Origin of the sequence: Corallibacter sp. (assembly GCF_048381695.1) — a bacterium.
Lineage (GTDB): Bacteria > Bacteroidota > Bacteroidia > Flavobacteriales > Flavobacteriaceae > Corallibacter > Corallibacter vietnamensis.
On record NZ_JBLXHI010000009.1, the window covers coordinates 1 to 57,671 of the forward strand.

General features: G+C 33.0%; 46 protein-coding genes, 1 other RNA gene and 1 pseudogene (1 of these 48 running past the window's edge). 30 read left to right on the plus strand and 18 right to left on the minus strand.

The features are described 5' to 3' along the window. Positions 1-476: 476 nt before the first annotated feature. From uvrA to ACN5J3_RS11510, 8 genes are all read left to right on the plus strand, one after another. On the plus strand, positions 477-3,308 hold the full coding sequence (uvrA, locus tag ACN5J3_RS11475) for an excinuclease ABC subunit UvrA (RefSeq protein WP_418511839.1): 2,832 nt from the start codon (positions 477-479) through the stop codon (positions 3,306-3,308). A gap of 56 nt (positions 3,309-3,364) precedes the next feature. Further along, positions 3,365-3,535, plus strand: coding sequence for a lmo0937 family membrane protein (locus ACN5J3_RS11480; protein ID WP_418510122.1), 171 nt, complete (start codon positions 3,365-3,367; stop codon positions 3,533-3,535). A 162-nt stretch (positions 3,536-3,697) separates the two neighbouring features. Continuing rightward, complete coding sequence (locus tag ACN5J3_RS11485) at positions 3,698-4,387, plus strand: TIGR00730 family Rossman fold protein (protein WP_344730798.1); 690 nt, start codon at positions 3,698-3,700, stop codon at positions 4,385-4,387. A gap of 91 nt (positions 4,388-4,478) precedes the next feature. Further along, on the plus strand, positions 4,479-7,325 hold the full coding sequence (locus ACN5J3_RS11490; protein ID WP_418510123.1) for a metalloprotease: 2,847 nt from the start codon (positions 4,479-4,481) through the stop codon (positions 7,323-7,325). A gap of 181 nt (positions 7,326-7,506) precedes the next feature. Then, positions 7,507-9,918: an alpha-ketoacid dehydrogenase subunit alpha/beta gene (locus tag ACN5J3_RS11495; RefSeq protein WP_418511840.1), complete on the plus strand. Its 2,412-nt coding sequence runs from the start codon at positions 7,507-7,509 to the stop codon at positions 9,916-9,918. An 83-nt stretch (positions 9,919-10,001) separates the two neighbouring features. After that, the gene (locus ACN5J3_RS11500) at positions 10,002-11,609 is read left to right on the plus strand and encodes a class I SAM-dependent methyltransferase (RefSeq protein ID WP_418511841.1); all 1,608 of its coding nucleotides are present in this window, start codon (positions 10,002-10,004) and stop codon (positions 11,607-11,609) included. Between the two features lie 6 nt (positions 11,610-11,615). Then, positions 11,616-11,996 (plus strand): DoxX family protein, encoded by a 381-nt coding sequence (locus tag ACN5J3_RS11505; RefSeq protein WP_417291390.1) that lies wholly within the window; start codon positions 11,616-11,618, stop codon positions 11,994-11,996. Between the two features lie 8 nt (positions 11,997-12,004). Continuing rightward, positions 12,005-12,481, plus strand: coding sequence for a hypothetical protein (locus tag ACN5J3_RS11510; RefSeq protein ID WP_417291391.1), 477 nt, complete (start codon positions 12,005-12,007; stop codon positions 12,479-12,481). Positions 12,482-12,488: 7 nt separating this feature from the next. Here the strand turns inward: ACN5J3_RS11510 and holA are convergent, their stop codons facing one another. After that, entirely contained in the window at positions 12,489-13,493 is a 1,005-nt protein-coding gene (gene holA / locus ACN5J3_RS11515) for a DNA polymerase III subunit delta (protein WP_417291392.1), read from the minus strand. A 26-nt stretch (positions 13,494-13,519) separates the two neighbouring features. On the opposite strand from holA, the gene ACN5J3_RS11520 reads away from it, so the two are divergent. The 3 genes from ACN5J3_RS11520 (at position 13,520) to ACN5J3_RS11530 (ending at position 15,909) form a co-directional block, all read left to right on the plus strand. Next, positions 13,520-13,966, plus strand: a complete 447-nt coding sequence (locus ACN5J3_RS11520; RefSeq protein WP_417291393.1) for a type I restriction enzyme HsdR N-terminal domain-containing protein — start codon at positions 13,520-13,522, stop codon at positions 13,964-13,966. Continuing rightward, entirely contained in the window at positions 13,963-14,952 is a 990-nt protein-coding gene (locus ACN5J3_RS11525; protein WP_418511842.1) for a glycosyltransferase family 2 protein, read from the plus strand. The genes ACN5J3_RS11520 and ACN5J3_RS11525 overlap by 4 nt, the downstream gene beginning before the upstream one ends. Before the next feature lie 96 nt (positions 14,953-15,048). Beyond that, entirely contained in the window at positions 15,049-15,909 is an 861-nt protein-coding gene (locus ACN5J3_RS11530; RefSeq protein WP_417291395.1) for an OmpA/MotB family protein, read from the plus strand. Positions 15,910-15,963: 54 nt separating this feature from the next. Here the strand turns inward: ACN5J3_RS11530 and ACN5J3_RS11535 are convergent, their stop codons facing one another. After that, complete coding sequence (locus ACN5J3_RS11535) at positions 15,964-16,584, minus strand: L-threonylcarbamoyladenylate synthase (RefSeq protein WP_417291396.1); 621 nt, start codon at positions 16,582-16,584, stop codon at positions 15,964-15,966. Between the two features lie 57 nt (positions 16,585-16,641). Between ACN5J3_RS11535 and ACN5J3_RS11540 the strand changes: the two genes are divergently transcribed. The 4 genes from ACN5J3_RS11540 to ACN5J3_RS11555 all read left to right on the plus strand — a co-directional run bounded on the left by ACN5J3_RS11540 (position 16,642) and on the right by ACN5J3_RS11555 (position 20,399). Then, entirely contained in the window at positions 16,642-17,517 is an 876-nt protein-coding gene (locus tag ACN5J3_RS11540) for an alpha/beta hydrolase fold domain-containing protein (protein ID WP_418511843.1), read from the plus strand. Between the two features lie 63 nt (positions 17,518-17,580). Further along, a complete protein-coding gene (locus tag ACN5J3_RS11545) occupies positions 17,581-18,435 on the plus strand; it encodes an alpha/beta hydrolase fold domain-containing protein (protein WP_418511844.1) in 855 nt (284 codons plus the stop codon). A gap of 39 nt (positions 18,436-18,474) precedes the next feature. Next, positions 18,475-19,440, plus strand: coding sequence for a hypothetical protein (locus tag ACN5J3_RS11550; protein WP_418511845.1), 966 nt, complete (start codon positions 18,475-18,477; stop codon positions 19,438-19,440). After that, positions 19,437-20,399 carry a glycogen-binding domain-containing protein gene (locus ACN5J3_RS11555; protein ID WP_418511846.1) on the plus strand — a complete coding sequence of 321 codons (963 nt, stop codon included), beginning with the start codon at positions 19,437-19,439 and terminating at the stop codon, positions 20,397-20,399. The genes ACN5J3_RS11550 and ACN5J3_RS11555 overlap by 4 nt, the downstream gene beginning before the upstream one ends. Here ACN5J3_RS11555 and ACN5J3_RS11560 read toward each other — a convergent pair whose 3' ends face one another. Both ACN5J3_RS11560 and ACN5J3_RS11565 read right to left on the minus strand, forming a co-directional pair. Further along, positions 20,400-22,721 carry an ATP-dependent helicase gene (locus tag ACN5J3_RS11560; protein WP_418511847.1) on the minus strand — a complete coding sequence of 774 codons (2,322 nt, stop codon included), beginning with the start codon at positions 22,719-22,721 and terminating at the stop codon, positions 20,400-20,402. A gap of 97 nt (positions 22,722-22,818) precedes the next feature. Beyond that, on the minus strand, positions 22,819-24,390 hold the full coding sequence (locus ACN5J3_RS11565; protein ID WP_418511848.1) for a hypothetical protein: 1,572 nt from the start codon (positions 24,388-24,390) through the stop codon (positions 22,819-22,821). Between the two features lie 62 nt (positions 24,391-24,452). On the opposite strand from ACN5J3_RS11565, the gene ACN5J3_RS11570 reads away from it, so the two are divergent. After that, positions 24,453-26,015, plus strand: a complete 1,563-nt coding sequence (locus ACN5J3_RS11570) for an FMN-binding glutamate synthase family protein (RefSeq protein ID WP_418511849.1) — start codon at positions 24,453-24,455, stop codon at positions 26,013-26,015. A 9-nt stretch (positions 26,016-26,024) separates the two neighbouring features. Further along, entirely contained in the window at positions 26,025-26,546 is a 522-nt protein-coding gene (locus ACN5J3_RS11575; protein WP_344730816.1) for a hypothetical protein, read from the plus strand. 5 nt (positions 26,547-26,551) lie between these two features. Here ACN5J3_RS11575 and ACN5J3_RS11580 read toward each other — a convergent pair whose 3' ends face one another. Continuing rightward, a complete protein-coding gene (locus tag ACN5J3_RS11580; RefSeq protein WP_418511850.1) occupies positions 26,552-27,439 on the minus strand; it encodes a patatin-like phospholipase family protein in 888 nt (295 codons plus the stop codon). Next, a complete protein-coding gene (locus tag ACN5J3_RS11585) occupies positions 27,440-29,470 on the minus strand; it encodes a M1 family metallopeptidase (protein ID WP_418511851.1) in 2,031 nt (676 codons plus the stop codon). 23 nt (positions 29,471-29,493) lie between these two features. Between ACN5J3_RS11585 and recG the strand changes: the two genes are divergently transcribed. The 3 genes from recG to ACN5J3_RS11600 all read left to right on the plus strand — a co-directional run bounded on the left by recG (position 29,494) and on the right by ACN5J3_RS11600 (position 34,993). After that, entirely contained in the window at positions 29,494-31,596 is a 2,103-nt protein-coding gene (gene recG, locus ACN5J3_RS11590) for an ATP-dependent DNA helicase RecG (protein WP_418511852.1), read from the plus strand. Positions 31,597-31,716: 120 nt separating this feature from the next. Further along, complete coding sequence (pheT, locus tag ACN5J3_RS11595) at positions 31,717-34,143, plus strand: phenylalanine--tRNA ligase subunit beta (RefSeq protein ID WP_418511853.1); 2,427 nt, start codon at positions 31,717-31,719, stop codon at positions 34,141-34,143. Positions 34,144-34,150: 7 nt separating this feature from the next. Further along, on the plus strand, positions 34,151-34,993 hold the full coding sequence (locus ACN5J3_RS11600) for a phosphatase PAP2 family protein (protein ID WP_418511854.1): 843 nt from the start codon (positions 34,151-34,153) through the stop codon (positions 34,991-34,993). A 62-nt stretch (positions 34,994-35,055) separates the two neighbouring features. Here ACN5J3_RS11600 and ACN5J3_RS11605 read toward each other — a convergent pair whose 3' ends face one another. Then, positions 35,056-35,247, minus strand: a complete 192-nt coding sequence (locus ACN5J3_RS11605; RefSeq protein ID WP_344730822.1) for a cold-shock protein — start codon at positions 35,245-35,247, stop codon at positions 35,056-35,058. A gap of 178 nt (positions 35,248-35,425) precedes the next feature. On the opposite strand from ACN5J3_RS11605, the gene ACN5J3_RS11610 reads away from it, so the two are divergent. Next, the gene (locus ACN5J3_RS11610; RefSeq protein ID WP_417291408.1) at positions 35,426-35,659 is read left to right on the plus strand and encodes a DUF2007 domain-containing protein; all 234 of its coding nucleotides are present in this window, start codon (positions 35,426-35,428) and stop codon (positions 35,657-35,659) included. Between the two features lie 34 nt (positions 35,660-35,693). Here the strand turns inward: ACN5J3_RS11610 and ACN5J3_RS11615 are convergent, their stop codons facing one another. Continuing rightward, a complete protein-coding gene (locus ACN5J3_RS11615; protein ID WP_418511855.1) occupies positions 35,694-37,313 on the minus strand; it encodes an ABC-F family ATP-binding cassette domain-containing protein in 1,620 nt (539 codons plus the stop codon). A 148-nt stretch (positions 37,314-37,461) separates the two neighbouring features. Between ACN5J3_RS11615 and ACN5J3_RS11620 the strand changes: the two genes are divergently transcribed. Beyond that, positions 37,462-38,901 carry a TlpA family protein disulfide reductase gene (locus ACN5J3_RS11620; RefSeq protein WP_418511856.1) on the plus strand — a complete coding sequence of 480 codons (1,440 nt, stop codon included), beginning with the start codon at positions 37,462-37,464 and terminating at the stop codon, positions 38,899-38,901. Positions 38,902-38,944: 43 nt separating this feature from the next. Here ACN5J3_RS11620 and fsa read toward each other — a convergent pair whose 3' ends face one another. The 3 genes from fsa to ffs form a co-directional block, all read right to left on the minus strand. Then, positions 38,945-39,598, minus strand: coding sequence for a fructose-6-phosphate aldolase (gene fsa, locus ACN5J3_RS11625; RefSeq protein WP_344730827.1), 654 nt, complete (start codon positions 39,596-39,598; stop codon positions 38,945-38,947). Positions 39,599-39,641: 43 nt separating this feature from the next. After that, positions 39,642-40,445, minus strand: coding sequence for an SDR family oxidoreductase (locus tag ACN5J3_RS11630; protein ID WP_418511857.1), 804 nt, complete (start codon positions 40,443-40,445; stop codon positions 39,642-39,644). A gap of 56 nt (positions 40,446-40,501) precedes the next feature. Then, positions 40,502-40,600: signal recognition particle sRNA small type (gene ffs, locus ACN5J3_RS11635), an RNA gene on the minus strand. A gap of 89 nt (positions 40,601-40,689) precedes the next feature. On the opposite strand from ffs, the gene ACN5J3_RS11640 reads away from it, so the two are divergent. The 4 genes and pseudogenes from ACN5J3_RS11640 to ACN5J3_RS11655 all read left to right on the plus strand — a co-directional run bounded on the left by ACN5J3_RS11640 (position 40,690) and on the right by ACN5J3_RS11655 (position 43,764). After that, complete coding sequence (locus ACN5J3_RS11640) at positions 40,690-41,724, plus strand: glutaminyl-peptide cyclotransferase (RefSeq protein ID WP_418511858.1); 1,035 nt, start codon at positions 40,690-40,692, stop codon at positions 41,722-41,724. A gap of 22 nt (positions 41,725-41,746) precedes the next feature. Beyond that, positions 41,747-41,821, plus strand: a pseudogene (locus tag ACN5J3_RS11645) (acyl-CoA thioesterase); the annotation flags it as partial. Positions 41,822-42,018: 197 nt separating this feature from the next. Then, positions 42,019-42,135 carry a hypothetical protein gene (locus ACN5J3_RS11650; protein WP_418511895.1) on the plus strand — a complete coding sequence of 39 codons (117 nt, stop codon included), beginning with the start codon at positions 42,019-42,021 and terminating at the stop codon, positions 42,133-42,135. A gap of 72 nt (positions 42,136-42,207) precedes the next feature. Then, positions 42,208-43,764: a hypothetical protein gene (locus ACN5J3_RS11655; RefSeq protein WP_418511859.1), complete on the plus strand. Its 1,557-nt coding sequence runs from the start codon at positions 42,208-42,210 to the stop codon at positions 43,762-43,764. Between the two features lie 63 nt (positions 43,765-43,827). On the opposite strand, the gene glyA is transcribed toward ACN5J3_RS11655, so the two are convergent. Then, positions 43,828-45,102, minus strand: a complete 1,275-nt coding sequence (glyA, locus tag ACN5J3_RS11660) for a serine hydroxymethyltransferase (protein WP_417291415.1) — start codon at positions 45,100-45,102, stop codon at positions 43,828-43,830. A 204-nt stretch (positions 45,103-45,306) separates the two neighbouring features. Between glyA and fahA the strand changes: the two genes are divergently transcribed. After that, complete coding sequence (gene fahA, locus ACN5J3_RS11665; protein ID WP_344730833.1) at positions 45,307-46,599, plus strand: fumarylacetoacetase; 1,293 nt, start codon at positions 45,307-45,309, stop codon at positions 46,597-46,599. Positions 46,600-46,718: 119 nt separating this feature from the next. Then, entirely contained in the window at positions 46,719-47,900 is a 1,182-nt protein-coding gene (locus ACN5J3_RS11670) for a hypothetical protein (RefSeq protein ID WP_418511860.1), read from the plus strand. A 178-nt stretch (positions 47,901-48,078) separates the two neighbouring features. On the opposite strand, the gene ACN5J3_RS11675 is transcribed toward ACN5J3_RS11670, so the two are convergent. The 6 genes from ACN5J3_RS11675 to ACN5J3_RS11700 form a co-directional block, all read right to left on the minus strand. Beyond that, entirely contained in the window at positions 48,079-48,618 is a 540-nt protein-coding gene (locus tag ACN5J3_RS11675; RefSeq protein ID WP_417197817.1) for a DUF6705 family protein, read from the minus strand. A 230-nt stretch (positions 48,619-48,848) separates the two neighbouring features. Beyond that, on the minus strand, positions 48,849-49,235 hold the full coding sequence (gene ytxJ, locus ACN5J3_RS11680) for a bacillithiol system redox-active protein YtxJ (protein WP_417197819.1): 387 nt from the start codon (positions 49,233-49,235) through the stop codon (positions 48,849-48,851). A gap of 119 nt (positions 49,236-49,354) precedes the next feature. Beyond that, the gene (locus ACN5J3_RS11685) at positions 49,355-52,270 is read right to left on the minus strand and encodes a T9SS type A sorting domain-containing protein (protein WP_417197821.1); all 2,916 of its coding nucleotides are present in this window, start codon (positions 52,268-52,270) and stop codon (positions 49,355-49,357) included. A 34-nt stretch (positions 52,271-52,304) separates the two neighbouring features. Beyond that, positions 52,305-53,126: a lipocalin family protein gene (locus ACN5J3_RS11690; RefSeq protein WP_417197823.1), complete on the minus strand. Its 822-nt coding sequence runs from the start codon at positions 53,124-53,126 to the stop codon at positions 52,305-52,307. Between the two features lie 47 nt (positions 53,127-53,173). Continuing rightward, positions 53,174-54,430 carry a hypothetical protein gene (locus ACN5J3_RS11695; RefSeq protein ID WP_417197825.1) on the minus strand — a complete coding sequence of 419 codons (1,257 nt, stop codon included), beginning with the start codon at positions 54,428-54,430 and terminating at the stop codon, positions 53,174-53,176. Between the two features lie 22 nt (positions 54,431-54,452). After that, positions 54,453-56,582, minus strand: coding sequence for a tail fiber domain-containing protein (locus tag ACN5J3_RS11700; protein WP_417197827.1), 2,130 nt, complete (start codon positions 56,580-56,582; stop codon positions 54,453-54,455). Here ACN5J3_RS11700 and ACN5J3_RS11705 point away from each other — a divergent pair. Together ACN5J3_RS11705 and ACN5J3_RS11710 are read left to right on the plus strand one after the other, a co-directional pair. Further along, a complete protein-coding gene (locus ACN5J3_RS11705; protein WP_417197829.1) occupies positions 56,572-56,724 on the plus strand; it encodes a hypothetical protein in 153 nt (50 codons plus the stop codon). The two genes, ACN5J3_RS11700 and ACN5J3_RS11705, sit on opposite strands and share 11 nt — an antisense overlap. A gap of 39 nt (positions 56,725-56,763) precedes the next feature. Further along, on the plus strand, positions 56,764-57,671 hold the 5' portion of the coding sequence (locus ACN5J3_RS11710) for a response regulator (RefSeq protein ID WP_417197831.1). Its footprint extends 1,849 nt past the window's final position; only the first 908 of its 2,757 coding nucleotides appear in the window; it begins with the start codon at positions 56,764-56,766; its stop codon lies off the right edge, out of view.

Here is a 57,671-nt window from a genome sequence, read left to right on the forward strand (position 1 = left end):
GTTCGCTGAATAGCGAAATGCCTACCGACAGTAAAAGGACTTTTTGGTTCGTTTTTGGTCCCTCAAAAATGAATAGATAAACAAACACCAAACACAGCCTATGCAGAACTCAATACTCCAATACTAACTTCCCACAACAAACCCAATTCCTGCGTAGCAGCAACAAAACAACCTACTAATTCTAGTATTTTTTTTTCTTTTCTTGACAATGAAAAAAAGAACAAGAACAAAAGCAGTATCAATCAAACATCAAAATCATCAAAAAAATCACTTATAGCTCCTTCATATCCAATTCAGGTCTCCTTAAGGTCTAATTAAGGTCTCCTTAAGGTCAACCCGTGAAAATTCCTACAAAATCTCATTCCCAAAACAAGAAATTGAAACACATAAAACACCAACACAAACCCACTTCATATTTACAAGCAAAATAAGTACCTTTGCATCTTTGCCTATACAACTAGCAATAAGCACATCTTATGAGCCATTTTGAAGAACATATACAGGTAAAAGGCGCTCGCGTTCACAACCTAAAAAATATAGACATTACCATACCCAGAGATAAACTTGTAGTTATTACAGGCCTATCAGGCAGTGGTAAATCCTCATTAGCCTTTGACACCATTTATGCCGAAGGACAAAGACGCTATATAGAAACATTCTCTGCCTACGCTCGTCAATTTCTAGGAGGCCTAGAACGCCCTGATGTTGATAAAATAGACGGCCTATCGCCAGTTATCGCCATAGAACAAAAAACAACAAGCAAGTCTCCACGCTCTACAGTTGGTACCATTACAGAAATTTATGATTTCTTAAGGCTACTCTTTGCTAGAGCCAGTGACGCTTATAGCTACAACACAGGCGAAAAAATGGTAAGCTACAGCGATGAGCAAATCAAAAAACTCATTACCAAAAGCTATAACGGAAAACGCATTAACATCCTCGCGCCTATTATCAGATCTCGTAAAGGACACTACCGCGAACTCTTTGAGCAAATTGCAAAACAAGGCTTTGTAAAAGTGCGCACCGATGGCGAAATAAGAGACCTAGTAAAAGGCATGAAACTAGATCGCTACAAAACCCACGATATAGAAATTGTTATAGACCGACTTAAAATTGACACCTCGGTAGATAATGACAAACGCCTTACTGAAACCATAAACACAGCCATGTACCATGGCGACGATGTGCTTATGGTTATAGACCAAGATACACAAGAAGCACGCTATTTTAGTAGAAACCTGATGTGCCCATCATCTGGAATCTCCTACCCTAACCCAGAACCAAACAACTTTTCGTTCAACTCACCAAAAGGTGCCTGCCCTAAATGTAATGGCATTGGTCAGCTTTATCAAGTAAACGAAAGCAAAATCATACCAGACCCTAATCTATCTATAAATGCAGGCGCTTTAGCACCTCATGGTCCGCAAAAAAAATCATGGATATTCAAACAATTTGAAACCATCGCTCACCGCTTCGGTTTCTCCCTAAACGACCCTTACAAATCAATCCCTGATGACGCCAAACAAATGATTATGTATGGCGGAAATGATAAATTCTCTGTAGAAAGTAAAACGCTTGGCGTTACCAGAGATTATAAAATAGACTTTGAAGGCGTTGCTAACTTTATAGAAAACCAATACAACACCGCAGAAACCACGTCTCTAAAACGATGGGCAAAAGAATATATGGACAAAGTAGTCTGTGACACCTGTGGTGGTTCTAGATTAAGAAAAGAGTCGCTTTACTTTAAAGTAAACGGATTGAATATTTCTGAAATTGCTAACAAAGATATCGTTGAGATTACAAATTGGTTTAACGACTTACCTAACCACCTATCAAAAAAGCAACTTAAAATATCGCAAGAAATAATAAAAGAAATCTCTGCACGACTACAGTTTTTACTTGATGTTGGACTAGATTACCTATCCTTAAACAGAAGCTCAAAATCTCTATCTGGTGGCGAAGCCCAACGTATTAGACTCGCAACCCAAATAGGCTCTCAATTAGTAGGCGTATTATATATTCTAGATGAGCCTAGCATAGGCTTACACCAACGTGATAACGAAAAACTTATCAACTCATTAGTATCACTGCGAGACGTTGGTAACTCGGTTATTGTTGTTGAACACGACAAAGACATGATAGAGCGCGCAGACTATGTTATTGACATAGGCCCTAAAGCAGGTAAATACGGTGGCGAAATTATTAGTATTGGCACCCCAAAAGAGCTTAAAACGCACAATACAATTACAGCCGATTACTTAAACGGAAATAGAGAAATAAAAGTACCTGAAAAGCGCCGAAAAGGAAACGGTAAAAGCATCACCCTAAAAGGATGTACTGGTAATAACCTAAAAAATGTAGATGTTACATTTCCTCTAGGTAAAATGATAGGCGTTACAGGTGTTTCTGGTAGCGGAAAGTCTACCTTAATAAACGAAACGCTATACCCTATTATGAACGCCCACTACTTTAATGGCGTTAAAAAACCTATGCCTTACATAAGCATTAAAGGTTTAGAACACATTGATAAAGTTATTGACATAAACCAATCTCCAATAGGACGTACACCTCGTAGCAACCCTGCAACATATACTGGCGTATTTAGTGAGATAAGAAGCCTTTTTGCTAAAATACCAGAAGCTATGATACGTGGTTACAAACCTGGTCGTTTTAGTTTTAATGTGAAAGGAGGCCGATGTGAAACATGCCAAGGCGGTGGTTTACGTGTTATAGAAATGAATTTCTTACCAGATGTTTATGTAGAATGTGAAACATGTCAAGGAAAACGTTTCAACAGAGAAACATTAGAAATTCGTTACAAAGGCAAAAGCATAAGCGATGTTCTTGATATGACAATAACCGAAGCTGTAGAATTCTTTGAGCATATTCCTAAAATACATAAAAAGCTAAAAACCATCAAAGACGTAGGTTTAGGCTACATTACATTAGGACAACAAAGCACAACGCTTTCTGGTGGTGAAGCACAGCGTATAAAACTCGCTACAGAATTAAGTAAACGCGATACTGGTAACACGTTTTATATACTAGACGAGCCTACAACAGGATTACATTTTGAAGATATAAACGTATTAATGCAAGTGCTTAATAAACTTGCTGATAAAGGTAATACCGTTTTAATTATAGAACACAACCTGGATGTAATTAAAATGGTAGATCATATTATTGATGTAGGTTATGAAGGCGGAAAAGGCGGCGGACAAATTATAGCTGAAGGCACTCCTGAAGAAGTTGCAAACCACAAAAAAAGTCATACGGCACGTTTCTTAAAAAAAGAACTTAAATAGTAATTTCTCATTAAACTTTAGTACCTTTAGGTAAATAACCTTTAATATTTTATATTATGAGAAGTTTACTTTGGCTTGTAGCCGTTGTCTGTATTGTTATTTGGCTATTAGGAATGCTAGGTATTGTTCCAGGAATGGACACAGGAAACCTTATTCACACACTGTTAGTTATAGCAGTAATAGTTATATTATACAACATTATTTCTGGGAGAGGCCCATTAAAATAGAATACAAATATTAAGAATTTCTTAATTTTAAATATCAAGACAAACCATTGTGTTTGTCTTTTTTTGCGTCAAAAAATGAAAAGTGCAAATATTAAATGTAAATGCTACAATTTCTTTTAAATTTGTTACTATAAATTAGATAAAAATTAAAAAAATATATAAATGAGAAACGAACAACATCACAAACGTTGGAATGAAATAAAAACGAATGACTCTTGGGCTATCTTCAAGATTATGGGAGAATTTGTTAATGGATATGAAAAATTAAGTAGAATTGGACCTTGTGTATCTATTTTTGGATCTGCAAGAACTAAACCTGATCATAAATACTACAAACTAGCCGAAGAAGTTGCTCAAAAAATAGCAAATCAAGGATATGGTGTTATTACTGGTGGCGGACCTGGAATAATGGAAGCTGGTAACAAAGGTGCTCATATAGCTGGAGGCACATCTGTAGGACTTAACATTGAACTTCCTTTTGAACAACATGACAATCCTTACATAGACTCTGATAAAAGTTTAGATTTTGATTACTTTTTCGTTAGAAAAGTAATGTTTGTTAAATACTCTCAAGGGTTTGTTGTTATGCCTGGTGGTTTTGGTACTTTAGATGAGCTTTTTGAAGCCATTACTTTAATTCAAACTCATAAAATAGAAAAATTCCCTATCATTTTAGTAGGCACAGAGTTTTGGTCTGGTTTACTTGATTGGGTAAAATCTACATTACTAGATAAATTCAGCAACATTAGTCCTAAAGATTTAGATTTAATTCACCTTGTAGACTCTGCTGATGAAGTAATAGATATCCTAGATACCTTCTATAAAGAATATGGGTTTAGTCCTAACTTCTAATCACTTTAACATAGTATTATCTAAAAATTACGAAAATACTTGTTATATTACCTAAAAAAGAAGCTATAACCGAATTCCCCATTTACAGATATTGAGGATATTTAAACTACTATACATTGCCATTGCTGTTGCATGTTTTATGTGCAACAGCTTTAAAGGCTTTAGTCAGAATAATATTGACTTAAAAGCTGTTTTTGATATGCCTCAAAAACAAATAAAAATTGAGCAAACTATAGTTTATAAAAACACAACTCAAGATACTTTACACAGTATATACTTAAATGATTGGAGCCATAGTTATGCTACCAAAACCACACCATTAGCAAATAGATTTGCTGAAGAATTTAAAACAGAATTTCACTTTGCTAAAAACGAAGATCGTGGATATTCTGTCATCACTTCAATTCATCAAAACGATCAAGAAATAACTTTTAAAAGATTAAAAAATCATATAGATGTTATAAAAGTAACTCTTGACAAGCCTTTACAAGCCAATGAAGCTTACACCATAAAACTCAATTATGTTGTACAAATACCTAATGATAAATTTACTCGTTACGGTATTTCTCCTGATAACAATGTTAGCTTACGATATTGGTATATTACACCAGCTGTATACAATGGTAAATGGCAACATTTTAGCAACAAAGGTTTAGATGATTTATTTTCACCACTTTCTAATATTAAACTACAAGTTGAGTACCCAAAAGATTACACATTAACGTCCGAGTTAGATGACACTGATTTCTTTTTAAAAGACAGCACTAAAGTTACTACGCTATCAGGCGAAAACCGCATTAACTCTAAACTCTTTTTGTATAAGAATGCTAATTTCAATAACATTGAAACAGATTATTTTACACTAGTTACTAATTTAGGTACTGAAGGCCTCAACCCTATTGATCGTGTAATAATTAGTGATAAAATAGCTGGATTTCTAACCAAAAACCTAGGCGCATATCCTCATAAAAAGCTTCTGCTTTCATATATAGACTATAAAAAGAACCCCATTTATGGTTTAAATCTTCTACCTAATTTTATACGTCCATTTCCAGATAGTTTTCAATTTGAATTAAAAGTTCTAAAAACAGCATTAAACAATTATTTAGAAAACATTCTTATTGTAAATCCAAGACAAGACCAATGGATTATTGATGGCTTACAAACGTATTTTCTTATTAAATACGTAGACGAGAATTATCCTAACATGAAAATTTTCGGGTCGCTTTCTAGAATTTGGGGGCTAAAATCTTTTCATGCTGCAAACCTTAATTTTAATGACCAATATGCATTTTTATTTATGCATATGGCTCGAGAAGGTATAGATCAGCCTTTGCTTATGCAAAAAGATTCTTTATTAAAATTCAATAAAAACATTGCTAACAAGTATAAAGCCGGAATAGGCTATAAATATTTAGATAACTATCTAGGTGGAAACAAAATTGACAGCATTATTAAAGAGTTTATAAATACGAACTCACTAAAAGAAACGACTACAGAAGATTTAGAAACGTTAGTTCGCAGTAAAACAACCAAAAATTTAGATTGGTTTTTTGATACTTATTTACAAACCAATCAAGATATTGATTATACAATTACCGATGCTGAAATTATTGAAGACTCAATACTGGTAACAATAAAAAACAACGCTAATATTACAGTACCAATTACATTAGCATCCATGAAGGATGATACGGTTATTTCTAGAATATGGCTTGATGATATAGCAAACACAAAAACAGTGAAAATTGCTGCAAAAGATGTCACAAAAGTTGTTTTAAATGATGATTACAGTATCCCTGAATTCAACTTAAGAAACAACACAAAACGCGTAGACAAACACCTTTTTAATCGTCCTTTACAACTACGCTTGTTTAAAGATATAGAAGACCCAAAATACAATCAAGTCTTCTTTATGCCTATAGTAGAGTTTAACAACATTTATGACGGATTAGTATTAGGAGTTAAAGCTTATAATAAAACTGTATTAAAAAAACCTTTTAATTATAACATTTCGCCACAATACGGAACTGGATCAAATTCTCTTACTGGTTCTTTCTCTTTCAATTATACAAACTACAACGAGACAAAACCAAACCTATTTAGCGTTAGGTATGGCATGAGCGCTAGTTATGAAAGCTACGCAGAAAACCTTTTTGTTACCAAGTTTACACCTAGTGTTTCTTTTATTTTTAGAGACAAAACAAACCTTCGTTCTAACAAAAGGCAATACTTAACATTACGCTATTTAGACATAAATAGAGATAAAGACCCAAATAACGAAGACACCTCTGAAGACCCAAATTATAGTGTATTTAATGCGCGTTACAATCATGTAGATAAAGATTTGAAAAACTTTAATGCTTGGTTTACCGATTTACAAATTGCCAAAAATTTTGGTAAAGTTGCTTTTAACTACGAATACAGAAAACTCACAGAGAGAAACAGACAATTTAAATTACGATTATATACAGGTATCTTTTTATACAACAACACCTATAGAGACTCCGACTATTTTAGTTTTGCGCTAGATCGCCCTACAGACTACCTCTTTGATTACAATTATTATGGTCGTTCTGAAAGCTCTGGACTTTTTAGCCAACAGTTAATAATTGCTGAAGGTGGATTTAAATCTAAATTAAGCACGCCTTTTGCAAACCAATGGATAAGCACCGTAAATGCAGGTACTACCATCTGGAGATATATTGAAGCTTATGGTGATATTGGTTTAGTAAAAAATCATGGTAGTGACGCCAAATTTGTTTATGATTCAGGAATAAGATTTAGTCTAGTTGACGACTATTTCGAACTATATTTCCCAGTATACTCTAATTTAGGATGGGAAATTGCAGAACCTAACTACGGCCAAAGAATACGCTTTATCATCACATTAGACCTCAAAACACTTTTCGGTCTATTTACAAGACGTTGGTACTAAATAGTTCATTTTTTAGTAATTACAATTATCATATTGTTAATCAAAAGCTAAATATTTAGAAATATTACAATTATTATCAATAAAACACGTAATATTTACGAAATACGCAATTTTATAACACATTCTAACATTGCAAAACAGATAAATATTCACTAAATTTGCAAAAAATATCTTTTACATTATGCAAACAAACCCTGACGTGAAAAAAGACATCTCTTTTGAAGATTTTAAAACTGAAGTTTTAAACGATTATAAAATCGCTGTTACATCACGTGAATGTAGTTTGCTAGGTCGCCGTGAGGTACTAACAGGAAAAGCCAAATTTGGAATTTTTGGCGACGGAAAAGAAGTGCCACAACTTGCCATGGCAAAAGCCTTTAAAAATGGAGATTTTCGCTCTGGATATTATCGTGATCAAACGTTTATGATGGCGATTGATGAGCTAACAATAGAACAGTTTTTTGCTGGGTTATATGCCAACACCAACTTAAAAGAAGAACCAATGTCTGCAGGAAGACAAATGGGTGGTCACTTTACCACGCACAGTCTTGACGAAAACGGAAATTGGAATAATCTAACAGCTCAAAAAAACTCTAGTTCAGATATCTCTCCTACAGCAGGACAAATGCCTCGTTTATTAGGGCTTGCTCAAGCATCTAAAATATATAGACATGTTACTGGTATAGATACAACAAACTTTTCTGTAAATGGAAATGAAGTTGCTTGGGGAACTATTGGTAATGCTAGTACCAGCGAAGGACTCTTTTTTGAAACTATAAATGCTGCTGGTGTTTTACAAGTTCCTATGGTCATGAGCGTTTGGGATGATGAATATGGAATTTCTGTTCATGCAAAATACCAAACCACTAAAGAAAACATCTCTGAAATTTTAAAAGGATTTCAACGTGATAATGACAATAAAGGCTATGAAATATTACGTGTAAAAGGCTGGGATTATGTATCACTTATAGAAACATATCAAGAAGCTTCAAAAATTGCACGAGAAGAACACGTTCCGGTATTAATTCACGTACAAGAGTTAACACAACCTCAAGGACACTCTACATCAGGTTCTCATGAGCGTTATAAAGATAAAAAAAGATTAGACTGGGAAACAGAATACGACTGTAATACACAAATGCGAAAATGGATGATTGCCACCGGAATCGCAACAGAAGAAGAGTTAACTAATCTTGAAAAAACCATAAAAAAAGCCGTAAGAGATGGTAAAAAAGCGGCTTGGTCTTCTTATACACAACCTATTCAAGAAGAAAAAAACAAATTAATATCCCTTCTAGAAAACGCTTCTAAAGCTAGTTTTAACAGTGCTTTTATAACAAAACTTAAAAACGATTTAGAAAGCATTGATGAGCCACTTCGTAAAGATGTTATGTCTACTGCTAGAAAAGCATTACGTTTAGTAATAAATGACACTTCTAACGAAAAAAATCAGCTTATACAATGGGTTAATAATTATGCTAATACGATTCAACCCAAATACAGCTCACACCTTTATAGTCAATCTGAAAAATCAGCTTTAAACATTAAGGAAGTTAAACCTGCATACAATGAAGATTCTAAACAAGTTGATGCTCGTTTAATAGTTAGAGATAATTTTGATGCCATATTTAAAAAATTCCCTGAAGCTTTAGTTTTTGGAGAAGATGCAGGCCATATTGGTGATGTAAACCAAGGACTAGAAGGTATGCAAGAAAAGTATGGAGAACTTCGAGTTAGTGACACAGGTATTAGAGAAGCTACCATATTAGGGCAAGGAATTGGTATGGCAATGCGTGGTTTACGCCCTATTGCTGAAATTCAGTATTTAGATTATATTCTTTATGCATTACAAATAATTAGTGATGATTTAGCCACTTTGCATTACCGTACAAAAGGGCGTCAAAAAGCGCCGTTAATTATTCGTACTCGCGGTCACAGACTAGAAGGAATTTGGCATTCAGGTTCTCAAATGGGTGGTATTCTTAATTTAGTAAGAGGAATACACGTATTAGTACCAAGAAACATGACAAAAGCTGCTGGGTTTTACAATACCCTTTTTGAAAGTGATGAACCAGCACTTATAGTAGAATGTTTAAACGGTTATAGACTAAAAGAAACAATGCCTTCAAACATAGGTTCTTTTAAAACACCTATTGGTGTCGTTGAAACTATAAAAGAAGGAAACGATATTACTCTTGTGTCATACGGTTCTACATTACGAATCGTTGAACAAGCTGCAAAAGAGTTACAAGAAGTTGGTATTGATGCTGAAATTATAGATGTTCAATCATTATTACCTTTTGATCTAAACCATGATATTGTAAAAAGTGTTGCAAAAACCAACCGATTAATGGTTATTGATGAAGATGTTCCTGGCGGAGCTTCTGCTTATATATTAAATGAAATATTAAACACTCAAAATGCTTATCAACATTTAGATAGCAAACCGCAAACATTAGCAGCTCAACCACACAGACCAGCTTATGGGACTGATGGAGATTACTTCTCTAAACCATCTGTAGAAGATGTATTTGAAACTATTTATAATGTGTTTCATGAAGTAAACCCTAACGATTTTCCGAAATTACGCTAAAACGTTAAATACATAATAAATACACAAGCCTTTTAGGAATTTCCTAAAAGGTTTTTTTATATTTATAAGCAAACACTCCTTGTATGCTTACAAAGCAAGATAAACAACTCTTAAGAGGTACAATATTTAAGCACCTTGATGGTATTGCCACAGCAACCAGTGCTTATACCTTATACAAAAACGATGTTCTTAACTCGTTATTAGAAAAAGAGCAAGACACTACAAAAAATTTAGCAAACATTCATCATGCAAACGAAGGTTACCTTAATGTTGCATTGAGAGTGTTGAGTTCTCAAGGCTGGCTCACACAACATGTTGATAGTGATAATGACATAGTTACTTACAAAATCAATAACACAAGTAAAAAAGCTTTTGAACTCATTCCTTTATTTGAAGATGCAGTTAAACTATTAGATTACGCCGTAAAGTTTCCTGATGAACGTATTGGTTCCGATGCTTTTATTGCTTTAGACCGTATTTTTAAAGCTTACGAGAATAGCTTTGATTTAAAAAATGTTGACAAATCTCCTGTAAAAAGACAAGTATTAGACCACATAGAAGGCTGTATTGTCGCTCCTATTATTGTTCTTTTAGGTGTAAATGGTTTGTTTCATAAATATTTTATGGAAGCTTCTTTTACAGCTGAAGAATACCATAAAGACCCTGAAAGTTTTAAAAAAATTCTAGACTTTTTTTCTTATTTAGGATGGTTTAAAAAAAAGAAAAACACGTATCAATTTACAGACAAAGGGCTCTTTTTTGCTAAACGCGCAAGCGCTTATGGCGTAACTGTTTCTTACCTTCCTACATTTGTAAAATTAGATACTCTTATTTTTGGAGACCCATTAGTTTTAAAAACTGAAAAGCCTTCAGACACTGAAAAGCACGTACACAGAGAAATGAATGTTTGGGGAAGCGGCGGTGCTCATACTACTTATTTTAAAGTTATAGATAAAGTTATTATTGAGTTGTTTAATAAACCCATAGATGAACAACCTAAAGGTATTCTTGACATGGGTTGTGGCAATGGCGCCTTTATACAGCATATTTTTGATGTAATAGAACATCAAACCTCTAGAGGTAAAATGCTTGAAGAACATCCTTTACTATTAGTTGGAGCTGATTTTAATCAAGCGGCATTAAAAGTTACTCGAGCCAATTTAATAAAGGCCGATATTTGGGCAAAAGTAATTTGGGGAGATATTGGAAGACCTGATTTACTCGCAAAAGATTTAAAAGAGGATTACAACATAGACCTAAAAGATTTATTAAACGTAAGAACATTTTTGGACCATAACCGTATTTGGGAAGTCCCTAAAACAACAACCAACCGTACTAGTAAATCAACAGGAGCTTATGCTCATAAAGGAGAACGATTAAATAACAGCCTTGTAGAAGACTCTTTATTAGAACATTTAAAAAAGTGGAAACCTTATATTGAGCGCTTTGGTTTACTCATTATAGAGTTACACACTATAAAACCTGAACTAACAGCTACTAACCTAGGAAAAACAGCTGCAACAGCTTATGATGCTACACACGGTTTTAGCGATCAATATATTTTAGAAATACCTGTTTTTAATAACATTATAAATGAGGCTGGTTTAAAACAAAACAGCGAGTATTATTCTAAATTTCCTAATAGCGATTTAGCAACAGTAAGTATCAATTTATTAACCGGAAAAAACTAACAAAACATGCTAACAAAAAACCATAATCATCTAGCGCTTGCCATATTAAGAATTGGCTTATCTGCATTAATGCTATCACACGGAATACCAAAATTAGCGATGCTATCTGATCCATCTGCCTTTGCTGATCCTATAGGTGTTGGACCTACACTCTCTTTAATTTTAACACTCATAGGAGAAGTTTTAGCACCTGCACTTATCATTATTGGTTTCAAAACAAAACTCGCTACCATTCCTGTTATAATTACAATGTTTGTTGCTGCATTTGTTGTGCATTTACAAGACGATTTAGGAACTAAAGAAAAGGCTTTACTTTACCTTATTGGCTTTATTGTTGTGTTTCTTGCTGGGCCAGGAAAATTTTCAATAGACGGTAAAAATTCTTAAAAAATTCAATGAAAACAGCTACAGTAAAACAGCTTAAAGACGAATTAAAGCATTTATCGTCAGAGTCATTAATGCAGCTTTGTTTGCGTTTATCTAGATTTAAAAAAGAAAACAAAGAGCTACTTACCTACCTACTCTTTGAAGCGCATGATGAAGAAGCTTATATTCAAAACATAAAAAGCGAGATTGACGAACAGTTTGAGCTAATAAACGTTAACAGCTTTTTTTACATCAAAAAGAGTGTGCGTAAAATTCTTCGAATGATAAAAAAATACTCTAGATATTCATTAAAAAAAGAAACCGAAATTGAGCTACTACTCTATTTTTGCTATAAACTAAAAAATTTCAAACCTTCAATAAAACAAAACACAACACTTTTAAACCTTTACAATAGACAAATAGAAGCTATTATTAAAAAATCAAATACACTTCATGAAGATTTACAACATGATTATATGCAACAAGTAGAAACACTTGTTATGTAAGCAAGTTTTAATTAAAAATTCTAACTAAAAGCTCTTTTAATAAATCAGCTTGCGGTACGGCGTTAGATTTCACACCTTTACTTTTTACATCAAACTCTCTTAAAGAAGCAATAATACCGCTTACTTTTCGCATTGGGTAGTTTCTAACAGCAACCAAATACTCATCTACAAAATAAGGGTTAATTCGTAATGCTGACGCCACATTTCTAGGAGATTTATCTTGCAAACCATGTAGGTGCAACAATTTTGAAAAATAATTATGCAGTAATGACACCGTTACAATCATAGGGTTATCCTTTGGGTTTTCGCCAAAATATTTAATAATCCTGTGTGCTTTTAAAACATCTCTAGCACCTATAGCTTTATGAAGCTCAAAATTATTGTAATCTTTACTAATCCCAATATTCTCTTCAATATGTTGTGGCGTTATTTGCGTACCTTGAGGCAAGACAATTTGTAGCTTATTTAATTCATTACTTATTTTACTCAAATCAGTACCTAAAAACTCGGCTAACATTAAAGAAGCTTTGGGTGTTATGCTATAGTTTTTTCCAGCAAGTACGCGCTTAATCCAATCAGGGATTTTATTGTCGTACATTTTTTTACTCTCAAAAACCACAGAAGATTTTTTAAGTGCTTTGTAAAGTGCTTTACGCTTGTCTATAGTTTTGTACTTGTAGTTTACAACCAGTATCGTTGTAGGTTGTGGCTGTTTTGCATAATCAACTAGTTTCTCAATGGTACGAGATAGATCTTGAGCTTCTTTTACAACAACAACCTGATACTCTGCCATCATAGGAAATCGTTTTGCATGACCTACAATATCATCAACAGTAACATCACGACCATAAAGCACCATTTCATTAAATCCTTTTTCTTCTTCAGTAAGAATTGACTCTTGAATAAAGTCAGAAATCCTATCAATATAATAAGGTTCTTCCCCCATTAAGAAGTAAATAGGTTTTAGTTTTTTGTTTTTTATGTCTGTTACTAATAGTTTGACTTCGTCCATTGAAAAAAAATCACCAAATTTGTGCAGTGCAAAAGTTAAATTTCCCTACATATTCGTTCCGATTCAAAAATAGCGAAAATAAAGTATCTATTTTTGATACCATACGTAAAAAATTTGTGGTTTTACAGCCTGAAGAATGGGTACGTCAACATTGTGTACATTACTTAATTTCTGAAAAGAAATATCCAAAATCACTTATAAACGTTGAAAAAGAACTCACATTAAATGGTTTAAAAAAACGTTATGACATAGTAGTTTTTAATCCTGACGGAAGTATTCACTTAATTGTAGAATGCAAGGCTTCAAAAATAACTATTAATCAAGATACTTTTGATCAAATTGCGCGTTATAACTTGACTTTAAAAGCAACTTATTTAATGGTTACAAACGGAATAAATCATTATTATTGTCAAATGGATTTTGAAAATGAAAAGTACACGTTTTTAAAAAACATACCTGATTACAACTTATGAATTTAGCTATTGTCATACTTAACTGGAACGGCAAAAAATTGTTACAAGATTTTTTACCATCAGTTGTCACTTGCTCACCTGAAGCCAGTATTTACGTAGCAGACAACGCCTCTACAGATGACTCTATATCATATTTAAAAACACAATATCCTGATATAAACATCATTAAAAACAAAGAAAATGGCGGCTATGCTAAAGGTTATAACGACGCCTTAAAACATGTTAATGCTGATGTTTTTTGCTTACTAAATAATGATGTTGAAGTTACTGAAAACTGGCTATCTCCTATCATTTCAGAATTTAAAAATAACCCAAATACTGCCATAATTCAACCAAAAATAAAAGATTACAAAAATAAAACGCATTTTGAATATGCTGGTGCAGCAGGTGGTTTTATAGACAAATATGGTTACCCTTATTGCCGTGGAAGAATTTTTGATACCATAGAGGAAGACAAAAACCAATACAACGATACTACAACCATTTTTTGGGCAAGTGGCGCATGTTTATTTATAAAACGTGATGTTTTTAATGAATTAGAAGGGTTTGATGAAATGTTTTTTGCACATATGGAAGAAATTGATTTTTGCTGGCGCGCTTTTAACCTTGGATACACTACAAAATATGTTGGCGAATCAACAATTTATCATTTAGGAGGCGCTACATTGCAAAATACAAACCCTAAAAAAACTTATCTTAATTTTAGAAATAGCTTATTTATGCTAACTAAAAACATAAAGAAAAGCTTGTTTTTGCTTATATTTATTAGGCTTGTTTTAGATGGAATAGCTGGTGCTAAGTTTTTATTTGCATTTAAGCCCACTCATACTTTTGCTATTATTAAAGCGCACTTTAACTATTATTATCACTTACCTAAACTTTTAAAACAGCGTAAAAAGTTAGCTAAATCAGATAAATATGCAAACCAAACATCTATTGTGTGGGCATACTACGTAAATAAACAAAAGACTTTTGATTGTTTATAAAAACTGTTAAAATTTTTGTTAACATATACCAAAGCGAAAATTCTTTTGTATAATTTTGGTATGTTAAATTTAAAATTATTTAATTAAACACTAATTATGAAAAAACTATTGTTATTAAGTGCTTCAGCCATGTTACTTTTAGGATCATGTGTATCTAAAAAAGAATATGCCGCACTTGAAGCTAAACAAAAAGAGACACAAGACCTATTAAATACTGCAACTGTAAAACTAAACAGCTGTTTATCTGACAAGGCATCAGCAACTGCAAAAGCTGAAGCTTTAGAAGACCGTATTGCAGACTTAAAAAAATCAAACGAGAACTTAATTCAAAGTAACAAAGACTTAACAATACTTACCTCTAAAGGTGCTTCTAATGTTGAAAAAACGCTAGAAAGTATGAAAGAGAAAGATTTAAAAATCTCACGTTTACAAGATGCTATTACAAAAAAGGATAGCGTAATGTTAGCATTAGTTACTAGCTTGAAAAAAGAAGTAGGAATTAACGATCCTGATATTGAAGTGAACGTTGAGAAAGGTGTAGTTTTTATTTCTATTGCTGATAAATTATTATTTAGAAGCGGTAGCTATATTGTAAACGACAGAGCTAAAGAAGTATTAGGTAAAGTTGCAAAAGTTGTAAAAAGCAAACCTTCATTTGAATGTATGGTAGAAGCTCATACAGATCCTGTACCTTACAAAAAACCTCCGTTAGAAGACAACTGGGACTTAAGTGTAAAACGTGCTACTTCTGTGGTTCGTGTACTTGAAGATTTAGGTGTTGACTCATCAAAACTTATCGCTGCAGGACGCTCTCAATATGTGCCAATTGCATCAAATGACACGGCTGAAGGAAAAGCAGCAAACAGACGTACTAGAATTGTTATTTTACCAAAAATTGATGAATTCTACGATATGATTGAAAAAGAAATGAAAAACCTAGAAACAAGCTCAAACTAATTGTTTCTAATACATACTTAAAAAGCTCAACCCATGGTTGGGCTTTTTTTTTATTTAAAAAATCTCCAGGCTTCCTTTACCTTCTCTTATAATAACAGGCTCTCCTTCAGATAAGTCTATAACTGTAGATGCTTCATTATCTCCGTAACCACCATCAATAACCAAATCTACAAGATTATCCCACTTTTCTAAAATCAACTCTGGATCTGTGGTGTATTCTAAAATCTCATCCTCATCTCTTATAGATGTAGAAATAATAGGGTTTCCTAATTGCTTTACAATCTCTAACGCTATGGCATTATCAGGCACACGAATTCCAACAGTTTTTTTCTTTTTAAAAGCACTTGGTAATGTTTTAGCTCCTGGTAAAATAAATGTATAGGGACCTGGAAGTGCTCGCTTTAAAATTTTAAACGTAGATGTATCTATCTGTTTTACGTAATCGCTCAAATTACTTAAATCGTGACAAATGAATGAAAAATTTGCTTTTTCTAATTTTACACCCTTAATTCTTGCTATTTTTTCTAAAGCTTTTGTATTTGTTATATCACAACCTAAACCATAAACGGTATCTGTAGGATATATAATTAATCCGCCACTTTTTAAAACACTAACAACTTTGCTAATCGCCCTAGGATTAGGGTTTTTTAAGTATATTTTAACTAACTCTGCCATACTAAACCTAAATAATAATCGTATATATGAAGGTACAAATTAATATAATTTTACTTTATGACACGACTAAAAATCTTCTTATTTACTCTTCTTATTGGATTTTTATTTTTTAATTGCTCAACTCAATCAGATAGAATTATCCTTGTTCAAAGTTCAAATCCCGACAAACCATATGAAATAATGGATGTTCCTTATGGCAATGAAGACGGACAAACATTTGATATATACTTACCTGCTGATAGAACGACACTTACCAAAACCATGATATTAATACACGGAGGTGGTTGGTTAGCAGGAGATAAAGAAGATATGGATTTGTATGTTGATTTTTTAAAAACATCATTTCCTGAAATGGCTATAATAAACATAAATTATAGACTTGCCAGTGAGGAAGAAGATCCTTATCCTATGCAATTAGAAGACATATCACAACTAATTACGTTTTTAAAAGACAACAATCAGCAGTTAGTAATCAGTGATGAGTTTGGCTTTATTGGCGCTAGTGCTGGCGGACATCTTGCTATGCTTTGGGCTTATGATTTTGATATGGATAATAACATAAAAATGGTTTGTAGTGTTGTTGGCCCTACAAATTTCAATGATCCGGTTTATAAAAACAATGATGATTGGTTTGTACAAGTTCTTATTGAAACTATAGGCGGAGAAAACCCTACAGTAGAACATTTTGAGCAAGTAAGTCCTTACAATAGAGCTAAAGAAAATGCGCCTCCTACAATATTATTTTATGGTGATGATGATACACTCGTTCCGCCTTCACAAGGAAATGTTATGCATGATAAATTAAATCAACTAAACGTTCCTAACGAACTAACCATTTATCAAAATGAAGGTCATGGTTGGGATGGAGAACAAATGGAAGACACTAAAATAAAGTTACAGAACTTTATCACTACCCATTTTAGTCAAGATTAAATATTAAATTTCTAATTTTCAGACATATTACGTATATTACAGTTAATTAACTATGTCTGCTAGATGAAATTTTATAAATCTTTAGTTGCTTGTATATACCTAGCTTTGGTTGTTTTATCGTGTTCTGAAAACGACTCAACAAACCCGTTATTCTACAATTTAGGTTATCAAGAGGAAATGAACGTCTCTTACGGCAGTCACAGTGACCAAAAATTTGATATTTATCTACCTGAAAATAGAACTCCTAACACCAAAGTTTTAATTTTAGTACATGGTGGTGGCTGGACAGCTGGTGATAAATCTGACATGAACAATCTCAAGGACTTAATAAAACAAGATTTCCCTGAAATAGCTATTGTAAACATTAACTATAGGTTAGCAGACCAAAACAATCCACCATATCCTATGCAAATTAACGACATTTCTTCTGTTGTTAATTTTCTTAAAAACCATAAAAACACATACAACATTTCTGAAAATTACGGCTTTATAGGAATAAGTGCTGGTGCACATTTATCATTACTTTGGAGCTATGCTTTTGATTTTGAAAATAACACAAACATGGTTTGTAGCATTGTCGGGCCTACAGATTTCACAGATCCTGCTTATGTAAATAGTGAAATACCTGGATTTGAAGAGCTACTAGATTTTTATGGTGTTGAATCTGATACAGAATACCTTGAAGAAATAAGTCCGTATCATCAAGCTACAACTTCTGCTCCTCCAACAATATTATTTTACGGTGGTGTTGATCCTTTAATTCCTATTTCTCAAGGCACACACATGCGAGATAAGCTAAATGAACTAAATATTATAAATCAATATACATTATATCCTACCAGCGGACATGGTTGGGTTGGATTAGAATTACTAGACACTTGGACTAAATTGAAAACATTTACACAAACTCATTTATAATTTCTTGTAACATTTTACAAAAAAGTAAGTCTAATAAACATGCTATTCAGAAATCTCATAATATTATTTTTTTGCTTTTTTAATTTAATAAGTGGCCACTCTAATAATGATTTAGATAATATTATTTTTCCTAAAGCTGAAATTCTTAATGCATATACCGCGAGAATACCTTTTAAACTCGTAGATCATCTTATTGTGATAGAAGCTGAATTGTTAGGTAAAAAAGGCGATTTTATTATTGACACAGGTTCTGAAGCGCTAATATTAAACAAGATTCACTTTCCTTTTAAGTACGAATACCGAGAAACTCCAAAACAAACAAGTGGTGTTGTAAACACTTTAGACAACGCATTAGAAAAACAACTCAAAGAGTTTGTAATAAGCAATCTAAACCTTAAAAATAAAATATCTGATGTTATAGACCTATCTCATATAGAGAAAACTAAAAGAATGCATTTACTAGGTGTTATCGGTTTTGATATTTTAAAAGACTATGAAGTTTTTATTGATATGTATCTTAACCAAATTACACTAACAAAGGTTGATAGATTTGGTAACAAATTAGATAAAAAGGTTTATTTAGAAAAAATTACAGACAGCATCAGTTTTAATTTAGTAAATCACACCATAGTCCTTAACGGATTTGTAAATGATAAACCTCTGAAATTTGCTTTAGACACTGCAGCAGAGTTTAATCAGATAAATAAAAATGTAAGTAAAAAAGTACTAAAAAACTTCAGACCCAATAAACGATTAGAACTTATTGGGGCTGGAAATAAAAAAATAGAAGTTTTGGCAGGGAAATTGCATTTAGTAAAACTTAATGATACTATTTATTTTGGTCCTATGGATACCATCTTAACAAACTTAAGCAAAATGAGTGAAGCCTTTGGCTTAAATTTAGACGGTGTTTTAGGTTATGAATTTTTCAGACAAAAAAGAACCATTATCAATTATCAAAAAGAAAAGCTTTACTTTGTAAACAACCCAATTACAAAACAGTGAATTTTAAACTAGTATACACACTCATTTTTTTACTTTTTACCCAATTTTCAATCTCACAAAACAACGATGTTTTAGGTTATAAAATTGAAGGAGATGATGTTGTATTTACCTTTGATATAAGAGATTATAAAAAATTCACTAACGAACACACCCAAGAACAACTTGATTTTAATGACTTTGACATAGAAAATGTTGTAGTCTCTGGTGATTTTAATCTTTGGTCTCGTGATCAATGGAAAATGACCAAAATAAACGAGAACATCTATCAATTAAGAAAAAACATTAGCGATTTTACGGATGAATTTTCATGGGAATTTAAGTTTGTAATCAATAACAAATATTGGGCTGAACCAAGTAAAAAAGCTACAAACTTAACACCTGCAGTAGATGAAAGTGGTAGAAACTTATATGTATATAACTTAAAACTTTTTGCTGTAACACCTAATAAGGATGGAAACATCTGTTTTAAACTACACGGCTACAAAAACGCTAAAAAGGTAATACTTACAGGATCATTTAATAAGTGGGATGAAAACCTATTTAGAATGTCAAAAACTAAAGACGGTTGGGAACTAACACTAGACTTAAAACCTGGAGAATATGAGTATAAATTTATTGTTGACGGACATTGGATTTACGATACCAACAACCCTTCTAAAAGAAAAAATGAATACGACGGATATAATTCTGTAATTAATATAAAAGTCCCTATCACATTTAATTTAAACGGATTTAGCGCTGCAAAGAATGTCATTCTAGCAGGGTCATTTAATGATTGGAATGAATCAGACATAAAAATGTCTAAAACTGAAAGCGGCTGGAAAACAACCATACTCCTTTCAGGAGGAAAACACCACTATAAATACATTATTGATGGCGAATGGATAGTTGATCCAAAAAACCCAATCAAGGAGTACGACAATCACGGCAATATAAATTCTGTAAAAATGGTAAAGTAACTACCCTATTACTTCTAGTTTCGCAAACCTCAACAATAGTTTTTTCACGCCACCATTTTCAAAATTTATTTCAGCCTTTACATCAGCACCTGCACCTTCTATCTTTAAAACTTCACCTTTTCCAAAACGTATATGTGCTACAATATTTCCAACGGTAAGTTTACCATCAAAAAGGTTTGCAGGATTTCCTGTTATTTTAGAAACTGGCTTTAATTTAGTAGGCGGAACAAATTTTGGAGGCTGCTTTTTCTCCATTTTTTTCTTTAATGGTTTTTTAAATCGTATTGTATTAGGACTTGGTTCTACATCTCCAAATATATCAGCACTTAACATTGGATTTTGACGCGGGTCATTAACCGGTGTTAATACTTCTAAATACTCATCGTCTATTTCTTCAATAAAGCGACTAGGCTCTGCATCAATTAGTTTTCCCCAACGATATCTTGAAAGTGTGTATGTTAAATAAGCTTGCTTCTCTGCTCTAGTTAAGGCTACATAAAATAAGCGGCGCTCTTCTTCTAGTTCACTACGTGTATTCATACTCATGGCACTTGGAAATAAATCTTCTTCCATACCTACGATATATACATAAGGAAACTCTAATCCTTTTGCCAAGTGAATCGTCATTAAAGCAACACGATCGTCATCACCTTTATCATTATCTAAATCTGTTGCTAAAGCTACATCTTCAAGAAACTCTGCTAAAGAACCTGTGGTATCTGCCAATTCTTTTTGTTCTTCAACAAAGTCTTTCATACCATTTAAAAGCTCTTCAATATTCTCCATTCTAGCAACACCTTCAGGCGTTGCATCTTTGTTAAACTCACGTATTAAGCCACTGGTTTTGGTAACATGTTCAGCTAGCTCAAAAGCATTTGCTGTTTGGTTCATTACCTGAAAACTTTCAATCATTGTTGCAAAATCTTGAAGTTTTCCTTTAGTTCCAGAGTTAATCTTAATATCTACTTTATCAATATTTTGAATTACTTCAAAAATAGAACGGTTATACCCATTTGCAGCAACTACTAACCTATCAATCGTTGTTTGTCCAATTCCTCTTGCAGGGAAATTAATAACACGTTTTAAGGCTTCTTCATCAGATGGGTTTATAACCAATCGTAAATAAGATAGAACGTCTTTTATTTCTTTACGTTGATAAAACGATAATCCACCATAAATACGATATTCGATACCGCGCTTACGAAGCGCATCTTCCATTGCACGAGATTGTGCGTTGGTGCGATACAAAATTGCAAAATCACTATTTTTAAGTTGCTGGTTCATTTTGTTTTCAAAAATAGAACTCGCTACATAACGACCTTCGTCTCCATCGGTCATTAATCGGTTAACTTTTATTTTGGGACCATCATCATTTGCTGTCCAAACTACTTTTTCTAGCTTGGTTTGGTTTTTATCTATAATTGAATTTGCAGCATTTACAATGTTTTTAGTAGAACGGTAGTTTTGTTCTAATCTATATAGCTTTACATCATCATAATCTTTTTGGAAATTTAATATGTTATTGATGTTTGCTCCACGAAAGGCATAAATACTTTGTGCATCATCTCCTACAACACATATATTTTGAAATCTATCAGATAATGCACGTACTATAAGATATTGCGAATGGTTTGTATCCTGATACTCATCTACTAAAATATATCTAAATCTATCTTGGTATTTTGCTAACACATCAGGAAATCGTGTTAAAAGCTCATTGGTTTTAAGCAATAAATCATCAAAATCCATAGCGCCAGCTTTAAAACATCGCTCTACATAGTTTTTATAAATATCTCCCATTCTTGGGCGTCTAGCTGCTTTATCAGCTTCTATAAGCTCGGGATTATTAAAATAAGCTTTAACTGTTATCAAGCTGTTTTTATACGATGAAATCCTAGAACGAATTTGCTTGTATTTATAAACGTCTTTATCAAGATTCATTTCTTTAATGATAGAGGCTATTAATCTATCAGAATCTTGTGCGTCATAAATGGTAAAGTTACTTGGGTAACCAAGTCTGTCAGCTTCTATTCTTAAAATTTTTGCAAAAACCGAGTGAAATGTTCCCATCCAAAGGTTTTTGGCTTCACTAGCTCCAACAATTTGAGCAATACGCTCTTTCATTTCTCGAGCCGCTTTGTTTGTAAAGGTTAGTGACAATATATTAAATGGGTCAATTCCTTGACTCATAAGGTATGCTATTCTATAGGTTAGCACACGCGTTTTTCCAGAACCGGCTCCTGCTATCACAATCATAGGGCCATCTTTTTGTATTGTTGGCGCTAATTGTGCTTCATTTAACTGACTTAAATACTTCTCCAATTTTCAATTTCATTTTAAGGTGTGAAAATAACTATTGTATTACTTTTTACCACTGCGATTTATTAATAATTATAAACAATTTAGATCGTAAAAATTATTATTGTTCTTTTACATCATTGGTCATTGCATCAAGCAAGCCTGCTCGTACGTTGAGCCATAAAAAATTAAAAACTGATTTTGTTTTATCACGCTCTACATTCTCCTTATAGCCTAACCTAAATTGATTGGTTGCATCATCACTATTTTTAGACACAAAAATGTTTAAAACGTCTGATAAGAGTTTGTTTTTTCGCTTACCATCTTTGCGAAGTGCTATAATATCAAAGTTCTTGTATTTTGTTTTTAAATCTACTCTAGATGTGTGTTTATTTCCTGTTACAGTAAATAATGTTTTTAACATATCTCCTTGAAAACGTACTTTTAAATTAGGTTCTGAAAACACGTTAATAGCATTTGCCGATAGATTATCTATTGCTGCGTTGAATGTAAATGCATCACTTGCATCATTAACATCAAAAACCCAATTTGCTTTCATTGGCGCATTTTTCATGAACATAGATGTAACATCTATGTGTGTTTTCTTTGTAGTATCATAAGTATTCCCAACGTTTTTTAATGTGGCGTTAAAATCTGAAAAAGATATTTTACCACCGTGGTTTTCAACTTTGGTACGTTCGTAATATTCAATACTTGCATTATTTACAAAAACTTCTTTCAACATTAAATTAAAATTCAAATCGCGTAACATCTCGCTATAAAGAGGTTTTATTGTAAGATCATCTTCTACTAATTTATCTCTGTAAATACTAACTTTAGGTATTTCAAAATTTGTTGTTTGTGCTTTAAAATAAAATATTGAGTCTTGATGAAAACCAAAATTATAATCATCAATATTTATAGCCTCAAGCTTTACATCAAAATGATCTCTTTCTTTATCTAATAACTCTGAAAATTGCTGTTTAGAATACTTTGTATAAAGCTTTAAGCCTTGAAACGTAATTTTTTTATCATTTAGTTTTGATGATTCTATTTCTAGATCATCAAACTGATTCAACTGATAAAAAAGCGTGTCAAATGATAATTGATGACTCTTAAAAGCTATAGGCATTTTATTCTGTAATGTCTTTTCTGAAAGATTAATTTGCTCTAACTGCAATGCAACATTATCCACTTTAAACAAAAGCGAGTCTGTCTCAACTTCAAACACTTGTGCGTTTCCTTGTTTTATAGAAAAGCGCTCAACGTCAACATCTAAATCAAATGTGTTTGATTTAGCCATACTAGACGCTTTAAAGTCTGCTTGATCATTGTATTTATAAATTACTTTGGGATGTTTTACAAAAACATTGTCTATAGAAATTTTATCATTAAAAAAATAATCCCAATAGCTTACATCTTTTATCAACAAAGTATCTACTGAAAATTGTAAGTACGTTATATCTGTATTTTCTCCTTTTTTTACCACAGAAGCGTTTGTAAGTGTTATTTCACCTTTACGTGTACTCACTAATAAATCTTTATAATCAACCTGAACTGTTTTTGGCAAACTATTTTTAAGGTAACTTTCTAATTTTGAAGTCAGTATACAATCACTTACAACAAAAAAAAGAATCACAATAGCTACACAAGCTAGTACAACTATTAAAAAGCGTTTTGTAGATTTTTTCATATTATAAAGATATAGTTTTAGAACAGTTTATTTTTAAATATCTTTATCACAAATTAATATTTATGGAATCTTTTCTTGATTTTTTAAGCCAAATCTCTTGGTGGATGTGGGTGTTAATCGCTTTAGCCCTTGTTGCTTTTAGAGATGTTTTTTTACAAAAAAAACACACCATAAGTCACAACTTCCCTGTTATAGGGCATTTCAGGTACATGCTAGAAAGAATTGGCCCAGAATTAAGACAATATTTAGTAGCCAATAACCGAGAGGAACTCCCTTTTAACAGAATTGAAAGAGGCTGGATTTACGCATCTGCAAAACACGAAAATAACTACGAAGGTTTTGGTACTGATAGAGATATTTATGCGCATCAGCATATTTTTATAAACAATGCCATGATGCCTTACAAGCTAGAAAACGAACATCCTAATGCCATTGATAAAACATTTTTACCTTGCGCCAAAGTTATAGGAGCTTATAATAAACGTAAAAAACCTTTTAGACCTGCTTCGGTAATTAATGTATCTGCAATGAGTTTTGGCTCTCTTTCTGCAAAAGCTGTTGAATCTCTTAACAAAGGTGTGCATTTAGCTGGCGCATACCATAACACAGGCGAAGGTGGTTTATCGCCTTACCACTGTAACGGCGGTGATGTTATATTTCATTTTGGAACTGGATATTTTGGTGTTAGAGATAAAAACGGAAATTTCTCATTAGCTAAACTAATTAAGCTTGTTGAAGACAATCCGCATGTAAAAGCCATTGAAATAAAGCTTTCTCAAGGTGCTAAACCAGGAAAAGGTGGTGTATTACCAGGTTCTAAAATCACTGAAGAAATTGCAAAAATTCGCCATGTTGAGATTGGCAAAGACGTACTTTCTCCTCCTAACCATTCGGCTTTTAGCAACGTTCCTGAAATGGTTGATTTTATAGAACAAATAGCTGACGCAACAGGATTACCGGTTGGTATTAAAGCTGCTATTGGAAAACTTGAACAATGGAATGAATTAGCAGACATAATGAAAACAACAGGCAAAGGTCCTGATTTTATTACCGTAGATGGCGGCGAAGGTGGTACCGGCGCAGCGCCTCCTAGTTTTGCTGATCATGTTTCTCTGCCTTGGGTATATGGTTTTAGTGATCTTTACCGAATGTTTAAAGAAAAAGGACTTACAGAGCGCATTGTATTTATAGGTAGCGGAAAATTAGGCTTTCCTGCAAAAGCCGCTATGGCATTTGCAATGGGTGTAGATTGTATAAATGTTGCGCGAGAAGCCATGATGAGTATTGGCTGTATTCAAGCGCAAATATGTCACACTAACAGATGCCCTAGTGGTGTTGCTACACAAAGCAAATGGTTGCAAAGCGGCATTGACACTTCTTTAAAATCTGTTAGACTTGCACAATATTTTAAAACCTTTAGAAAAGAACTTATTGAAATAACACACGCAGCAGGATATGAACATCCCTGCCAATTTAAAATGAGTGATGTTGATGTAAATGTAGATGACCACAATTTATCTAAAGAACTAGATAGAACTTATATGTACAATAAAACCCCAGTTCCATTTAAAAGTATGCAAGATTTAAAAGATTGTATATATTTGGGTGGAAAATCTAACAACTAACAAAACAAAATGGAGATAGAAAAATTATTTGAAGTCGTTTTATATGCTGTACCAGCTTTAATTACAGGTTTAATTGCTTTTTACTTTTTTAAAGAACACACAAAAAATGAAGATGGTCGCAGACGTTTTTTACTTCATAAAGACATCCAGGTAAACACTTTACCTATTAGATTACAAGCTTATGAACGTATGTCTTTATTTCTTGAGAGAATTACTCCGTCAAAATTACTTATAAGAGTTTCTCCTAATTCATCTAACAAAGAAGATTACGAATCTTTACTTATAGCCAGCATTGAACAAGAATTTGAACACAACTTATCACAGCAAATATATTTAAGCGATGAGTGTTGGAATATTATCACTGCTGCAAAAAATGCAACTATTCAATTAATTAGAAAAGCTAGCCTTTTAGAAAAAACTGATACAGCAAATAAGCTACGCGAGGTGGTTCTTACTGAAATGATGGAAAAACGCGCTCCTAGTGATGCAGCCTTATCTTTCATTAAGAAAGAAGTAAGCGAAATGTGGTAAACTTTTTAAGTTTTATTGTGTCTCTCTTTAGCATAATCATATCCTAACCGCCACCATTTAGTCATAAGTTTCTTACTGAAAATCAATGAGTTTTCAGTAAGATCTGTTGGTGTGTAATATAAGTTAAGCTTTACTCCTTTATTTTTGGCAGCCAGTTTACCTATAATAATATCGTTTCGTTCTACTTGATTTAGCAAGTGCCCAAATAAGTTTATCATAAGCGAAAAAGGATTTTTCCCTAACACTTTCATTCTATCCATTTGTTCTGCTTCTAGAACCACAGCGTCAATTTCTGTCGCACCTCTTTGTATAGCCTCTCTTATAGGAATAACACACCCTAATCCGCCATCAGCATACTCATAACCATCTACTTTTGCAATAGACATAAATGGAATATAATTACATGAAATCCAAATCCAGTTACAAAACTCTTCGTATGTGCAGTCATTTATTGATTTATACTCTACTGTGTTTTTTGACAAATTAGAAACAGTGACTACAACATCTTCTTTAGTAGCTTTTATTTTTAAGTACTCTTCTTTTGTAAAATTCTTTTTTATGTTTCTACGTAAAGCTTTGCTCTCCCCAAAGGTTCGCTTCATTCTAATGAATTGCCATGTTGAGTTTAAAAAATCAATAGATACATACTCTCTACCTCCTTTTTCACGCTGAATAAAAGGACTTACACTAAAAATATCATGCTGTTGAACATTTGTAAAAATATCATACAACTTATCTATATCATTAACAGCTAAATGAGGTATTAATAAACTCCCTGTAGATGTTCCTAAAAACATATCATAATGCCTTCCTTCTTCTCGCATAAGATATTGTGCAACACCACCTGCATAGGCTCCTTTACTTCCGCCTCCAGATATTACTAATGCTCTCATTTATTGTTTTTTATTTTTGAGTTGTTCTAATTTATCTTTTGCAAACTTTACTAATCGCCAATTATGGTGCTTCGTAGCCTGTTTTAGATTATCTATACAAACATCATTATACAAAGCCATCGCATCTATATATTGAAACGCATTAAGACGCACTTCAAAATTATATTTTTCAGAAGTATAACCTACCAACTCTCTGTAAAATTCGTTGTTTAGTTCTGCTTTATAATCTGTTGTTGATAAGGCTAAAACTAACCAAAGCAATCTGATGTTTTTATCTTTAAAGCCAATTAAATCACTTGTTTTATTTAGATATAAGGATCTATCTTGTGGGAAATTCAACCATAAATGATACAAAGCTGCTTCAACTGTTGCGTAAGATGCATCATCTAAAAGCGTTTCATACATTGGTTTTAAACCTACTGGAATTTGAGTAACATTTGTAGCAATTGCTTGGCGCACTTTTAAAGAACTATTAAAAAGCTTTTCAGGTATTCTATTAGGAATTTGAGAGATAATTTTTGACTTTGCCTCATCAGATATTGTAGCTTCTAAATAATAATCACAACGCGCATTAGCCAACTCACAATCTACCATTTCATATTCTTGTATAAAAGTAGATTGTAATAATAACTCATGAGCTTTCTCTTGAGGAAAAACATCACTCACAATCCAAGTATCAACAAAACTATCTAATTTTAAACCACTTGCCTTTTCTACTTCTGATATAAAATCAGAGGTTTCAACATTTTTAAACTTGTGTTTTTCTAAATATGCTTGTAAAGCCTCTTTAAAAGGCTCATCTCCTACGTTTTCCCTCAAGGCATTTAACACCCAACAACCACGCTTATAAAAAGTTAAGCTACTTGATTTAGGGTTTAGCAATGACGTTCCTTGATTAAGCCTTTCTTGATTTATCAAGTCATGGTAATACTCATACAAACGCCAATAATAATAGTTATCTCCAAAAACATCACGCTCGGCAAGTAGCGCATAGTAGGTAGCAAAACCTTCCTGTAACCAATGATGCTCTCCGCTTTTTGCAGTAACCAAATCACCAAACCATTGATGCGCTAACTCATGTGCATTAACGTTTACATAGTTTTTGTCTATAAATGCAATAGAATCTACCACATATGTATCTGCAAAAATTGTTGTTCCTGTATTTTCCATCCCTGCATATAAAAAATCATGTACAGGAATCTGTTTATAGTTTTGCCAAGGATAAGAAACACCAATTTCTGACTCTAAAAAATCAAACATTTGCGTTGAGTATCTGTAAGTAGGTTCTACAACATTAGAATCTTTCGGATAATAATACATCTCTAAAGGTATGTTGCTTTCAGATATTTCAACTTTTTTATCATATTCACCAATAACCAATGCAACCAAATAGCTTGACATAGGCTGCTTCATATCATAGTGCCATGTATAATAATCAGAATGATCTAGACGCTCCACATCAACCAGTTTACCATTAGCTATAACCTGGTAATCACTTTGAAACGTAATAGATAAATCAAATTCTATTTTATCATTAGTATCATCAATGCTAGGCAACCAATTGCTTGTATATTTTCCTTGTCCTTGTGTCCAAATTTGGTTTGGTGCTTCATTATCCCAACCCACAAAATACAATGCCTTTTGTGGTGTAGCCTCATAACTAAACGTAAGCGAATAGTCAATCCCTTCTTTAAAATCATCTATTAACCAAAGCTTATTACCGTCATTTTCATACTTGATCTTTCTATCATTAACTTGCACATTGGTAAAAGTCATTTTTTTTGCATCAAGAAATATAGAGTCTACAGATGCAAGAACTTTAAACTGATAAGTTACATTTCCAAAAACTTTCTTTTCTTGAACATCAAACGAGATTTCCGGTTTGGCTTGTAAAAAATCTACATAATCCGTTTGTTGTGAGTAACATATAGTACTCAATAAAAACAGGAGGAAATAAAATATTTGTTTCATAAGCTTTTTTACAACAACGATTAGACCAAAATACGGAATTTTTAAGGTTTTATCTTTCAAGTATAAGGTTTATATTCGTTGTCATGATTACCAATTTACAAACTCCTATTGATTATTTAAAAGGCGTTGGCCCTAATCGTGCCGATTTACTTCGGAAAGAGCTTGGTATTCATACATATCAAGATTTACTAAACCTTTTCCCTAACAGATATTTAGACAGAACACGCTATTATAAAATAAATGAACTGCAAAGAAATAGCTCTGAAGTTCAAATTATAGGTAAAATTACAAGCGTTAAAGAAGTAGCCCAAAAGCGCGGAAAACGTTTGGTTGCTAAATTTCAGGACGATACTGGAAGCATGGAGTTGGTATGGTTTAGAAGTCAGAAATGGATAAGAGATAACCTAAAACCCAACAGACCTTATGTTATTTTTGGTAAAATAAATTGGTTTAATGGCGCTTTTAGCATGCCGCATCCAGAGATGGAATTGCTAGAAGAACACAAAAAAAGTTTGCGTTCTGCTATGCAACCTATTTATCCATCAACTGAAAAACTAAACAACAAAGGTATCACAAATAGGGTGATAAATACCATCATGCAACAACTGTTTATTGAGAGTAAAGGACGCTTCATAGAAACGCTTTCAAAACCCTTACTTTCAGAACTGAAATTACCCTCAAAAAGTGAAGCACTTTTAAACATACATTTTCCAAAAAATCAAGACCTTTTAGCACGTGCTCAATACCGTTTAAAATTTGAAGAATTATTCTACATTCAATTACAATTAATTCTCAAAAACCTTATTCATAAATCAAAAATAAAAGGGTTTCCTTTTAACTCTGTAGGAACATATTTTAATACCTTTTTTAAAACACATTTACCCTTTGAATTAACCAATGCTCAAAAACGTGTTTTAAAAGAAATCCGTGCCGATTTAGGTAGCAACGCACAAATGAATAGACTTTTACAAGGAGATGTTGGTTCTGGAAAGACCATAGTCGCGTTCATGTCAATGCTCATGGCACTTGACAACGGTTTCCAAGCATGTTTAATGGCGCCAACTGAAATTTTGTCAGTCCAACACTATAATGGATTATCAGAACTATGTAAAAACCTAAATATCAGCATAAAAATACTAACAGGTTCAAGTAATACTTCAGAAAGAAAAGAAATTCACGAATCCCTAGAAAATGGCTCTTTACAGATTTTAATTGGCACTCATGCCCTTCTTGAAGATAAAGTAAAATTCAAAAATTTAGGCCTTGCAATTATTGACGAACAACACAGATTTGGTGTTGAGCAGCGAAGCAAATTATGGAAAAAAAACACAACGCCCCCGCATATTTTAGTCATGACTGCAACACCAATTCCAAGAACATTAGCCATGTCTGTTTATGGTGATTTAGACATATCAATTATTGATGAATTACCACCCGGAAGACAAGCCATAAAAACAGTACATCGTTATGACAAAAATAGACTAAAAGTTTTTGGATTTATTCGTGATGAAATTGACAAAGGCAGACAGGTTTATATCGTGTATCCGTTGATTCAAGAAAGTGAAAAAATGGACTACAAAGATTTAATGGATGGTTACGAAAGTATCGCTAGAGATTTCCCTGCTCCAAAATACCAAATATCTATTGTGCACGGTAAGATGAAACCAGCCGATAAAGATTATGAAATGCAACGTTTTGTTAATGGCGAAACCCAAATTATGGTTGCCACAACAGTTATTGAAGTTGGTGTTAATGTACCAAACGCCTCTGTTATGGTTATTGAAAGTGCTGAACGTTTTGGTTTATCACAATTACATCAATTACGTGGTCGTGTAGGTCGTGGCGCCGAACAAAGTTATTGTATTTTAATGACCGGACATAAATTAAGTAACGACAGTAAAATCAGGCTAGAAACCATGACCAAAACTAGTGATGGCTTTGAAATAGCCGAAGTAGATTTGAGACTTCGCGGACCTGGAGATATTATGGGAACCCAACAAAGCGGCGTTTTAAACTTAAGAATAGCAAATATTGTAAAGGATAAAGACATTTTACAAGCAGCCAGATATCATGCAAAAAAAACGCTAAATGCTGATCCAACACTTACTCACGAGGACAATCAGCCTATTTTATACACTTACAAACAAATGAGTAAGTACAAGAATATCTGGAATTACATTAGTTAAAGAAGCATTTAACTCCTAATCTACACAAAAAAGTAAAGAATACATCATAAAAACAAGGACTTGAGTTTCCGTTAACTTATAAGGTTTATTATCTTTGCACTCCTAAACAGCAAATGATAGATGAAGATTTCATACAATTGGTTAAAACAATTTATAAACACAGATTGGTCAACAGAACAAACTAGTGAATTATTAACAGATTTAGGCCTAGAAGTAGAAGGCATAGAAACATATCAATCAGTAAAAGGCGGATTAGAAGGTATTGTAGTAGGAGAAGTATTAACCTGCATACAACATCCTAATGCAGATCGCCTTAAAATTACCACCGTAAATATTGGAGAAGAAACACCATTACAAATTGTTTGTGGCGCTCCTAATGTTGCTGCCGGACAAAAAGTTCCTGTAGCTACAATTGGTACAACGCTTTACACTTCTGAAGGTGAATCATGGGTTATTAAAAAAGGAAAAATTCGCGGCGAAGAAAGTCACGGAATGATTTGTGCCGAAGATGAATTAGGACTAGGCGCTTCTCATGATGGGATTATGGTTTTAGATGCAGATATTGCTGTAGGAACTTTAGCTTCAGAGGTTTTTAAAGTAGAAAACGATGCTGTTTTTGAAATAGGACTAACACCAAACCGTGCTGATGCCATGAGTCATTATGGTACAGCAAGAGACTTAAAAGCTGGGTTACTTCAAAAAGATATTCATTCAGAATTAATAACGCCATCTGTTAGTGCATTTCATGTAGATAACAGAACGCTGCGTGTAGAAGTAGATATTGAAAATAAAGAACTAGCACCTCGCTATTGTGGTGTTACCATTTCTGGATTAAAGGTAAATGAATCTCCTGCTTGGTTACAACACCGCTTAAAAGCTATTGGCCTCTCTCCTATTAACAACATAGTAGATGCTACAAATTATGTGCTTCATGAATTGGGGCAACCACTTCATGCTTTTGACGCTAATAAAATTTCAGGTAATAAAATTGTTGTAAAAACGGTTGCCGCCGGAACAAAGTTTACAACTCTAGATGAAGTTGAGCGCGAACTTCACGAAGATGATTTAATGATTTGTGATGCTGAAAAACCACTTTGTATTGCTGGTGTTTTTGGCGGATTAGATTCTGGAGTTACAGAAAACACAACAAGTATCTTTTTAGAAAGTGCTTACTTTAATCCTGTAAGCATTAGAAAAACAGCCAAACGACATGCACTTAACACGGATGCATCTTTTAGATTTGAACGTGGTATAGACCCTAATATTACTGAATATGCTTTAAAGCGTGCAGCATTACTTATTCAAGAAATTGCTGGTGGAGAAATAACAAGCGATATTGTTGATTTTTATCCAAATAAAATTGAAGATTTTCAAGTACGTTTAAGTTTTGATAATGCTAAAAAATTGATTGGAGAAGAAATTCCAAGAGATATTATAAAGCGTATTTTAATGTCATTAGATATTAAAATAAACAACGTAACAGAAACCGGACTTGGGTTGACCGTCCCTTCATACAGAAACGATGTACAGCGAGAAGCTGATATTATTGAGGAAATATTACGCGTGTACGGTTACAACAACATAAAAACCACAGAAAAGCTTAACGCATCTATTTCTAACAGCTCTCGATTTGAAGATTATAAACTTCAAAATATTATTGGTAATCAATTAGCGAGTCAAGGGTTTTTCGAGATTCTTTCAAACTCACTTACAACACCTAACTACGCAGCATTAAGTAATCAGCTAAAAGAGGAACACAACATTACAATGCTTAACCCTTTAAGTAACGACTTAAGTGTTATGCGTCAAAGCTTGCTTTTTTCTGGATTAGAAGCTGTAAGCTACAATATTAACAGAAAGCGAGAAGCTCTAAAGTTATTTGAATTTGGAAAAACCTATCATGGTTACAATGAAAAACGCGAGGAGTTTAAACATTTAGCTGTTTTTGTTACTGGTAACAAAAGCTCTGAACGCTGGAATTCTCCTTCTCAAAAAAGTGATTTTTTCTATTTAAAAGGAACAATCACCTCTATTTTAGAACGTTTGGGAATATCTCGTTTCAAAGTATCTCCTATTAAGAATGATGTATTTAGCGAAGGTATTTCTCTAAATTTAGGAAAAAACACCCTTGTAGAGTTTGGACTTGTAAAGAAATCAGTATTAAAACATTTTAGTATTTCACAACAAGTGCTTTTTGCTGATTTTAATTGGGATAATGTGTTAAACATGGCCAAACACAATAAGATTACGTTTACAGAATTGCCTAAACACCCAGAAGTTAGACGTGATTTCGCTTTGTTACTTGACAACAATGTGTCTTTTGAACAAATAGACACTATTGCTAGACAAACAGAAAAGCAGTTATTAAAAGACGTTGATTTATTTGATGTATACCAAGGTGATAATTTACCTCAAGGTAAAAAGAGTTACGCTGTAAGTTTTATTTTACAAGATGACAGCAAAACACTTACAGACAAGCAAATTGATAAAATTATGAATAAACTTCAAGCCAACTTTGAAAAACAGCTTGGAGCAGAGCTACGCTAAACATATTATGAAGTACTTATTTTATTTATCCCTATGCTTATTTACGTTTTCTGTATACGGGCAAACAAACGACTCTTTTCAAAAACAAAAAGATTCAACAAGCGTTTGGGAATTATTAAAATATGATGCCGGAGCCACGGTAAGAAGTGTAACTCAAGCTTACACAAGTCCGTTGCAGTGGGATAAAAAAGACTTCAAAAACCTTTCTGTCACCGCTATAAGCCTTTTTTCATTATCGCTAGCAGATGAAGAAATGAATAGATTTTTTCAAAAAGAGAATAATAGATATCCTCAATTTGCTAAAGATTTCGGCTTTAGATTAGGTAAACCTCAAGTGTTTTTTGCTTTAAATGCTGGTATTTACGGTTATGGATTATTAACCAAAAATGAAGCTTTTAGAAGAACAAGTGTTCTTATTATTTCATCTGCAATAACAGCAGGTTCAATTCAGGCTATAAGCAAAACAGCTTTTGGTAGAGCACGACCTAGTTCCGGTCTTGGTTATGATCATTTTAACCCGTTTTCTAAAGAAGCTTTTGAACATTCTTTTCCTTCAGGACACACCATTTTATCTGTTACAATGGCTCACGCCATTGCAAAGCAGTTTGATAACATATGGCTTAAGCTAGGTATTTACAGTGTTGGATCTATCACTCCTATTACACGCTTAATTTCAGGAGCGCATTGGCTTACTGATGTAACCGTAGGAACCGTGTTAAGTATTGTTGTTGTAGATTACATTGACAAATTTTTATCAAAAAAAGAAAACTATGGTTACAAGAAAAACAAAACCATAAGCTGGAATGTTTCTCTTTCTCCTAACAAAATAGGCCTGATAGGCACTTTTTAAAAATAAAAAAACCTGCTTAAAAGCAGGTTTTTAAAATTCAATAAGTTTAAAATATATATATATTATAATACTTTAACGTTTACTGCATTCATACCTTTTCTACCTTCCTGTAAATCGAATTCTACTTCATCACCTTCACGTATCTCGTCGATTAATCCAGAAATGTGAACAAAATGTTCTTTGTTTGTGTCTTCTTCAATGATGAATCCAAAACCTTTAGAATCATTGAAAAATTTTACTGTTCCTTTACTCATTGTAATAGTTTAAATTATTTAATAAAACAAATATAGTCATATAATATTACCACAAGGTTATTTTAGAATTTTATTTTCAAATAACTCCTTTTTAATCAAATTAATAAATTAATGCATACCATTTACAAGACCTAATCCCAAAAGTATTTTGTATATTTAGGTATATAAAATTTATATTATGGATTCTAATTATAAAAAAATATATGCAGGTAGTTTTATTATTATTCAGCTAATTGTTTCTAAACTAGAGGCAATAGGCATAAATCCTATAGTTAAAGACGAAGCTGAATCTGGCAGACTTGCTGGTTTTGGTACATCAACACCTAATTTTCAAGAGGTTTATGTAAATAGTGAAGAACTTGAAGCCGCCATTCCTGTTGTAGAAAGTGTCACGTCAGAATTGCATTCTTAAAATAAAAAAAAGCCTCTTTAAAAGAGGCTTTTTTTTATTGTGCATACATTTTATCACGTAGTTCTTTTATTTTTGGATCTTGCATATACTCATCAAAAGTAGTATAACGGTCTATGATACCATTTGGAGTTAACTCCACTACTCTATTTGCTACTGTTTGAGCAAACTCATGATCATGGGTTGTAAATAAAATTGTCCCTTTAAAATTTTTAAGAGAATTGTTAAACGCAGTAATACTCTCAAGATCTAAATGGTTTGTTGGTTCATCAAGCATTAATACATTAGCACGCATCATCATCATACGACTTAACATACAACGTACTTTTTCTCCTCCAGATAATACATTTGATTTTTTTAGAGCTTCTTCTCCACTAAAAATCATTTTTCCTAAAAATCCGCGAATATAAACTTCTTCTCTCTCTTCTTCGGTTGTAGCCCATTGTCTCAACCAATCTACAAGCGATAAATCATTTTGAAAATACTCACTATTGTCTAATGGTAAATACGATTGTGATGTTGTTACACCCCAAGAAAATTTACCTACATCAGCTTTTTCTTTATCATTTATAATTTGATAAAATGCTGTAGTTGCTCTAGAATCTTTAGAATAAACAACTACTTTATCTCCTTTAGCTAGGTTTAAATCTATATTTTGAAAAAGTAAATCACCATCTAAAGACGCTGCAAGTCCTTCTACATTTAATATTTGATCTCCTGCTTCTCTATCACGGTCAAATATAATAGCTGGGTATCGTCTACTTGATGGTTTAATTTCAGAAACGTTAAGCTTATCAATCATTTTTTTTCTTGATGTAGCTTGTTTAGATTTAGCTACATTGGCAGAGAAACGACGAATAAATTCTTCTAGTTCTTTTTTCTTTTCTTCAGCTTTTTTGTTTTGTTGTGCGCGTTGTTTTGCTGCTAATTGAGATGACTCATACCAGAATGTATAGTTTCCTGAAAAATGGTTTATTTTACCGAAATCTATATCAGAAATATGCGTACAAACGGCATCTAAAAAGTGACGGTCGTGAGATACAACTATAACGCAGTTATCATAATTTGCTAAAAAGTTTTCTAACCAAGTAATTGTTTCATAATCTAAATCGTTGGTAGGCTCATCCATGATTAGCACATCTGGGTTACCAAAAAGCGCTTGGGCTAATAAAACACGTACTTTTTGTTTACCATCTAAATCTTTCATTAAAGTATAATGAAAGTCTTCAGTAATTCCCAAGTTTGATAACATGGCCGCAGCATCGCTATCAGCATTCCAACCGTTCATTTCTTCAAACTGCACTTGAAGTTCTCCTATTTTTTCAGCATTTTCATCAGTATAGTCGGCATATAGTGCATCTATCTCTGTTTTTATTTTAAACAGAGGCTTGTTTCCCATAAGAACGGTTTCTAAAACGGTATGCTCATCATACAAATTATGATCCTGCTCTAGAACAGACATACGTTTTCCTGATTCAAGGTTTACATGACCTGAAGTTGGATCTTGTTTTCCTGAAAGTATTTTTAAAAATGTAGACTTCCCAGCTCCGTTGGCTCCAATAATACCGTAACAGTTTCCTTGATTAAAGGTTGTGTTTACTTCATCAAAAAGAATACGTTTACCAAATTGAACAGAAAGATTTGAAACTGATAACATATTTATTGTTTTAAATTTTTGCAAAAGTATAAAAAAGTGCCCATAACAAGAAAGAAAAAGCTTTTTATAACTTTAACAGCTAATTAACAAGAGATAATGTTTTCAACTTATACTTTTGTAAAGAATGTGCTTAAATAAAATCCAAACGTTGAAATTTATAAAACCTTTTTGTGCTATAGCTTTATGTGCTATAACACTATATAGTTGTAAAAAAGATACTGATAAAAAAACAGGTGATACTGCTTTTTTTGGTGGAGAAGTTATTAATCCATTAAGTGATTTTGTTATTCTTTATAATCCAAATCAAGCAATAGACACTATTCCTTTAAACGATAGTAATAGATTTGAACTAACGATTCCTGATCCTGAACAAGGATTATACACCTTTAAACTTCAAGCCTCTGATGGTATGGAGTACCAAACCGTACTTTTAGAATCTCAAGACAGTGTTATGTGCAGAATAAACACCATGGAGTTTGATGAGTCTTTAGTATTTACAGGTTTGGGAGCAAAAAAGAACAATTACTTGATTAATCTATTTCTTGAAAATGAAAAAGAAGATAAAACTGTTTTAGGCTTTAGCCAGTTGCCTGCTGCAGAGTTTGAGAAAAAAATAGATTCTATCAGATCTAAAAAACAAAAAACACTTGATAGTTTTAGCTCTAAAAACACCACTTCAGAGCTATTTAATGATTTAGTAAAAACAAATATTGACTATAACTATTATTTAAGCAAAGAAGTATATCCGTTTGTAAACTATACAAGCACAGAGAGAAACATCATAGAAACACTACCTAAAAACTTTTATAAATTCCGTAGCAAAGTTGATTACAACAAAAACAATCTGGTAAATTTTGCGCCTTACTACTCGTTTTTGGTACATCATTTAGAAAACATTGCTTTAACAGAACATTTTAAAACCTCAACAGATAGTACTTTTAACAAAAAATCTCTTGATTATAATCTTATAAAGCTAGAATTAATTGACAGTTTAATTAGTAACGACTCTATAAAAAACTCTTTATTAATACGTGCAGCTGTAGGTTTTATTAGCAACAATAAAGATGTAGCAGATTATGATGCGCTTTTAGAATCTTTTACTGAAAAAAGTTCTAACCCAAACCATAAAGAGTACGTTAGCAATATCATCAATTCTCTTAAAAACTTAAAGCCTGGTAACAAATTACCAAATTTAACTCTTGTTGATATTAATAATATAGAAGTTTCGTTAAATAAGGTTATTAAGAAACCAACTGTTTTATATTTTTGGTCTTCTTCTCACAAAACTCACATAAATAGCCACGCAAAAGCTAGAGAGTTGAAAATAAAGTATCCTGAAATTAACTTTATTGCAATTAATACAGATAAATCAAATGAGTCTGTTTGGAAAAACATTGTAAAACAATATCATTACGCTACTACAAACGAGTTTATTTTTAAACATCCTAAAGAAGCAAAACACAGTTTAGCTATTTACCCAATAAACAAAGTAATGATAATAAATAAGAATGGTAACATTGTAAATGCTCATACAAATATGTTTTCGATACATTTTGAAGAGCAACTTTTAAGTTTGTTAAACCAATAAAAAAAAACCTGCATTTAGCAGGTTTTTTTGTTTTATATTTTAATTAATTTCCTTTTTTAAAGTCTTCTAAAAACTTCGCCAAGCCTATATCTGTCAGTGGGTGTTTTAATAACCCTTCAATTGAACTTAAAGGTCCTGTCATAACATCGGCTCCTATTTTAGCACAATCAATAACGTGCATTGTATGACGTACAGACGCTGCTAATATTTCAGTTTCAAATCCGTAGTTATCATAAATATGACGAATTTCTGAAATAAGATTTAATCCATCTGTTGAAATATCATCTAAACGTCCAATAAATGGCGATACATAAGTTGCTCCAGCTTTTGCAGCTAATAAAGCTTGTCCTGCTGAAAACACAAGAGTTACGTTCGTTTTTATTCCTTTATCAGAAAAATACTTACATGCTTTTACACCATCTTTTATCATAGGTAACTTAACAACAATTTGCTTGTGAAGTTCAGCTAAAGCTTCTCCTTCTCTTACCATACCTTCAAAATCGGTAGAAATAACTTCGGCACTAACATCGCCATCAACAATATTACAAATATCTACATAGTGTTTCATTATATTGTCATGACCTGTTATTCCTTCTTTAGCCATTAACGAAGGATTGGTAGTTACACCATCAAGAATACCCATGTCTTGAGCTTCTTTAATTTGGTTTAAATTGGCAGTGTCAATAAAAAATTTCATTGCTTGTTTATTAATTTATTAGTTGTGTATATTTTTTGCGAAATTACAATTTATAATGATTCATGAGCATCTTCTCATAAACTTTATCTGGTAAAACACGCTTAAGCACAATAGAAAACTTTTGAAGAAACTCACCTACTTTATAATGTGCTTTAGGTTTTTTTGTATTTATAATTTTGTAAACGGCTTTTGCCATAAGCAACGGATCTTTGCCTGAATCTACATGAGAATCCATTAACTTCAAGGTATTTCCATATGGTATTTTATATGGAGAATCGTCTAAAACTGGCGCATGATATCGTCCTGAAGCAATATTTGTAGCAAAATCTCCAGGTGCCACATTAGTCATATCTATGTTAAAGCCTTTAATTTCCATTCTAAAAGCCTCTGTCACTAGCTCCAAAGCTCCTTTACTAGCACTATAAATACCTCTATAAGGAAGCCCCATATAACCAGCAATAGATGTGACATTTATAATTAACCCACTATTTTGTTTACGCATTTGCGGCAATACTGCTTTTATAACATTTATTGGACCGAAAAAATTTGTTTCAAAATTTCGTTTTATTTCAGCATCTGGAATTTCTTCAATAGCTCCAGTAATACCTGCACCGGCATTATTAATAAGTATATCTAAATGACCTGCGGTATCTATAACTGTTTTCACAGCATTTTGTATTGACAAAAAATCAGCAACATCAAGTGCTACTAATTTGAATTTACTGTTTTTATATTTATCAGGATTTCTACTAGTTCCAAAAACCGTATAACCTTTTTCTGTTAAAAATTCACCTATAGATTTACCTATTCCTGAAGAACCGCCAGTTATCAATACAACTTTAGACATAAATATTTTGTTTGAGTTTCAAAAATACAATAATAAAGGAAAGTTTTGGGTACAAAAAAAGGCAAGCTACCTACATCACACCGCTACGACCGCGTACCTTTGCTGCGTTCCCGCCCTGGAGGATTCAGCAGGAGCTGGTTGTGTAGGACTTGCCGGCTGCAAAGATACAATCTTTTAAATTTATCACAATGATTTTTTAAACTGAATTTTAATAAATACCTTGCTTAAAAATTAAAAAGCGACAATGAAATCACTTAAGTATCTTACTATCATATTTTTAAACACTTTAATTATTTCTTGCGGAAGTAGTGCTTCACAGAAAAAAAATAGCTTATCCATAAAAACTAACGCAAATGGTAAGGCAATTTCTGTAAATAATACGTTAGAGCTAGACATTACAAATCCTAAAAACTATGAATTAGGAACTGCCAGCTACTCTATTGATGGAAAAAGTATATCAAATAAAGTAGACTTAAAAGATTTTAAACTAGGAGCGCATGCTGTAAGTGCTACACTTACTATTGATGGTGAAGAACAAACAATAGTAGATACAATTACTATTTTAAATAATACAACACCAAAAATATATTCTTACAAAATTATTAATGAGTACCCACATGATATCACATCTTACACACAAGGGTTAGAGTTTTACAATGGTGATTTATATGAAAGTACCGGGCAATACAATGAGTCTAAACTACGCAAGGTAGATTATAAAACAGGTGAAATTCTTAAAAACACAAATCTTCCAAACGAATATTTTGGCGAAGGCTTAACCATTTTAAATGACAAGGTGTATCAACTTACTTGGCGAAGCGGAACTGGCTTTGTTTATGATGTGAATACTTTTGAAAAAACTGGAAGTTTTAAATTTGGAGAAAGCAAAGAAGGTTGGGGAATCTGTAATGATAAAAAAACACTTTATAAGAGTGATGGTACTGAAAAAATTTGGACATTAAACCCAGAAACACTTGTAGAAGAAGATTATATTCAAGCATACCATAATAAAGGAAAAGTTGTTGAACTAAACGAGCTTGAATGGGTAAATGGCAAAATATACGCCAACCGTTACCAAAAAAATGGAGTTGCTATTATTAATCCTAAAAATGGCGCTGTTGAAGGCGTTATTGACTTTTCTCCTTTACATAAACTAGTTACGCAACACCCTAAACTAGATGTTCTAAACGGTATTGCTTACAATCCAGAAACAAACACTTTATTTGTTACAGGAAAACGTTGGGATAAATTATTTGAAGTAGAGATTATTACTAATTAATAATAAACAAGCTACTAGCTTAATGCAAATATTCGAGACCACAATTACTGTTACAAAACAAGATCTTGACGAGCTAAACCATGTAAACAACGTACGCTATGTACAATGGGTGGAAGACATTGCTAAAACACACTGGGAAACCCAAACACCTAGCAAAATTCTTGATGCCTATTTTTGGGTAATGATTAATCATTTTATAACGTATAAAAGCGAAGCTTTACTCAACGATATTGTTACACTAAAACGTATGTTACCAAATCCGAAGGCATCAGATCAACGCGTGTTGTTGAAATCATCAATCAAAAAAGTAATAAGCTTCTTGCTAAATCTGAAACAACATGGTGTTTTATGAACCGTAAAACAATGCGACCTACAAGAATAACCGAAGACGTTATAAATTTATTTAATTAATAATGAGTTGATATACTAAATCATCTCACTAAAAGTTATATTTTTAACCTTTGAAGATTATTTATTATTCTTATGAAAAAAGTCCTATACTTTATTTTTACTATCTGTTTTTTAACGCTTTGGAGCTCTTGTAGAAAAGACTTCGAATTCACACCAAGCACAGGTGGTTTGTTTTTTTCTAAAAACACCGTATATCTTGATACCGTATTTACCAATATAGGTTCAAGTACTTACACACTCAAAGTTTACAACACAAGTAATGAAGACATTAGTATTCCTTCTGTTAGACTCGCTTTAGGAGAAAATTCTGAATATCGCCTAAATGTAGATGGCATGGCTGGAAAAGAATTTCAAAACGTTGAACTTCTTGCAAAAGACAGCATGTTTGTTTTTATAGAAACCACAATAGACATTAACAATCTTCCTAGTAGTAATAATGAGTTTTTATACACAGACAAGATTGAATTTGGAATTGGACCTACAATGCAAACTGTAGATCTTGTTACACTAGTAAAAGATGCCGTATTTATATATCCTGACAAAGATAACACTACTGGAGTTGTAGAAACTTTAACGTTGAATATTGACGGCGAACAAGTAGAAACAGATATTGAAGGACGCTATTTATTACCTACAGAACAAACATTTACTAATGACAAACCTTATGTTATTTACGGATATGCTGCCGTTGGGAATGGTGAAACTTTAACTGTAAATCCAGGAGCTCGTGTTCACTTTCATGCTAATTCAGGATTATTAATTTCTGATGGAGGTTCTCTTAATATAAATGGTGAGTTAAGTAGTGATGAAGAACTATTAGAGAATGAAGTTATTTTTGAAGGAGATCGTTTAGAACCTAATTTCTCTGATATTCCTGGACAATGGGGAACTATTTGGTTATTTGATGGTAGTACAAACAATACTATAAACTATGCGACTATTAAAAATGCCTCTGTAGCTATTTTAAGTGATGGTAACGCGAATACTCCAACAGACAAATTAACCATTACAAATTCTCAAATATACAACTCAAGTAATTATGGTATTTTAGGAAGGTTTACATCAATAAGAGCAGAAAACCTTGTAATAAACAATTCTGGCTTATCATCTTTTGCAGCAACTCAAGGTGGTAAATATAATGTAACACACAGCACAATTGCTAACTACTGGAACAATAGCTTTAGACAATTCCCTGCCCTATTGATAAACAACTTTGTAGTTGACCAAAATAATGTAACAAACCTATTTGAGCTTACTGAAGCCAACTTTAACAACTGTATTATTTACGGAAATGATAACCCTGAATTTATTTTGGATGAAATTCCTGATGCTGCAGTAGCTTTTAACTTTAAGTTTACCAATTGTTTATTACGTTTTGAAGACTCAAACAATAATTTTAGTGATGCCAATTACAATTTTAATGATGTATTCCATTACGAAAACAATACATTTAATGATGATCCAGATTTTATGGATGCAAGAGAAAACAAAATGATTATTGGTGAAAACTCTGCTGCTATAGGAATTATAGGAAACAATCCTTTTTCAAACAATGTTCCCTTTGATATTCTTAACCAAAGCCGAACAGCCACTCCTGATATGGGAGCCTATCAGCACACATCATTTTAATAACAAAAAATAAAAAAAGCCTGCGTAGTTGCAGGCTTTTTTATTTCATACTTATATATTCATTTACACAGAAAACAAAGGCAAATCGCTCATCATAGCATTTACTTTTGCTGCAATTTCTTGAAGCTTATCTTCGTTTTGGTAATTTAAAACAACCTCATCAATTAATGATACAATAGCTTCCATATCATTCTCTTTTAAACCACGAGTTGTAATAGCTGGCGTTCCTATTCTTATTCCTGATGTTACAAAAGGCGATTTATCATCAAAAGGCACCATGTTTTTATTTACAGTAATATCAGCTTTTACCAGAGCTTCTTCAGCATCTTTACCACTAATGTTTTTATTTCTTAAGTCTATCAGCATCATATGGTTGTCTGTACCTCCAGAAATAATGTGATAACCACGTTTTACAAAAGCTTCAGCCATTGCTGCAGCATTCTTTTTTACTTGTAACATATAGTGCATAAACTCATCTGTTAATGCCTCACCAAAAGCAATCGCTTTAGCAGCAATAATATGCTCTAAAGGACCTCCTTGATTTCCAGGAAAAACAGCTGAATTTAATAATGTAGACATTTTCTTTAAATTTCCATTTTTCAACTTTAATCCAAACGGATTGTCAAAATCTTCTCCCATTAATATCAATCCACCACGAGGTCCACGTAAGGTTTTATGTGTTGTTGTAGTTACTATATGACAATGAGGTATTGGATCACTTAAAATACCCTTTGCTATAAGTCCTGCAGGATGCGAAATATCAGCCATTAAAATAGCACCAACGCTATCAGCAATTTCTCTAAATCGTTTAAAATCCATATCACGAGAATAAGCTGATGCTCCCGCAATAATTAACTGTGGTTTTTCAGCTTTAGCAATAGCCTCCATTTTATCGTAGTTAATGCGTCCAGACGCTTCATCAACACCGTAAAAAACAGGGTTATATAATTTACCTGAAAAATTTACTGGAGATCCATGTGTTAAATGCCCACCATGAGATAAATCAAATCCTAAAATTTTATCTCCTGGTTTCAAACACGCAGCAAAAACAGCCGTGTTTGCTTGACTACCTGAATGTGGTTGCACATTGGCATAAGCTGCTCCAAATAGTGCTTTTGCTCTATCTATTGCTATTTGTTCTACCTCATCTACCACTTCACAACCGCCATAATATCTTTTTCCTGGGTAACCTTCAGCATATTTATTGGTTAATACAGAACCTGCAGCTTCCATAACTTGGTCACTAACAAAATTTTCAGATGCAATAAGTTCTATACCATGTAATTGTCTTTCGTGTTCGGCTTGTATAAGCTCAAATATTTGTTCGTCGCGTTGCATGTTTGTTGTATTCGTTAAAAATTTCTCAAAAATAGTAAATAGATTAGTTTAACACATCAAAAAACATATATTTACCTAGAAGTTTTGAACCAATTTATTAACGGTTCGCGCCTGCAGACATTTTTATGCTTTTATGCACTTAAAATAAAAAAATTATGTAGGTTTGAATAGATATTTTATAAATATTAAAAACAATTTTTAGTTATGCCTATTTCAGCTAACAACCCAAATAGAAAGTCGTGGTTACACGTCGATAAAAATTCTGATTTTCCAATACAAAACATTCCTTTTGGTGTGTTTCTTACCAGAGATGATATTATCACCATAGGAACACGTATAGGAGATACCGCTATAGATTTAGGAGCGCTACATCAATTAGGCTATTTTGAAGGAATTCCGCTTACAGATGATATTTTTCTTCAAGATACACTTAACGATTTTATTGCCGATGGTAGAAAAACATGGCGTGCTGTAAGAAATCGTATTGCAGAAATTTTTGATGATGAAAACGACGCTCTTAAAAACAATAAAAAACATAAAGAAGTTGTTCTTTTTCGTTTAGACGAAATTGAAATGCAACTACCTGTTCAAATTGGTGATTATACAGATTTTTATTCAAGTATAGAACACGCTACCAATGTAGGAACTATGTTTAGAGATCCTGATAATGCATTAATGCCTAACTGGCTACATATTCCTGTAGGATATCACGGTAGAAGTTCTTCTATTATACCTTCTGGAATTCCTGTTCATAGACCGCAAGGACAAACTATTCCTGCAGGAAGTGACACACCAGTTTTTGGCCCTTCAAAATTAGTTGATTTTGAACTTGAAATGGCTTTCATAACAACTGATGCTAATGACTTGGGAGAACCAATTCCTGTTGATGAAGCTGAAGAATACATTTTCGGATTAGTATTGTTTAACGACTGGTCTGCTCGAGATATTCAAAAATGGGAATATGTGCCATTAGGACCTTTTTTAGCAAAAAACTTTGCATCTTCAATTTCTCCTTGGATAGTAACCCTAGATGCTCTTGAGCCGTATCGTGTAGAAAGCCCTAAACCGTTAAAACCTCAATTACCATATTTACAATATAAAGGAAAAAAGAGTTTTGACATCAATTTAGAAGTATCTATACAACCTAAAACAGCAAAAGAAACCATTGTTAGTAAATCTAACTTTAAATACATGTACTGGAATATGTCTCAACAACTAGCGCATCACACCATAAATGGATGCCCTGTAAATTCTGGAGACATGATGGGAAGCGGAACCATTTCGGGAAAAACACCTGATTCTTATGGTTCTATGCTAGAGCTAACTTGGCAAGGTAAAAACCCTATTAAATTAGAAGATGGTACTGAACGTAAATTCATCAATGATTACGATACCGTAATTATGCGTGGTCACTGTGAGAAAAACGGTACCAGAATAGGCTTTGGTGAAGTGTCTACACAGTTACTTCCGGTTTTTAACCCTAAAAAAGCAAAATAACCCAACACTCACAATATCAAACAAATAACCTCTAGTTCTTTAGAATTAGAGGTTTCTTTTTATTATTTGGCATCATAATTGGTTTTAAAGTATTATGTATCATTTTAAAACACACGATTATGAAAAGATTATTACTTCTATCAGTTCTTCTTTCGGTACTAGTATCTTGTGTTGGAAGAAAACAAATTGAACAGCAACTACACAGCGGCAATTACGACCTTGCTATTAGCAATGCGCTAAAAAAACTAGAAAACAACAAAGACAAAAAGCGTAAGCAAGACTATATTGTTATGCTACAAGACGCCTATTACAAAGTTGTTGACGAAAACTTAAGCACCATAAACCATTTACAAAAAGATGGTAACCCTGCTTTGTTTGAAACTATTTATGATACATATCTAGATATGGAATCTCGTCAAAATGCTATAAAAGCAGTAATGCCTTTGCAAATTGACGGCAAACCATTAACCTTAACATTTCATGATTTTAGTAATGAGATTGTCAATTACAGAGAAAAAGTGTCAGAATACAAATATGTAAATGCTAACACCTTATTAAACAGCAACAATAAGCTTGATAAACGTGTTGCATATACATTACTTGAAGATATTGAGCATATAAATCCAGATTATAAAGATGTCAGAAATCTTATGGATGTTGCTTACAAATTAGGGACCGATTATGTTCTTGTAACTATAGAAAACCAAACACGTCAAATAATTCCGAAACGTTTAGAAAACGATTTATTACAATTTGACACATATGGTTTAAATGATTTTTGGACAGAATATCACGCTCACAGCAACCCTGAAATACAGTATGATTATGCAATGCAACTACAGTTACAACAAATTGTAGTATCACCAGAACATTTAAATCAACGTCAGCTTTTGAGAGAGAAACAAATTGTAGATGGTGTAAAACCACAAAAAGACAGAAATGGTAACGTTGTAAAAGATAGTTTGGGTAACACAGTTACTGTACCAAATATTATCAATGTTAAAGCGCGTGTGTTTGAAATAAATCAATCTAAAAGTACGCGTGTTATTGGGCAAGTTATTTATAGTGATATGACAAACGGCCACGTGTTAGATAGTTTTGGTTTAGATAGTGCGTTTATTTTTGAAAACCATTATGCAACTTACAGAGGCGACATTAGAGCATTAAACAAAAAAGATGTAAAATTACTTAACAACCGCCGCGTGGCATTTCCTACCAACGAACAAATGGTATATGATACTGGCGAAGATTTAAAACTTAAATTAAAACGTATCATTAACAATTACAGTTTAAGAGGATAATAAAAAAAACACCCAATAAGGGTGTTTTTTTATGTGTTTTGGTTGACGGTTACGTATATGAAAAGTAGCAGAATATGTGTGCTACTATTTTCAGTTAAAACAAATATAGCAGAAAAGAAGTAAACTAAAAGTTTAGCCCTTAACTGCCATTTTTTATATACAGTGTTGTGGTTCGTTTTTATTGTTTAACCATAATAACATTTGTTGGAAGGCTAAATTCCCCATTGGTTTGATTGTCCAATCTAATTCCTGGTACATCTTTCAACTCCAATACTGCTGTGTTCGCATTTAGTAAGGTAAATGTACCTCCTTTATAATCATTGCTCACTACATCATTTATAACAACACTGTAGATAGTTGGACTTTTATATACCAAATACAGTTTTGAATCCACAAAAGTTCCAATTGAGGTTGTCTGGGAAATAACTACATTATTTTCTATATAAGTATATTTTCCATAAATTGCATCACGATAAATATTGGGAGATATTGGGTCGCTATACATTTCAAATTCCTGTAGGGTTATCTCAAAGGAATTTGCGCCATCTTCCCATCTCCAAACACCTACAAAAGCATCATTATGATTGTTGATATCCTTCATATAATAATTACTTCTATTGGTCCTGACTTCTGGAGGCGTTGATACATCATATATGGTCTGTGCCTTACAGCTTATAGAGGCTATAAATATCATTGGAATTAAAATTATGTTTTTCATTTTTTGTGTTTTTAATTACAGTTCATCAGCAAAATGTTCCATATACTCAATGAATTCAAATTTTCAATTGAGTCGTAAAAGTCTTTTAATTCATCTGGAATTTCATTCATAGGTTTTGGTCAAACTCGCAACTAATATTTTAGATTCGGATTACTCTAACAATCCACATTGAGTGTTAAACGAAGTTAGCCTTTAAAAATCAAAAAATCTATATGTAACGTTACGTAGTTTTAAGACAGAGTACTCAAATCTAAATCATTAATAGCGCCATGAGATGCATGGGCAACTACTACCCCATTTTTAATAACCAATAGCTGTGGTGACTCATGCATAACCTGAAACGTATATCCTACTTCATTAGAAACCTCTCGGTAGTTTAATAAATCTAAATAATATAAGTCTACTTCAGTTTCGGTTAGTTCATAATCACTCACAAACTGTCGCATAACCATTCGGCTAATGCCACATCGTGTAGAGTGCTTAAAAATAAGCTGTGGCTTGCTATGTGAGTTTTTGGTAATTTCTGCTAATTGCGTCACTTGGTTAAGCGTTATCCAAGGCAGTATCTTTTCTTCTTTAGGTTCTGACGAACCAAATATGTTTTTTAAAAATCCCATACTAAAACAGTCGTAAATAAAATTAAAACTTTCAAGTACAGTAAAAATAAGTTTTATAAAATAAAAAACCTCGAATGTAATAAAATATCGAGGTTTTTTAAAACATTAATCAACAATGTTTAGTGTTTAATAATTTTTTTATAAAAGTTGTGATCTATACTTCTTAAAAAATAAAATCCAGACGGCAAGCCATTAAAATCAACCGTTGTATTTTTATCTACTTTTACAGTCTTTACAAGTTGTCCTTGTAGATTATACAGATGTAATTTTAAAGATGTTTTTGATGTAATAGTTAAATAGTCTTCAACAGGATTTGGATATATCTTAAGTGTATCTATAGCTATTGTTTCTATTCCCAACGTTGAACAACTATCACTATAAGCAGCTGTAGCATCCTTTTGCCAACTACTATCGGTTGGTGGTGTAAATCCATTATCTATTTGAATACAAGTTAAATTTGGATTGTTGTTTGCCTGAAACAAATTAAAATTAGTGTTATTGGCATTGGCTACATTTAACTCGTGTAAATTGTTGTTGTAACAGCTTAAAGTGTACAAGTCACTATTAAGCGACACATCTAAAACCAATAAGTCGTTATCTGTACAATATAAACGCTCTAAATATTGGTTTTGATCTACATCCAAAACCGTAAGCAGATTATTACTACAATCTAAATATGTAAGTTGGGTATTATTGCTTACATCTAAAGCTTGTAATTGGTTTTGAAAGCAGTACAAGGTTTCCAAGTTTGCATTTTGAGAAACATCTAAAGCTGTGAGCTGATTGGCAGCACAGTTCAATTCTTCTAACGCTGAAAAATCCTGAATACCGGTTAGGTCGCTAATGTTTTTGGCATAGACATTTAGGTTGGTAACTGTGCTAATATTGCTTGTCAATACTTGTCCGTCTATTACGGTATCGTAACCCAAGTCTATAAGTGCTTGCTCAAAATTGGCATCAGGAATTGCGGTATATGAAGGATTACAGTCTTCAGAAAAAACGGTTATTCCATTTATACCATAACTTAAATTTGCATTAGCATAAGTGACATCATCAACTTCTACACAACTTAAATTAGGATTGTCTTTTGCATCAAAATTGAAAAAGTTGGTATTGTTTCCATTTTTAATATTAAGTGACATAAGTTGATTGTTACTACATTTAATAGTTTCTAATAATGGGTTTTGACTCACATCGAGATTTGTTATTTCATTATTAATACAGTACAAACCCTCTAGGCTTGTGTTTTGACTAACGTCTAATGTTGTGAGTTGATTACCTTCACAAAAAAGCGACCTAAGATTATTGTTTTGATTCACATTCAAAGAGGTTAATAAATTACCCTGACAATTTAGAGAGGTTAAATTGCTATTTTGTGATACATCCAAAGTAGTAAGATTGTTATATGAACAAGATAAACTCTCCAACATTTCAAAATCCTGAATTCCTGTTAAATCTGAAATGGAGGCATAGTTAACAGTCAAAAATATTTGAGTTTCAATACTTGCTGTTAAAACCTGCCCATCAATAGCAGTATCATAGCCTAAATCTATCAGGGCTTGTTCAAAGTTGGAGTCTGGAATAGCTGTATAATAATCAGAACACGCTTCAGAAAACGATGTCGTGGCATCAATGTTAGTCCAATTTGTTGTAGCATAATTGGCATCATCTACATTGATGCAACTTAAATCGGGATTGTTTGATGTATTGAAATATGTAATTTGATTATTGTTGCCATTTTTCACATCCAATGCTTTCAATTGGTTATTGTCGCAACGCAACCAACTCAAGCTAGAAGTCTGACTTAAGTCTAAAGCAGTAAGTTCGTTATCATAACAATTTAGTGCTTGTAATGTGGTATTGTTAAATAAACTGATTATCTCTATCTGGTTATTGAAACAATGTACTTCTTCAAGAATATTGTTCAATCCAAGATCAAGAGTATGTAGTTGATTTCCATAGCAGGATAATGTCTTTAAATTAGAATTGTCTTGAATGTATAAATTTACTAAATCATTATTATAGCACGATAGTATTTCTAAATTAGGATTGTATTGTACGTCTAAAGCCAACAGGGAATTGTTTTCACAAGCCAAGGTTTCTAAAGCTGTAAAATCTTCTATACCGCTTAAGGATGCAATGTTTTTAGAGCTTACATTGAGTGATGTTATATTATTAATGTTATGTGTTAACACGTAATTATCCAACACATCGTCGTATCCTAAATCTATAAGTGCTTGCTCAAAGTTATCATCTGGAATGTAAGAGTAATATCCTAAACAATAATCAGAAAAGTATTCTGTGGCATCAATATTGGTCCAATTGGTTGTAGAGTAAGTCGCATTATCTACTTGAATGCACGATAAGTTTGGTGAATTTGTGGCATCAAAATGCGTTATTAAATAGTTGGTACCGTTTTTTACGTTCAAGGTTGTTAAAAAATCGCTCCCATTACAATCCAAATGTGTTAAATTAATGTTTTGGCTTACATCCAAAACTTCTAATGAACTCCAATATATTACGAGGTACTCAAGATTGGGGTTATTGCTCACATCCAAGCTGGTAAATGGGTTGTTGGCACAACGCAAGTCGACCAAGCTAATGTTTTGGCTTACATCTAAAGCAGTTAGGTCATTTCCCGTTACCCACAAACGCTCCAATGCTGTATTCTGTGAAATGTTTATTGAGGTAAGTTCATTCGAAACGCATCGCAATTCGGTCAAATTGATGTTTTGACTTAAATTTAAGCTGGTCAATAAATTATTGGTAACACTTAAAAACTCAAGCGCTGTAAAATCTTCTATCCCTGCTAAATTGGTTATGCTCTCACTTTCAATATCGAGATGTGTTACAGTATTAATATTATTGGTCAGAACTTGACCATCTAAAACGGTGTCGTAGCCCAAGTCTATAAGCGCTTGCTCAAAATTAGCATCGGGAATGTTCGTGATTTGCGCAGAAGCATAAATCCCAATCATACAAGCAATCGTTGCCAGTATGCTTTTATTTGACAAATAATGTATTATTGTTTTCATTGTAAGCTGTTTTTAATGTTGTGTATGGAGGTGATTAGCCTTCGGTTTTATCTAAAACAATTGTTGATGTAGTCCCGTTAGCCGTAATTTGAAGTATCAGTTCATTTTCAGTAAGTGAGATAATGGTAAATGTACTTGCTGTACTACCGCTAAAAGTGAAATCTATCTCGGTATCACTTAATACTTCATACATCCCTGAACCTGTGCCACCTGATTGAACAACACAGTTATCATTGCTATCTAAATCGTGTATTTCCTGAATAAAAGTGTTTTCAGAAAAAAAGCGTATAAAGCTCTTTTTATAACAGGCATTATGTGCAGGAGATTCAAAATACCATTTCCCGTCACCAGCAGTTAGTTTTTCCTTGGTAGTTTGTTCGCGCACGTAGTTTCCTGGGGTTTTGTCAAACACAAGCATACCTCGATCTGGGTTTTGAATTATTAGCTCATTTTCCGTAAGTGATACAATGCTAAATAAAATAGGATTACCATCCCCATAATCAAATCTTATTTGGTCGTCGTCAATTAATTCGTAATTAGCTGCTCCCTGCCCTTGCAAAACACATTCATTATTAGTATCAACCCCATATGTTTCTTGATTAAATGCAGTATTATTTAAAAACTTTATGTTACTATTTTTATAGCATTCATCGTATTCACCTCCAGGTTCAGATTCGAAATACCACTTGCCATCACCAGCAGTTAGTTTTTCCATAGTGGTTGGCTCCGGAAGTTGGTGTGAACCATCATCATCTTTACTGCAATTAAATAGAGTTGCAGTTAAGGTTAGTAGTATGATTAAGCCAATTATTTTGTTTATTGCCATCTTGTTAAGTGTGTGTTTTGTTGTTTCCATTGTTTTCATGTTTAAGTAGATTTAAAGTTTATTGTGTAAATAAGAATTTAGTTTATAGACCAAACATCGCCTAGAAAACCAGTGCCAGTATCATCATCGCCTCCAATGACCCATATTTTATTGTTGAATACGGTAGATGTATGCCCATAGCGTCCGGTAAATGTGGCGTGTTCTATAGCTTGATGCCAATTGGCTCCATCATTGCTATACCAAATGTCGTTTTTGTTATTGCCGTCATCGCCACCTATTACCCAAAGTTTATCGTTAAAGGCAACTGCAGTTTGGCTGTATCTAGGTGAAAACTCTGCTGAATTAACAACCTCTGTCCAGGTTATACCATCACTACTTGACCAAACGTCGTTTTTGGCGTTGCCATCACTTCCTGAAATAATCCACATTTTATTATTAAAAGTAACAGCAGAAAATGAGTGCCTTCCCGAAAACTGTGTTGATACCGTAACTTCTGTCCACGTGACACCATCGCTGCTAGACCAAACACTGTTGTTATTGCCATTGACGTCAGTTCCGCCAATGACCCAAAGCTTGTTATCAAATACTATGGTTTGATGTTTGCTACGTGCCGTAAACCCTGCACTACTTGCTTCTTCTGTCCAAGTTATACCGTCTGTAGAAGACCAGACATCGTTGGTTTCATTGGTGCCATCATAACCAGCAATAACCCAAATTTTATTATTGAATACCGTAACGGTATGTCCCCAACGCCCTGAAAAACTTTCGTTGTTATTAACTTCAGTCCACGTAACACCATCAGTAGACGACCAGACATCATTTTCGTCTTCACCATTGTGATTGTCGCCACCAATAACCCAAAGCTTGTTGTTAAACGACACCGTTTGATGAAAGCGTCTAGGGATAAATCCAGCACTACTAGTTGCTTCAACAGCAAGATTCAAACCTCGTGTAGTAAAGCTAAAAACACTAGAGCTTTCTGTACTCACTTGTCCATCTGTTGCTACAACCTTCCAGTAATAGGTGGTGTAATGGCTTAAAGGTGCTGTTATTTCAAACTGTGTTTCGGTAATATTATCTTGAACAATCGTGGTTGGTGGGTTCTGCGTATCCATATACAAACTATAGGTTACGGTATCACCATCTGGATCTGTAGATTCCAACCAATCAAAAGTTGGTAATAAATTTACATTTGAAGCATTATTGGGAATTACAGAAAGCTGGAAAGCTTGTGGAGCTTGGTTTTGTTGTGAAGACGAATTGCCATCATCACTTTTACTGCATCCTATTAATGCAAATACTGTCACTATAAATAAGTTATTGATTAATCTCATTGTTTATAATATTTATGTACTGTTATTTATTTTCTAACGATTGAAGTCTTTTTTCAATTGATTGAAGCTTATTTTCTAAATAATTGATTTTAATTTCTTGCTCTTTTATAGCCTCAATAAGCAATGGTACAATTCCCGCATAGTGCACAAAATATTCATCGTTTTTACTTATTTCAACCGCTTCAGGAAATACTTTGTAAAGTTCTTGAGCTATAACCCCAGAGGTGGTTTTGTTAAAATCAATAGTTGATTTATTATCATTTTGTTTATATTGATAGGTATAACCACTTATTCGTTTAATTTTTTTAAGTGGGTTTGAGATTTTCTTAATGTTCTTTTTTCTGTTTTCATCTGAAGCTTGAAAATATTGTCCACCAGTACCAATATATCCTACCTCTGCGTTGTTGTTATAAGGATTACCATCGTTATCTCCCCAAGCATCTTCATCTAAAATGCGTAAATACCGTTGTTGGTCTCCTGGTGCCCAGATAGTGACAAAATCAGTATTACCGAATATTCCGGAAGTTTCATTGGTTCCTTCTTGTGATGCATACATCCAAGAATCTAAATATCCTCCAAAATCCAGATTATTGTCAGATAGATGATTATACTGATAGGAAGATTTTAATATAGCTCCATTATTAGCAGCAACAGAAACCCGAATAGTACCATCTACATCAAGTTCTTCTAGAGGTGTATCATTATTAATCCCTATATGCCCATTAGAGTCTATAAACATTCGTCTATAATTGTTGGTTCTAAATGACAAGCCTTCGTTATCTATCGTTCCAATAAAAGATGTATTTTCATCTTCACCTGTATTACCTAGTGTATTCCAATATCTACCAGATCCAGGTGACTCCCAAGTGGCAATGTAGTGACCTTCTGGATCAGTACCTGTAAGTGTCATTACCGAACCTATTGCATTAGGAGGCAATGGTGTGTATTGTGGCAAAATATAGCCATCACCTGGAATTGGGTAACTCGTATTACCAATTCTAACCCTACCACTAAACCATGCAGCATAATGCCTAGAACCATTGCTTTGTGCAGGAGCTTCTCCCATTACACCAACACCATCGCCTCCATGACCACCCAAAACTAAATTATAACACCCTACGAAAGGTCCTGTACTCGATCCTGTGGAGGAGGAAACATTATACACACCATAAAAAGCGTTTGAATCTGGATGTTGAATATTGCTTACGCCTACATCAATATTACCTTGAGTTGTAAATTGATTCACAATGCCAATCCGAATAGCATTAGTGTTTGGATTAGAGAATTCATTGACCATGCCGTACTGTTCACCTACAGCACTTCCAGTAAACGTACCACTCATAATATTATGAACACCTCTTTGAAATGCATGATTCCCAACAGTAGATTCACTTGTTATGTCAATTACATTGAGTACGCCTGTTTGAAGTCGTCCGTTTGTTGTGCCCTGAATATCATTTATCACACCTGTACGGCTTCCACTGCCATCATTATCAATGAGGTTTCTTACTCCTATTTGATCACCGTTTCCTGAACCCGTTAATAAATTATCAACGCCATAACGATTGCCTGTACCAGTGCCTGACAATTTATTATATTCTCCCACCAAAGCACCAGCTCCTTGATGAAATACATCATTAAAATTCCCAATAGTTTTAGAATTTGCGTTTGTTGAACTGTTATTTAAATACGTGTTTACTCCGTAAGTTGGCCCGTTTTGAACAGAGGTATTTGTTATCAATGCATTTATTGGTTTGTCTGATCTTACTGTTAACTTTGCAAATGGATTATTAGCTCCTCCAATTGTAACATCTTCTGTGTTTCCATTAATGGGACTTAAATAAGTACCACTATCAATCCATTGCGAGTTACCTACTTGTATCCAATTGCTATTCCCATTATCCCAATAATAAAACCCTTTTGGTGGTGTACCTAATCCTGTTACAAAAACAATCATTCCATCTTGTGAATTAGTTGGTGATGCCGATGGAAATTCATCAATTTTGGGAATAAGCAACCCGTCAGTGTTTTCTGGCAAAGCTTGATTGGATGATTTAATGTCCAATACCGCATTTGGCATTGTTGTTCCTATGCCAACTTGTGCGTAAACAGAAAATGAAATAAAGAAACTTAATGTGATTATGTATTTCATTACTAAATTAATTAACATTGGAAACAAAACTAACTACAACTCTTCGTCTCAACTTTCAATTATTGGACATCATCCATCTCAAAACAGACACCCTAACTCTATTTGGACAGCAACCGACTTAAAATGGACATCGCAACACTAATATTCTGTATTTTAGTATCTTTGAGTAAGTAAAGCCACTATGAAAATTAAAAACCTACCATCAATTATTTGTTTGTTGCTGTTTCAAACCATTTGGTCACAACAACTGCTTCCAGATTCTTTAAAACTTAAATCTACTGAAGAAAAGATTGCTTTTCTACATCGTAAAGGACAAAAGCAAAACAACATAGATTCTTCAAACGTATATTTTGACAAAGCCTTAAAACTTGCCAAGACTTGTGATTGCGATTCGTTGTTAATGATGTCTCACATAAATAAGGCTTATCATTTAATCTTCAACAAAGGAAAAATTGATTTAGGATTAGAGGAAATCCAGAATTTTGACCAGTTAATAGAACAAACAAAAAACCCATATTTTAAATACAGAGTCGCTTTAATGAAAGGCTATTCTTTTAATTTAAAAGATCAAAGCGATGCTTCTTTCAATCACTATAACAAAGCTTTGGAGCATGCTGAACAGATGCAAGATTCTTTTAGGATGGGTATTGTGTATAATAATTTAGGAAACAATTTTAATTCTTATAATGATTCCAAAGCAAAATCATATTACCTAAAGGCGCTAGATCTTTATGAGCGCCATAATGCGCCAAACTCTGAAAAACAGCTTACCTATCTCAATATGGCTAGAGTGAGTAACAACTTGGATAGTATTAGATATTTTTCTGAAAGATCGTATCAGTACTTAGATACTACTAATGTTAAAAACTTGGTTCATTATAACCTTAACAAATCGGCCGCTTTCTTTAGTAAAGGTTTTTTTAAAGAAGGAAACCTAGCCGCAAAAAAAGCTTATAAGTATGCTGAAGAATCCAATTACGAAATAGCAAGAGACCAAGCATTACTTGCATTAGGTTATACTGAACTTGAATTAGGCAATACCAAACAAGCCATAAAACATTTAGAACAAGCCAAACAATCTAAAGTAAT

Bases quoted from the DNA above. Each gene is read 5' to 3' on its own strand.
- ACN5J3_RS11510 (WP_417291391.1), top strand. From the start codon at position 12,005: ATGAAAACAGCTACAGTAAAACAGCTTAAAGACGAATTAAAGCATTTA.
- ACN5J3_RS11690 (WP_417197823.1), bottom strand. From the start codon at position 53,126: ATGGAAACAACAAAACACACACTTAACAAGATGGCAATAAACAAAATA.
- ACN5J3_RS11535 (WP_417291396.1), bottom strand. From the start codon at position 16,584: ATGGCAGAGTTAGTTAAAATATACTTAAAAAACCCTAATCCTAGGGCG.
- glyA (WP_417291415.1), bottom strand. From the start codon at position 45,102: ATGCAACGCGACGAACAAATATTTGAGCTTATACAAGCCGAACACGAA.
- pheT (WP_418511853.1), top strand. From the start codon at position 31,717: ATGAAGATTTCATACAATTGGTTAAAACAATTTATAAACACAGATTGG.
- ACN5J3_RS11695 (WP_417197825.1), bottom strand. From the start codon at position 54,430: ATGAGATTAATCAATAACTTATTTATAGTGACAGTATTTGCATTAATA.
- ACN5J3_RS11700 (WP_417197827.1), bottom strand. From the start codon at position 56,582: ATGAAATACATAATCACATTAAGTTTCTTTATTTCATTTTCTGTTTAC.
- ACN5J3_RS11530 (WP_417291395.1), top strand. From the start codon at position 15,049: ATGAAAAAACTATTGTTATTAAGTGCTTCAGCCATGTTACTTTTAGGA.
- ytxJ (WP_417197819.1), bottom strand. From the start codon at position 49,235: ATGGGATTTTTAAAAAACATATTTGGTTCGTCAGAACCTAAAGAAGAA.
- ACN5J3_RS11640 (WP_418511858.1), top strand. From the start codon at position 40,690: ATGAAATCACTTAAGTATCTTACTATCATATTTTTAAACACTTTAATT.
- holA (WP_417291392.1), bottom strand. From the start codon at position 13,493: ATGGACGAAGTCAAACTATTAGTAACAGACATAAAAAACAAAAAACTA.
- ACN5J3_RS11525 (WP_418511842.1), top strand. From the start codon at position 13,963: ATGAATTTAGCTATTGTCATACTTAACTGGAACGGCAAAAAATTGTTA.
- ACN5J3_RS11550 (WP_418511845.1), top strand. From the start codon at position 18,475: ATGCTATTCAGAAATCTCATAATATTATTTTTTTGCTTTTTTAATTTA.
- ACN5J3_RS11505 (WP_417291390.1), top strand. From the start codon at position 11,616: ATGCTAACAAAAAACCATAATCATCTAGCGCTTGCCATATTAAGAATT.
- ACN5J3_RS11485 (WP_344730798.1), top strand. From the start codon at position 3,698: ATGAGAAACGAACAACATCACAAACGTTGGAATGAAATAAAAACGAAT.
- ACN5J3_RS11565 (WP_418511848.1), bottom strand. From the start codon at position 24,390: ATGAAAAAATCTACAAAACGCTTTTTAATAGTTGTACTAGCTTGTGTA.
- ACN5J3_RS11630 (WP_418511857.1), bottom strand. From the start codon at position 40,445: ATGTCTAAAGTTGTATTGATAACTGGCGGTTCTTCAGGAATAGGTAAA.
- ACN5J3_RS11545 (WP_418511844.1), top strand. From the start codon at position 17,581: ATGAAATTTTATAAATCTTTAGTTGCTTGTATATACCTAGCTTTGGTT.
- ACN5J3_RS11580 (WP_418511850.1), bottom strand. From the start codon at position 27,439: ATGAGAGCATTAGTAATATCTGGAGGCGGAAGTAAAGGAGCCTATGCA.
- ACN5J3_RS11540 (WP_418511843.1), top strand. From the start codon at position 16,642: ATGACACGACTAAAAATCTTCTTATTTACTCTTCTTATTGGATTTTTA.
- ACN5J3_RS11495 (WP_418511840.1), top strand. From the start codon at position 7,507: ATGCAAACAAACCCTGACGTGAAAAAAGACATCTCTTTTGAAGATTTT.
- ACN5J3_RS11610 (WP_417291408.1), top strand. From the start codon at position 35,426: ATGGATTCTAATTATAAAAAAATATATGCAGGTAGTTTTATTATTATT.
- ACN5J3_RS11500 (WP_418511841.1), top strand. From the start codon at position 10,002: ATGCTTACAAAGCAAGATAAACAACTCTTAAGAGGTACAATATTTAAG.
- ACN5J3_RS11615 (WP_418511855.1), bottom strand. From the start codon at position 37,313: ATGTTATCAGTTTCAAATCTTTCTGTTCAATTTGGTAAACGTATTCTT.
- ACN5J3_RS11605 (WP_344730822.1), bottom strand. From the start codon at position 35,247: ATGAGTAAAGGAACAGTAAAATTTTTCAATGATTCTAAAGGTTTTGGA.
- ACN5J3_RS11600 (WP_418511854.1), top strand. From the start codon at position 34,151: ATGAAGTACTTATTTTATTTATCCCTATGCTTATTTACGTTTTCTGTA.
- ACN5J3_RS11675 (WP_417197817.1), bottom strand. From the start codon at position 48,618: ATGAAAAACATAATTTTAATTCCAATGATATTTATAGCCTCTATAAGC.
- ACN5J3_RS11685 (WP_417197821.1), bottom strand. From the start codon at position 52,270: ATGAAAACAATAATACATTATTTGTCAAATAAAAGCATACTGGCAACG.
- ACN5J3_RS11570 (WP_418511849.1), top strand. From the start codon at position 24,453: ATGGAATCTTTTCTTGATTTTTTAAGCCAAATCTCTTGGTGGATGTGG.
- recG (WP_418511852.1), top strand. From the start codon at position 29,494: ATGATTACCAATTTACAAACTCCTATTGATTATTTAAAAGGCGTTGGC.
- fahA (WP_344730833.1), top strand. From the start codon at position 45,307: ATGCCTATTTCAGCTAACAACCCAAATAGAAAGTCGTGGTTACACGTC.
- fsa (WP_344730827.1), bottom strand. From the start codon at position 39,598: ATGAAATTTTTTATTGACACTGCCAATTTAAACCAAATTAAAGAAGCT.
- ACN5J3_RS11705 (WP_417197829.1), top strand. From the start codon at position 56,572: ATGTATTTCATTACTAAATTAATTAACATTGGAAACAAAACTAACTAC.
- ACN5J3_RS11670 (WP_418511860.1), top strand. From the start codon at position 46,719: ATGAAAAGATTATTACTTCTATCAGTTCTTCTTTCGGTACTAGTATCT.
- ACN5J3_RS11655 (WP_418511859.1), top strand. From the start codon at position 42,208: ATGAAAAAAGTCCTATACTTTATTTTTACTATCTGTTTTTTAACGCTT.
- ACN5J3_RS11480 (WP_418510122.1), top strand. From the start codon at position 3,365: ATGAGAAGTTTACTTTGGCTTGTAGCCGTTGTCTGTATTGTTATTTGG.
- uvrA (WP_418511839.1), top strand. From the start codon at position 477: ATGAGCCATTTTGAAGAACATATACAGGTAAAAGGCGCTCGCGTTCAC.
- ACN5J3_RS11575 (WP_344730816.1), top strand. From the start codon at position 26,025: ATGGAGATAGAAAAATTATTTGAAGTCGTTTTATATGCTGTACCAGCT.